General features: G+C 44.4%; 48 protein-coding genes (2 of these 48 cut by a window edge). 12 read left to right on the forward strand and 36 right to left on the reverse strand.

Features of this window, described 5'->3' with window-relative positions; translation table 11 throughout:
• Positions 1 to 1,342: the 5' portion of an ABC transporter substrate-binding protein gene (locus tag ACFWMP_RS17080; RefSeq protein WP_379424340.1), read on the reverse strand. 407 nt of this gene lie to the left of the window's left edge; the window shows 1,342 of its 1,749 coding nt (coding positions 1-1,342); it begins with the start codon at positions 1,340 to 1,342; its stop codon lies beyond the left edge, outside the window.
• A 234-nt stretch (positions 1,343 to 1,576) separates the two neighbouring features.
• The gene (locus ACFWMP_RS17085) at positions 1,577 to 2,479 is read right to left on the reverse strand and encodes an ArsR/SmtB family transcription factor (RefSeq protein ID WP_339242620.1); all 903 of its coding nucleotides are present in this window, start codon (positions 2,477 to 2,479) and stop codon (positions 1,577 to 1,579) included.
• 885 nt (positions 2,480 to 3,364) lie between these two features.
• Here ACFWMP_RS17085 and ACFWMP_RS17090 point away from each other — a divergent pair.
• Together ACFWMP_RS17090 and ACFWMP_RS17095 are read left to right on the forward strand one after the other, a co-directional pair.
• Entirely contained in the window at positions 3,365 to 3,658 is a 294-nt protein-coding gene (locus tag ACFWMP_RS17090) for a GNAT family N-acetyltransferase (protein WP_379424341.1), read from the forward strand.
• 83 nt (positions 3,659 to 3,741) lie between these two features.
• A complete protein-coding gene (locus tag ACFWMP_RS17095) occupies positions 3,742 to 4,587 on the forward strand; it encodes a GNAT family N-acetyltransferase (RefSeq protein WP_076284608.1) in 846 nt (281 codons plus the stop codon).
• Between the two features lie 78 nt (positions 4,588 to 4,665).
• On the opposite strand, the gene ACFWMP_RS17100 is transcribed toward ACFWMP_RS17095, so the two are convergent.
• The 4 genes from ACFWMP_RS17100 to ACFWMP_RS17115 form a co-directional block, all read right to left on the reverse strand.
• Complete coding sequence (locus ACFWMP_RS17100) at positions 4,666 to 5,526, reverse strand: hypothetical protein (protein ID WP_379424342.1); 861 nt, start codon at positions 5,524 to 5,526, stop codon at positions 4,666 to 4,668.
• Positions 5,447 to 5,899: a flavodoxin gene (locus ACFWMP_RS17105; protein WP_042190032.1), complete on the reverse strand. Its 453-nt coding sequence runs from the start codon at positions 5,897 to 5,899 to the stop codon at positions 5,447 to 5,449. Before ACFWMP_RS17105 ends, ACFWMP_RS17100 begins: the two co-directional genes overlap by 80 nt.
• Positions 5,900 to 6,068: 169 nt before the next feature.
• Entirely contained in the window at positions 6,069 to 6,434 is a 366-nt protein-coding gene (locus ACFWMP_RS17110) for a VOC family protein (protein WP_042190035.1), read from the reverse strand.
• A gap of 92 nt (positions 6,435 to 6,526) precedes the next feature.
• Positions 6,527 to 7,387 carry a helix-turn-helix domain-containing protein gene (locus ACFWMP_RS17115; protein ID WP_379424343.1) on the reverse strand — a complete coding sequence of 287 codons (861 nt, stop codon included), beginning with the start codon at positions 7,385 to 7,387 and terminating at the stop codon, positions 6,527 to 6,529.
• 228 nt (positions 7,388 to 7,615) lie between these two features.
• Between ACFWMP_RS17115 and ACFWMP_RS17120 the strand changes: the two genes are divergently transcribed.
• Together ACFWMP_RS17120 and ACFWMP_RS17125 are read left to right on the forward strand one after the other, a co-directional pair.
• Entirely contained in the window at positions 7,616 to 8,479 is an 864-nt protein-coding gene (locus ACFWMP_RS17120; protein ID WP_379424344.1) for a class I SAM-dependent methyltransferase, read from the forward strand.
• 3 nt (positions 8,480 to 8,482) lie between these two features.
• Positions 8,483 to 9,229 (forward strand): RluA family pseudouridine synthase, encoded by a 747-nt coding sequence (locus tag ACFWMP_RS17125; protein ID WP_231573316.1) that lies wholly within the window; start codon positions 8,483 to 8,485, stop codon positions 9,227 to 9,229.
• Between the two features lie 44 nt (positions 9,230 to 9,273).
• On the opposite strand, the gene ACFWMP_RS17130 is transcribed toward ACFWMP_RS17125, so the two are convergent.
• From ACFWMP_RS17130 to ACFWMP_RS17165, 8 genes are all read right to left on the reverse strand, one after another.
• Positions 9,274 to 9,705, reverse strand: a complete 432-nt coding sequence (locus ACFWMP_RS17130) for a MarR family winged helix-turn-helix transcriptional regulator (protein WP_042190041.1) — start codon at positions 9,703 to 9,705, stop codon at positions 9,274 to 9,276.
• A gap of 204 nt (positions 9,706 to 9,909) precedes the next feature.
• The gene (gene gyrA / locus ACFWMP_RS17135) at positions 9,910 to 12,351 is read right to left on the reverse strand and encodes a DNA gyrase subunit A (protein WP_379424345.1); all 2,442 of its coding nucleotides are present in this window, start codon (positions 12,349 to 12,351) and stop codon (positions 9,910 to 9,912) included.
• A gap of 254 nt (positions 12,352 to 12,605) precedes the next feature.
• Positions 12,606 to 14,588: a DNA topoisomerase IV subunit B gene (parE, locus tag ACFWMP_RS17140; protein ID WP_042190046.1), complete on the reverse strand. Its 1,983-nt coding sequence runs from the start codon at positions 14,586 to 14,588 to the stop codon at positions 12,606 to 12,608.
• A 168-nt stretch (positions 14,589 to 14,756) separates the two neighbouring features.
• Positions 14,757 to 15,746, reverse strand: coding sequence for an ABC transporter permease (locus tag ACFWMP_RS17145; protein WP_042190048.1), 990 nt, complete (start codon positions 15,744 to 15,746; stop codon positions 14,757 to 14,759).
• Positions 15,739 to 16,719, reverse strand: a complete 981-nt coding sequence (locus ACFWMP_RS17150; RefSeq protein ID WP_339266113.1) for an ABC transporter ATP-binding protein — start codon at positions 16,717 to 16,719, stop codon at positions 15,739 to 15,741. Before ACFWMP_RS17150 ends, ACFWMP_RS17145 begins: the two co-directional genes overlap by 8 nt.
• Before the next feature lie 108 nt (positions 16,720 to 16,827).
• On the reverse strand, positions 16,828 to 17,664 hold the full coding sequence (locus ACFWMP_RS17155) for a GDSL-type esterase/lipase family protein (protein WP_379424346.1): 837 nt from the start codon (positions 17,662 to 17,664) through the stop codon (positions 16,828 to 16,830).
• Positions 17,665 to 17,910: 246 nt separating this feature from the next.
• A complete protein-coding gene (locus ACFWMP_RS17160; protein WP_379424347.1) occupies positions 17,911 to 18,678 on the reverse strand; it encodes a CAP domain-containing protein in 768 nt (255 codons plus the stop codon).
• A gap of 258 nt (positions 18,679 to 18,936) precedes the next feature.
• Positions 18,937 to 20,901 (reverse strand): WG repeat-containing protein, encoded by a 1,965-nt coding sequence (locus ACFWMP_RS17165; protein WP_379424348.1) that lies wholly within the window; start codon positions 20,899 to 20,901, stop codon positions 18,937 to 18,939.
• A 240-nt stretch (positions 20,902 to 21,141) separates the two neighbouring features.
• Here ACFWMP_RS17165 and ACFWMP_RS17170 point away from each other — a divergent pair, with 240 nt between their 5' ends.
• The 3 genes from ACFWMP_RS17170 to ACFWMP_RS17180 all read left to right on the forward strand — a co-directional run bounded on the left by ACFWMP_RS17170 (position 21,142) and on the right by ACFWMP_RS17180 (position 22,524).
• Complete coding sequence (locus ACFWMP_RS17170; protein WP_379424349.1) at positions 21,142 to 21,411, forward strand: hypothetical protein; 270 nt, start codon at positions 21,142 to 21,144, stop codon at positions 21,409 to 21,411.
• A 96-nt stretch (positions 21,412 to 21,507) separates the two neighbouring features.
• Positions 21,508 to 21,828 (forward strand): hypothetical protein, encoded by a 321-nt coding sequence (locus ACFWMP_RS17175; protein WP_379424350.1) that lies wholly within the window; start codon positions 21,508 to 21,510, stop codon positions 21,826 to 21,828.
• Between the two features lie 450 nt (positions 21,829 to 22,278).
• A complete protein-coding gene (locus tag ACFWMP_RS17180) occupies positions 22,279 to 22,524 on the forward strand; it encodes a hypothetical protein (RefSeq protein ID WP_379424351.1) in 246 nt (81 codons plus the stop codon).
• A 198-nt stretch (positions 22,525 to 22,722) separates the two neighbouring features.
• Here the strand turns inward: ACFWMP_RS17180 and mglC are convergent, their stop codons facing one another.
• The 17 genes from mglC to leuC all read right to left on the reverse strand — a co-directional run bounded on the left by mglC (position 22,723) and on the right by leuC (position 47,531).
• Positions 22,723 to 23,730, reverse strand: coding sequence for a galactose/methyl galactoside ABC transporter permease MglC (gene mglC, locus ACFWMP_RS17185; RefSeq protein WP_076284599.1), 1,008 nt, complete (start codon positions 23,728 to 23,730; stop codon positions 22,723 to 22,725).
• Between the two features lie 52 nt (positions 23,731 to 23,782).
• On the reverse strand, positions 23,783 to 25,294 hold the full coding sequence (locus ACFWMP_RS17190; RefSeq protein WP_042190063.1) for a sugar ABC transporter ATP-binding protein: 1,512 nt from the start codon (positions 25,292 to 25,294) through the stop codon (positions 23,783 to 23,785).
• Positions 25,295 to 25,439: 145 nt separating this feature from the next.
• Entirely contained in the window at positions 25,440 to 26,516 is a 1,077-nt protein-coding gene (locus ACFWMP_RS17195; protein ID WP_283908245.1) for a galactose ABC transporter substrate-binding protein, read from the reverse strand.
• Positions 26,517 to 26,800: 284 nt separating this feature from the next.
• Positions 26,801 to 27,823, reverse strand: a complete 1,023-nt coding sequence (locus tag ACFWMP_RS17200) for a substrate-binding domain-containing protein (RefSeq protein WP_076284597.1) — start codon at positions 27,821 to 27,823, stop codon at positions 26,801 to 26,803.
• Positions 27,820 to 29,649, reverse strand: a complete 1,830-nt coding sequence (locus ACFWMP_RS17205; protein ID WP_339242647.1) for a sensor histidine kinase — start codon at positions 29,647 to 29,649, stop codon at positions 27,820 to 27,822. Before ACFWMP_RS17205 ends, ACFWMP_RS17200 begins: the two co-directional genes overlap by 4 nt.
• Before the next feature lie 2 nt (positions 29,650 to 29,651).
• A complete protein-coding gene (locus ACFWMP_RS17210; RefSeq protein WP_042190068.1) occupies positions 29,652 to 31,304 on the reverse strand; it encodes a response regulator in 1,653 nt (550 codons plus the stop codon).
• Between the two features lie 157 nt (positions 31,305 to 31,461).
• Complete coding sequence (locus ACFWMP_RS17215) at positions 31,462 to 31,926, reverse strand: GNAT family N-acetyltransferase (RefSeq protein ID WP_231573317.1); 465 nt, start codon at positions 31,924 to 31,926, stop codon at positions 31,462 to 31,464.
• Positions 31,916 to 33,106, reverse strand: a complete 1,191-nt coding sequence (gene purT, locus ACFWMP_RS17220; protein WP_042190070.1) for a formate-dependent phosphoribosylglycinamide formyltransferase — start codon at positions 33,104 to 33,106, stop codon at positions 31,916 to 31,918. Before purT ends, ACFWMP_RS17215 begins: the two co-directional genes overlap by 11 nt.
• Before the next feature lie 149 nt (positions 33,107 to 33,255).
• A complete protein-coding gene (locus ACFWMP_RS17225) occupies positions 33,256 to 36,942 on the reverse strand; it encodes a dynamin family protein (RefSeq protein ID WP_379424352.1) in 3,687 nt (1,228 codons plus the stop codon).
• A 404-nt stretch (positions 36,943 to 37,346) separates the two neighbouring features.
• The gene (locus ACFWMP_RS17230) at positions 37,347 to 37,613 is read right to left on the reverse strand and encodes a hypothetical protein (protein ID WP_042129455.1); all 267 of its coding nucleotides are present in this window, start codon (positions 37,611 to 37,613) and stop codon (positions 37,347 to 37,349) included.
• Between the two features lie 25 nt (positions 37,614 to 37,638).
• Positions 37,639 to 38,319, reverse strand: a complete 681-nt coding sequence (gene nth, locus ACFWMP_RS17235) for an endonuclease III (protein WP_042190074.1) — start codon at positions 38,317 to 38,319, stop codon at positions 37,639 to 37,641.
• A 219-nt stretch (positions 38,320 to 38,538) separates the two neighbouring features.
• A complete protein-coding gene (locus tag ACFWMP_RS17240) occupies positions 38,539 to 41,271 on the reverse strand; it encodes an S-layer homology domain-containing protein (RefSeq protein WP_379424353.1) in 2,733 nt (910 codons plus the stop codon).
• Between the two features lie 87 nt (positions 41,272 to 41,358).
• Positions 41,359 to 42,018: a GerMN domain-containing protein gene (locus ACFWMP_RS17245; protein WP_379424354.1), complete on the reverse strand. Its 660-nt coding sequence runs from the start codon at positions 42,016 to 42,018 to the stop codon at positions 41,359 to 41,361.
• Positions 42,019 to 42,132: 114 nt separating this feature from the next.
• Positions 42,133 to 43,572 carry an N-acetylmuramoyl-L-alanine amidase family protein gene (locus ACFWMP_RS17250; protein ID WP_339242656.1) on the reverse strand — a complete coding sequence of 480 codons (1,440 nt, stop codon included), beginning with the start codon at positions 43,570 to 43,572 and terminating at the stop codon, positions 42,133 to 42,135.
• A 147-nt stretch (positions 43,573 to 43,719) separates the two neighbouring features.
• Positions 43,720 to 45,288 (reverse strand): N-acetylmuramoyl-L-alanine amidase family protein, encoded by a 1,569-nt coding sequence (locus tag ACFWMP_RS17255; protein ID WP_379424355.1) that lies wholly within the window; start codon positions 45,286 to 45,288, stop codon positions 43,720 to 43,722.
• Between the two features lie 186 nt (positions 45,289 to 45,474).
• Positions 45,475 to 46,077, reverse strand: a complete 603-nt coding sequence (leuD, locus tag ACFWMP_RS17260; protein WP_042190082.1) for a 3-isopropylmalate dehydratase small subunit — start codon at positions 46,075 to 46,077, stop codon at positions 45,475 to 45,477.
• A 29-nt stretch (positions 46,078 to 46,106) separates the two neighbouring features.
• Positions 46,107 to 47,531 (reverse strand): 3-isopropylmalate dehydratase large subunit, encoded by a 1,425-nt coding sequence (gene leuC, locus ACFWMP_RS17265; protein WP_149646842.1) that lies wholly within the window; start codon positions 47,529 to 47,531, stop codon positions 46,107 to 46,109.
• Positions 47,532 to 47,788: 257 nt separating this feature from the next.
• Between leuC and ACFWMP_RS17270 the strand changes: the two genes are divergently transcribed.
• The 5 genes from ACFWMP_RS17270 to proC all read left to right on the forward strand — a co-directional run bounded on the left by ACFWMP_RS17270 (position 47,789) and on the right by proC (position 54,081).
• Positions 47,789 to 49,138 (forward strand): FAD-binding oxidoreductase, encoded by a 1,350-nt coding sequence (locus tag ACFWMP_RS17270; RefSeq protein WP_042190087.1) that lies wholly within the window; start codon positions 47,789 to 47,791, stop codon positions 49,136 to 49,138.
• A 189-nt stretch (positions 49,139 to 49,327) separates the two neighbouring features.
• Entirely contained in the window at positions 49,328 to 50,239 is a 912-nt protein-coding gene (locus ACFWMP_RS17275; RefSeq protein ID WP_042190089.1) for a LysR family transcriptional regulator, read from the forward strand.
• Between the two features lie 535 nt (positions 50,240 to 50,774).
• On the forward strand, positions 50,775 to 51,878 hold the full coding sequence (gene proB / locus ACFWMP_RS17280; protein ID WP_042190091.1) for a glutamate 5-kinase: 1,104 nt from the start codon (positions 50,775 to 50,777) through the stop codon (positions 51,876 to 51,878).
• Between the two features lie 35 nt (positions 51,879 to 51,913).
• The gene (locus tag ACFWMP_RS17285) at positions 51,914 to 53,161 is read left to right on the forward strand and encodes a glutamate-5-semialdehyde dehydrogenase (RefSeq protein WP_379424356.1); all 1,248 of its coding nucleotides are present in this window, start codon (positions 51,914 to 51,916) and stop codon (positions 53,159 to 53,161) included.
• Positions 53,162 to 53,211: 50 nt separating this feature from the next.
• Positions 53,212 to 54,081, forward strand: a complete 870-nt coding sequence (proC, locus tag ACFWMP_RS17290) for a pyrroline-5-carboxylate reductase (RefSeq protein ID WP_042190097.1) — start codon at positions 53,212 to 53,214, stop codon at positions 54,079 to 54,081.
• A 67-nt stretch (positions 54,082 to 54,148) separates the two neighbouring features.
• Here proC and ACFWMP_RS17295 read toward each other — a convergent pair whose 3' ends face one another.
• The 5 genes from ACFWMP_RS17295 to ACFWMP_RS17315 form a co-directional block, all read right to left on the reverse strand.
• The gene (locus ACFWMP_RS17295; RefSeq protein WP_379424357.1) at positions 54,149 to 54,874 is read right to left on the reverse strand and encodes a hypothetical protein; all 726 of its coding nucleotides are present in this window, start codon (positions 54,872 to 54,874) and stop codon (positions 54,149 to 54,151) included.
• Entirely contained in the window at positions 54,871 to 55,974 is a 1,104-nt protein-coding gene (locus ACFWMP_RS17300; RefSeq protein WP_379424358.1) for a hypothetical protein, read from the reverse strand. The genes ACFWMP_RS17295 and ACFWMP_RS17300 overlap by 4 nt, the downstream gene beginning before the upstream one ends.
• 18 nt (positions 55,975 to 55,992) lie before the next feature.
• Positions 55,993 to 56,478, reverse strand: a complete 486-nt coding sequence (locus ACFWMP_RS17305; protein ID WP_339242668.1) for a hypothetical protein — start codon at positions 56,476 to 56,478, stop codon at positions 55,993 to 55,995.
• A complete protein-coding gene (locus ACFWMP_RS17310) occupies positions 56,475 to 57,023 on the reverse strand; it encodes a sigma-70 family RNA polymerase sigma factor (RefSeq protein ID WP_081382890.1) in 549 nt (182 codons plus the stop codon). The genes ACFWMP_RS17305 and ACFWMP_RS17310 overlap by 4 nt, the downstream gene beginning before the upstream one ends.
• 133 nt (positions 57,024 to 57,156) lie before the next feature.
• Positions 57,157 to 57,671, reverse strand: partial view of a DnaD domain-containing protein gene (locus tag ACFWMP_RS17315; protein WP_060622747.1) — the 3' portion only. The gene runs 238 nt beyond the window's last position; 515 of the gene's 753 nt are visible here — the last part of the coding sequence; its start codon lies beyond the right edge, outside the window; it ends in the stop codon at positions 57,157 to 57,159.

Consider the following 57,671-nt stretch of genomic DNA (forward strand, 5'->3'; position numbering starts at 1 on the left):
CTACAGCAATGAAAATATCTGTATTTTTGCTCTTAGAGCCGAGGTAGTGAATGGTAAGCGGTTTGCCATCTTTTTCACGGATACCACCCGCGCCTACTGTCCAGCCTGCTTCATCCAGCAATTGTTTTGCTTTTTCCGGATCATATTTGTAAGGATTAATGCCTTCCTCCGTATAAGACCAAGAGATAGGGGATGCCGGGATGTTGGCAATTGAGCCTGCACCCTGCGCTGCATCTACATAAATACTCTGACGATCCAGACCGTACACAATGGCTTGACGTACAAGCTTATCCTTGAGCTGTTCATGCTTCAGATTGACTTGCAAATAACCATAGGTACTTGGAGTGTAAGGAATAATATTCACAAAACCGAGCGCCTTCAGCTTCTCGATATTCTCGTCTGTCGCACTAAAAGAAGCGTAGTCTACCTCACCTGTTTCTACGAACTGCCATACATCGCCTTCCGTAGTTTTATAAATGAAATGTTCCGTTTTGGGTTTACCTTTGAAATAATTCTCATTCGCCACAAAACGTACTTCTTGCCCCGGAATAAATTTCTCCAGCTTGTAAGGTCCATCTCCAAGTGGCTTCTCATGCAGCTTCTTGATGTATTCAAGATCTCCAAATTTATAGTCCTTGCCATAGTAAGCTTTCGACAGAACATTCGAGCCGAGCTGTACCAGCGCTGTTGCGTTTGGTTGCTCAAGCGTCACTGAGACCGTCTGTGGATCAATCACTTTTATCCCTTCTATTGCTGTAGCAGAACCATCTTTATAGGCTTTGCCGCCTTTAACATTTAGTGATGGAAGCTGGGAGCTACCGTCATACGATTTGTCGTATTGGATCGTCCAAGTAAAAGCCACGTCATCTGCTGTCAATGGTGAACCGTCGCTGAATTTTAGATCTTTTCTCAAGTGGAACGTGTATGTAAGCTGATCATCCGAAACATCCCAGCTCTCTGCAAGCTCCGGTGTTGGAACGCCTTTATCGTCTACAGTTACGAGAGAAGCGTATAGCAGTGAAGATACATTGCCATCATAACCACTTTGCTGAAAATACGGAGTAAAAGCTCCGCTTGGGTCCGTTAACCCTACGATAATGGTGTCTGTACGTTTCTGTGCAACTGCTGGAAGTTTGGACAAATCGGTTGCGGTAAAAGGCTCGCTTAGCGCACCCGCAGGAACAGTCTCTGCCGGAGTTGTTGCTTCCACATTGGTTGAATTGGACTTTGCAGCCGCGTTGTTACCAGACGAGGATTCGTTATTACTGTTGTTAGCGCAAGCAGAAAGTAACAGTGAACCCGTAAGCAGTAATGAAGTGATTACAATCGCATTTTTTCTCATGTACCTATCTCCCTTTTCTCTCTAATAGAATAATAACTATAATTCCTACCTGTTAAGTATGAATAACTTCTGATGTTCATTATAGAAAGGATTTCGAGTTCTGTAAAGAGAGAACTTTAAAAAAATTCTCTATAAACAGAATCACAAGAAAATTAAGACACATAAAAAAAGCCAAAACCCTCTCTGTATAAGAGAATTCTGACTTTTAGATCGCTATATTTTTTTGTGAAATGATTATTTCAAATAATCGAATAGCTGCTCATTCATCCGATGAATGCCTTCCAGGCGTAGACTATATCCGGTGACATTCTCCCCTTCAATATAGGCATGAAGCAAACCCGCACAACGAAGATTAAAAATATGATCGTGAACAATCCCCTTCGAGATTCCCGCATGCTTAACAATTTCGGTGAATGTTTTGCGACCACCGCTAAGAGCTTGGAGAATTTTCAGACGGCTTTTTTCACCCAGACTACGAATGGCTCTATACATAAAAGGTGAAATCTCCTCGTTCTCCATCGAAATCCAGGCCGCATAATGACAGATTGTTAATTCACCGTAGCAATAGATGATATTAGCAGGCTGAAAATGATACTGTGGAATTAATACAAGCTTCTTAAGCCCATCCGTAGGCATGAAATAGAATCCGTTGGTCGTTTTGTTCACAAAATCAGCAGTTTCCAGTGCATTAAGCTCCATGTTCTTCAAATCCGTATGCTGCTGTAATTTGCTTAGAATCGCAGGATTGCATTGACTAAAGTACTGGCGGTTCCATTCGGAGAGTAAAAATACTACGCGATTACGGTAATCCTCCATATGGCTTGGAAATACCATTACATATTTTGATAAGGTCTCATATAACTCGCCAACTGTTAACCCTTCAATCCAGTTCAGCACACTGTCTACATCATCCTTGAATGGACAACAGTAAATGAGCAGATTCAACATTTTCCATTCATTGTTTAGTTCAGTTTCCTTCAGACGGGATAATAGTTCCTCACTTAGGGTGCTTTCAATTTCAGTAACCCACGCTACCCCTAGGTCAATCTTCTTATAGGATTTTTTGCAGAGATAAGTATGTAAGCTATTCAATAACTCATAAATCGATCCAAATTCAACCTCAACTTTGTATTCCACAATGATTCCTCCTGCTAGCGGTTCTTTTCAGTAGTGAGATATTCTCTTAATCTTATTGTATTATCCTGAGAATACGCAAGCTACTTTATAAACGGGAGTGTATAAAAATTCATTGACTGCTGCTTGACTACTGTTTGAATGCAGAATTTATTTGCATCTCTCTTTGATTTTGAGATTGCGAGAGTCTAAGCAAGGGAATTGCTACTCATATGCAGCAGGACATTAAAGTGCGATTTCAACGGTGAACACGTCCCCGTACGAAGTTGCTATCGGGCATAGTGGACCTTATAAGCAGTATTCCCCCCAATTTGGGGTTCTATCGGACTCCATAGGCGCTATTGGCATAGAAATCGCCTAATTTATGCTTTTTCCTAAGGAATAGCTGCAATGGAGTCCGAAACTTTACTCAAACGGCTAAAAATTTGCTAATAACGTCATCTGAGTCCGAAAGCTCCAGTGGATGATTATGATAACAGGAGTTTTTGGCACGCTGAGGTCTCAAGAATTCCCATGAGTCCGGCTGTCCTGGATATTCCTGCGTTAGAGTGCCAGGAATGTCTGGGCCGGCTTGCGTATCCAGCACACCAGCTTGTCCAGAAATTCCAGTCCTCCCACCTTCTCGGCTCGCCAAAATTCACTCGATCACGTCTGCCTCCTGTCCCCATTCCGCAAAGCCAGACTACTTGCAGAACAAACATTACAAAGCAACTGCCTTGAGTAACATGAGCGCATCATTCACACCAATAATCCTAACTTCCTCGATAAATCCATCTATGGAAAGCCATCAAACGTCCAAGGCGAGCAATCAATCTGCTTCGTTCCTCGCTTTTTGCAAATCGTGGTAGTAAAATATAGGCAATAACAATTTAGGAGTGAAGCCATAAGATGCAAATTCAAACTGGAACAGGACGTTTTTTTGTTGCGAATGACGGTAAGGACCTTGCCGAGATCACATACAGTTTGGATAAAGATGCTGGGGAAATGGTCATTGACCACACTCGTGTCTCTGAGGAACTGCGCGGTCAAGGTACCGGTGAAGAACTTGTACGGGCTGTTGTAGATAAGGCTCGAAATGAAAATTTAAAAATTGTTCCTGTGTGCTCCTATGCAGCTCATCAATTTGAGAAGCATCCGGAGTATAAGGACGTGCTGAGCGGGAACACAGGCGAGCGAGACTGATCTCCGTTCCCGTTTCCGTGAAGCTTTATTAACCTATTCGAACTAATACACTTAGTTCAAATACACTTTAGGAGGAAACGGGTTTGACTACTACTGATACTTTGAGAAATATAGAAGAATTACAAGAACGCTGTGAGCAATATGATGGAATTTCACTGAAATTGAATTGGGATATGCTTCGCCAGCCATCAAGCGTAGGAGATACGGAATGGCTCGTGACATATGAAGATGATTTACTCGTCGGCTTCTTAGGACTTTATGGATTCGGAAGCGATATGGAGGTCTGTGGCATGGTTCGACCAGGCTACCGCCGACGGGGCATCTTCACCTCACTGTGGAACCGAGCGCAAACTATTATCAAACGAGGCAATGTTGATACCCTACTTCTAAACGCTCCTGCTGCCTCATCATCTGGTGTAGCATTCCTTCAAACGCTACCACTAGAGTTTAATCACGCGGAATACCAAATGAAATGGGGCGGAAATTCGGTTGCTTCTTCTGAAGCAAGCTCAGCCACAGGGACTGTGATCTTACGCCCTGCTCGTGAAGACGAAGCCCCAATTCTCGTTGAGCTGGATTGTGGAGGCTTTGACATAAAGACTGAAGATGCTGCCGAACTCTATGACCTGCAGAAACAGGAAGGCCTGCAAGAACATATTATGATCGAAATGGACGGACAACCTGTTGGTAAAATGCGGCTGTGGACCGAAGATAATGAAACCTGGATTTATGGATTTACTGTCAGCAAGAAGCTACGTGGGCTAGGCATTGGACGAAGTGCACTTCTTCAAACGATCGAACGAGAACGTAAAAACTATAATGGAATTAATCTCGAGGTCGCTCTAGATAATCCCAATGCGCTTAAGCTATATGAAAGCTGTGGCTTTATCATTCAGAATAAACAGGATTATTACCGTTATATCGGCTAATCCATAGAATTAAAGCCTCCTGTCTAATGGGCGTTCTCGCCTGTAGAGCAGGAGGCCTTATTTTATTATTAGGAGTAATCACATGAGCCCAAAGCCTCCAACATTAGCTTCGCCTCTATCATTTCTACGGTCGCTACAGTTTAATGAGCCATCAGCGTGCACTTCCTGCTCCAGAAATACAGATAACAATCGAACATAATCCAAAGACTCCTTATACGGGACTGCATTTCCCTTGTAAGAGTATTTACGACCGTCTAGCAAGGAGTAGATTTCCACGGTCTCCGCAGGTTCACCGTAAGCCGCATAACAAAAGACGTTTGTCATATGCAAAAAGCCCGCAATAGTATCCTCATTGCCATTCACCATAAATTTCTGAATGTTCAGGCTTCGACCATTCTGAGTAGAATTCCAAGCTAATTGAGTAATCATCGAAAGCTCCAAGCTCATCTCCGGGACTGGCACATACCACTGCTCGTATAGCATTACCGGAATTTCCAGTAAATGATTGGTCGAAACGATACGCATTAGTTCATCCGCTATACTCGTCTTGATATCCCAATATTGCAGTAATGAAGGAAAAGCATCCCCCCTAGGTGGCCAACGACGCTCTAACAGAAATTGTATCGGTGTCTCCCTTCGAACTTCAGGCAGCAAACTATAAAAGTCGTTAAGTGTATGCCCTACAGCATATTGAACCTGCTGGCGCCAGCGTGGGAGCCCGGTCGCTGGAGCTCCGCTTGATAAATTCTCGGCCCCTCCAAGCATAATGTGCTCCACTCGATAATCATGCAGTCGTTTATATGGAGGCGTATGTAAATTCACTTGTTTCTTCATCCAACTTCCCGCTGGCCCGCCCATCCTATGATGCCACCATACAAGCTTCGATAAATTGACGACCGAATTGACGGCAAGCTTCTTTTTCAGCAGCGTTCGGGCCATATTCAATCTTAAGACTATCCTGTAATATCACAGCTCCACGTTCCTTTAACTTCTCCACGAATAAGTCCACGGCTCCACAATAAATCGCGTAACCTGTGTCTCCACTGCCAAAAACTGCTGATTTCATAGCGGTCAAATCAAGCTCATCCATCTCCTCATAGAAATCAAGAGCTTCATCAGGTAGCTCACCATCTCCCCAAGTGTATGCTCCTAACAGAACGCCTTCATATGAATTTATCTCAACCGCGTTACATTCAGTGACCGATTTCAAAACGGCTTCACCGCCTGCTTGGCGTATTCCCTCTACAATCAATTCAGCCATTTCCTCAGTGTTTCCAGTTAGACTGGCGTATGCCACTAGCACTTTAGTCATCTTTCTGTTCCTCCCATTACTAAACATAAAATTTAAATGATGTGTGCTTCACCCTCATTCTATTTGATAATGATTATCATTGTCAAATGAATAAAATAAAAAAAACGCAAACTCCCGTTTATTCACACGGTTGATGTTTGCGTTCAATCCCTTTTTTGTTCAAAATTATTTAGTATGCTCCTTCGAGCAAGGTAATGTGATTACCATCTGGATCGCGGAAATTCATTTCTTTCCCGCCATACGCCATCGTAACCGGTGGCTGACAATCCAGTCCCTTAGCCTTTAACTGCTCGTACGTCTCATCGAGATTATCACAGCTGAATACTAAATTAACAAAGCCAGTCGTGAGCTTTTCCCATTTCGTCTCATCCCAAATGATGATTCCAGGCTGCTTCTTGTCGAATCCAATCTTTGCGCCATCAAAATTGCCGTAGCCTTCGAACGGAATTGGAATCCCTAGCACCTCCGAATAAAATGCAGCCAACGCAGCAGTATCCTTAGTGTAGATGTTAGTACCTTCAAAAGACGAAATCATAATTTGTCCCCTTTCATTCTCATCATCATAGTGCCCATTTCTTACTTGAGTTTAACAAGGCTAGCACCCTTTGTATTGCAAAATTGCGACATTTATCTGCCCGCATAGACTAAAGCCTCAAGTGGTGTTCTTCCTGCATATTTCTTGAAACTGTTTATAAAATGAGGCTGGTGGCTGAATCCATACGTAAAAATAAGATCCTGCATATTCTTCGTCTGCACAGGCAGTTGATACATTTCCCGCCATACATTCTGAAATCGTACAAGGTCAGCTGTTTTTTTAGGTGATACACCTATGTATTCTTGAAAAAGTCTTTCAAGTTGGCGTCGGCTTAGATTAGAGCTGGTTTCCAAATCCTCAGCTGTTACCACACCCTTTTGTTTAATTAGGGTATAAATTGCATTCATCATCCGATCATTAGTCCGTCCACCATGCTCAAGACGCTGAAAAAGATAAGCCTCAGCTGCCACTATCCTTTCATTCATAGAATTTGCTTGTTCCAGCAGAAATCCTAGCTCTTTTTTAAAAGTACAAAAGTATTGGTCCACATCTACAAATGCATTCAAGACATCCCGGAGATGGTCATCTGCAAAAAAATGAACGGCCCAGAAATGAAATCGGATACCAAAGGTTGAGATCATACCTTCCCCTCTGTCTGAAGGGACTTCAAAAGGAGCATCATTGATACCGGAAAAAACGGTAGTTGTTAAGCCTGTCAACTCATTCAGATTCCAAATAATGTCCATGCATGTATCTGGAATAATTGTTTCCATTCGAGGTTCGTAACCAGATGCCTTGTCCACTACGTGAACGGATGCCTCTGTAGGAATACGCGGTGTAACAGACCCCCAGAAACAGCGAATATATGGCTGCAAAGCTTGACTGGGTAGAAATTCACTAGTTTGTGCTGGATTTGCAGTTATCGGGAAATATAGAGGCGCAAGATTGAACATAAGCTGCTATTCTCCGATCATAAATATTGTAAAGACTCTGATATCTGATCATACACAATCATTGCTTGATCTACCAGAATAATAGCTGTGAGAATGGAAATATTATACACATAATCTTCATTGGATAAAATAAGTAGAGTATTGAGCTTGTGCGTATTTTGTTTGTAGCTATATGGTGAAATGATGTACAATAAAGGCTAAATGAATTTTTGAAGGATGGATTAAAAAATGTATATAGCTAGCGACTGGAAAGACTATGAAGTAATTGACACTGGCGGTGGAGAGAAGCTTGAACGTTGGGGTGACATTATCCTGCGCCGTCCGGATCCACAAATTATTTGGCCACTCTCCAATGAGACAGCGAAATGGCGTGATGTACACGGTCATTATCACCGTTCCTCAGCCGGTGGTGGACAATGGGAAATGAAAAAAACAATTCCGGATGATTGGAAAATTAGTTACGGAAAATTAAAATTCCATTTACGTCCTACAAATTTTAAGCATACAGGGTTATTCCCTGAACAAGCGGCCAACTGGAGCTGGATGATGGACAAGATTGCGGCTGCTAACCGTCCGATCTCAGTACTGAATCTATTTGCTTACACTGGTGGAGCTACTGTAGCCGCCGCAAGTGCCGGCGCTTCTGTTGTTCACGTGGATGCAGCCAAAGGAATGGTGCAATGGGCAAAAGAAAATGTCCAGCTGTCCGGTCTGGGCGAGCGTCCAGTTCGCTACATCACGGATGACGTATTCAAATTCGTACAACGTGAACAACGTCGTGGTAGTAAGTATGATGCGATTATAATGGACCCGCCTTCCTATGGAAGAGGACCTGGCGGAGAAATGTGGAAGCTGGAATCCAGCTTATATCCTTTCCTTGAGAGCTGTATGCAAATAATGAGCGACAAACCTTTGTTTATGCTAATCAATTCATACACCACTGGGATTTCTCCAACTGTCCTACGTAATATGTTGTCGATGACCATGGGTAAACGTTATGGCGGGAAGCTCACCTCCGGTGAAATCGGTCTTCCGATCACTTACTCCGGCATGAACCTGCCATGCGGTATTCTGGGACGCTGGGAGGCGTAAGCCATGACACAGCATTTATCTGGCAGCAACGAGCCGCTGGACGGAATGTCGAAGCGCTTTGAAGTGTTATACGAAGATAATCATCTTCTAGGCATAGTGAAGCCCGTGAATATTCCTGTTCAGGAGGATGCTACTGGAGATCCTGATCTGCTCAACCTGCTCAAAGAAGATGTGAAGGAACGCTTTAACAAGCCTGGCAACGTCTATATGGGGCTAGTCCACCGCCTGGATCGTCCGGTTGGGGGTGCAATGATCTTTGCCAAGACATCAAAAGCAGCCTCAAGACTATCCGAGTGTGTCAGAACTCACAGCTTTCATAAGGTGTACTTAACGGTCGTGCACGGAAAACCACCAGCATCTCATGGCCGTCTTACCGATACGCTGCTTAAAGACGCCAAGAGCAATACCGTCACTGTAGTCCGGAAAGGAACACCCGGCGGTAAGGAAGCCATTCTGGATTACACAGTACTTGGCAGCGCTGAGGGTTACAGCCTGCTCAAGATCGATTTACTTACCGGTCGTTCACATCAAATTCGAGTGCAGCTTAGCTCCATCGGCTGCCCCTTATACGGTGATCAGAAGTATGGAGCTTCGGTGAACAGACCTGGACAGCAAATTGCACTGTGGTCTGCACTTGTAGGTTTTCCCCACCCTGTTACTAAAGAAGAAGTAGAACTTATTTCCCTGCCTCCGCAAACCCATCCTTGGGATTTATGGTCCAAGGAATTACAAAAGAAGGCTATCCGTTAATGGATGGCCTTCTTTTTTTTGAAATAAAGTGTTGTTGTATATATTCATGGTGTAGAACCTTCCGGTGCAGTTGTAACAACCATTTTGCCCATTAAATAGAGTAGTAGCTGTTGGTTATGAGAGGATATCGGATCAAGCGCTTCTGCAAAAAAATCACTGCGGATCTTCAAACCACGTGCAGTCTCCTGCGTTCCAATTTCCGTTATACTCACCCATACAATACGGCGATCCGCAGCATCTCTCTCCCGAATGATAAGCCCATTTTTCTCCATCCGATCAAGTAACATAGTAACCGCTGCAGGACTGGTCGCCAGATGTGGAGCCAGATCAGAAGGCTTCATGGCATCACGTTCTTGAAGCAGTTCAAGTACTGTGAGTTGGGCATCCGTTAGCGATGGGGCAAGATTACTGTCCATATGTAGTTTGTAATCTTTTAAAATTTTATGCCAAATTTTACTGAATTCAGAAGCGTGCACACTGATTCCTTCCTTTCCTTGCGGTTCTATCCGGTATAACTACATTTTCGCGAAACAAATTCCATTTCCTGCAAAAGAAGAAAAATAAATCTTCTAAACTGATAAGCGGGAAAATTAAAAAAAGGCACTTAGTCAGTTCTCAAGAAGAATTGACTAAGCACCTTGATAAGTTATTTTAACAAATCTGTTTATTACTAGTTTATTTTACTTAACTGCCAGGAAAAGATTAACAATCTCATCCTTTTTCTCCACAGGAACAATCTGTTTGCCTGTAGAACGACGCTCTCCAAGTGGTGCAGATTCAGAAGAGAATGTATGATGTGCATTCTCCCGTGTAATTGCATTAAGTTCCAACGGTTCTCTGCAATAGAAAGCCCCTGCCAATTTACTGCCATTTGGTCGTACTCGCTTGCCTTCCTTAAATTCAAAGGTTGGCATCCCTTTGCCACCGCGGCTTTGAGATGGATAATCCACTAGTAATGAACGTTTCGCATATCCGATATCGGAGATAGAAAGGATCTCACCTTCATCTTCACTGACCCAGAAGCAAGAAATCACCTCATCGCCCTCACGAAGCTGAATGCCTCTTACACCGGATGCAACACGGCCCATAGGATTAACTTCATTCTCATGGAATCTAATACTCATTCCTTCACGAGTCACGAGTACAATATCCTTGTCATTCGTACTAGTAGCCACTGTAATGATCTCATCACCGTCTGCTACCTTACAGGCTGCTACGGCTCCAGAGCGGCTTGTAGAGTATTCCTTGAGCTCTGTACGCTTAACCTGACCTCTGCGGGTGATAAACACGAGGCTTTGCTGCGGATCATCAAGATTATTGACCGGAATCACGCTAATGATTCCATCCCCTTTAGACAATCCGATAACGTTAACAATCGCAGTACCTGGTTCTTTCCATTTAAACTCTGGAATCTGGTGAACCGGAAGTAAGAAGTACTGCCCCTTGCGCGTAAATACCAGCAGACTGTCACGGGTATTCACATCGAGCAGCTTAACGATATGATCGCCTTCTTTAACGCCTGATGTATGACGTTCCCCACCAGAGCGAGTAAAGGAAAGCATACTTGTACGCTTAATATAACCGTCTGCGGAAAGTGCTACTAGCACATCCTCTGCGTTGACCAGCGCTTCAAGGCTAACCTTAAGCTCCTCAACTTCGCCTTGGATCAGCGAACGGCGATCGATCCCGTATTTGTCGCGGATCTCCAGCAATTCCTTACGGATTACAGCTACGAGCTTCTTGTCACTTTCCAAAATGCCACGCAGATGTGTAATCTTTGCCATCATTTCATCCAATTCTTTTTGGAGTGAAGTAATCTCCAAATTCGTCAGACGATACAATTGTAAGGTAAGAATAGAATCCGCTTGACGTTCACTGAACCCGAACATCCACACGAGATTGTTCTGAGCATCCTGACGGTTCTTCGATGCTTTGATGGCAGCGATGACCTCATCCAGAATATTCAGCGCCTTAACCAAGCCCTCTAAGACATGAGCACGGTCTTCTGCGCGTTCCAGATCAAATTGGGTGCGATGAGTCACTACTTCACGCTGATGCGCAATATAAGCCTCCAGGATGGCTTTAAGACCAAGCTGTTGCGGAGCCTTGTTGACAATCGCCACCATATTGAAATTATAGGTGATTTGTAGATCGGTTTTTTTGAGCAGATACGCCAAAACGCCTTGGGCATCCGCTTCTTTCTTGAGTTCAACCACAATCCGAAGTCCTTCTCGTCCACTCTCATCACGAACTTCAGCAATGCCATCGATTTTCTTCTCTAATCGAATATTCTCCATGGAGGTAACTAGTCGTGATTTTACAATCTGGAATGGAACTTCCGTAATCACGATTTGTTGCTTGCCGCCACGCATATTTTCAATCTCAGTCTTGGAGCGTAAATAAATACGGCCTTTACCAGTGCGGTAAGCATCCATGATGCCGTCTCCGCCCATAATAGTGCCGCCTGTAGGGAAATCCGGACCTTTCATAAAGGTCATGATATCTTCAAGTTCAATATCCGGCTTCTGCATCACTGCGATACAAGCATCAATAACCTCACGTAGGTTATGTGGCGGAATCTCAGTGGCAAAGCCTGCGGAAATCCCGCTCGTGCCGTTTACGAGTAGATTCGGATACCGGGAAGGAACAACCACAGGCTCTTTGGCTGTATTGTCAAAGTTGTCCTTAAACAGCACCGTCCGCTTCTCGATATCACGCATCATCTCCATTGCAATCGGAGATAAGCGTGCTTCTGTATAACGCATTGCCGCAGCTGGGTCATCGTCCATCGAGCCCCAGTTGCCATGACCGTCAACGAGAACATGCCCCATCTTCCATGGCTGTGCCATACGAACCATACCGTCGTAAATCGAGGAGTCACCATGTGGATGGTAATTACCCATTACATCCCCGACGGTTTTGGCCGACTTGCGGTACGGCTTGTCAGGCGTGTTGCCAGAATCGTACATCGCATAAAGAATACGGCGTTGTACAGGCTTAAGTCCATCGCGGACATCGGGAATCGCCCGGTCCTGAATAATATATTTGGAATACCGACCAAAGCGGTCACCGACGACCTCTTCCAGAAAAGCCGGCAAAAATTGTTCTGATAAACTACTCACTTGGCTCACCTTCTGTTCCTCAATCTGTCCACTTTCTTAAAGATTGGTGATATTCTTTCACTTCGCTTTGCGGATCATTCTTCCGGTCGCTGTTGTTTCCAGATTTTTTGATTATACCGCTGTTAGCAGATAAAATCCGGAAACAAAGGCGAACGCTAACGCTCCTCCAGAACGATTCCGCCACTCCGTTTGCCTATCACCAAAAAATTAAAAACAGTGGAAGTATTCGTCACTTGCAGCACTACTAACTGCAACTACTCTACAATTTCAGTGAAATCGACATTTTCAACAATCCAGCGTTTACGTGGATCGACTTTATCACCCATCAGTGTAGAAACACGACGCTCAGCCTTAGCAGCATCCTCAATCTGCACCTGAAGCAGTGTACGCGATTCTGGATTCATCGTTGTTTCCCACAGCTGATCAGGGTTCATCTCACCCAATCCTTTATAACGCTGAAGCTCGAAGTTTTTGCCGAATTCCTTTAAGTAATTTTGCAGTTCTTCATCACTCCATGCATACCTTACGGTTTCCAGCTTGCCCGTTTTGCGGGTCAGCTTATAAAGCGGAGGCTGAGCAATAAAAACCTTTCCGGCATCTATTAACGGCTTCATATAACGATAGAAAAATGTCAGCAGCAGCACCTGAATATGCGCTCCATCTGTATCCGCATCGGTCATAATGATAATTTTGGAATAATTGCTGTCTTCGACGGTAAAATCCGGACCAATTCCTGCACCAATCGTGGAAATGATCGCTTTATATTCATCGTTCTTCAGGATATCCAGCAGCTTGGCTTTTTCCGGATTCATCGGTTTCCCTTTTAGCGGCAGGATCGCCTGAATCTTTGAATCACGGCCTTGCTTCGCTGAGCCACCAGCTGAATCACCTTCTACGATAAACAGCTCAGTTCGTGTAACGTCCTTAGACTGCGCAGGTGATAATTTTCCGCCAAGATTCGAGCTCTCGCTACGTTTCTTACCTGTACGGATCTCATCGCGGGCTTTGCGAGCCGCTTCCCGAGCCTTCGAGGCCTGAATTGATTTTTTCAGAAGGCTCTGTGCTACCTGTGGGTTTTCTTCCAGGAAACGAGCCATATTCTCAGATACGATATAGTCTACTGCACTACGAGCAGAAGCACTACCAAGCTGATCCTTCGTCTGTCCAACAAATTCAACCTCGGACATTTTGACACTAATGACAGCCATCATACCTTCGCGCAAATCATTTCCTTCTAAATTCTTATCCTTTTCTTTAAGCAACTGTGTACGTCGTGCATAATCATTCAACACACGAGTATACGCGGTCTTAAAGCCTGTCTCATGAGTACCGCCGCTACGAGTAGGAATGGAGTTAACGAAGGAAGCCAAGGTTTCTGTATAGCCTCCATTGTACTGAAGGGCTACTTCCACTTCGATATCGTCCTTTTCAGCGCTGAAGTGAATAACATCATGTAGAACATCCTTGCCCTCATTCAAGAACTGTACGAATTGGCTTGCTCCACCCTCGTAAAAGAACTCGTCCTGACGATTGCTCCGCTCATCATGCAGCGTAATACGCAGACCGGAATTCAGAAAGGCAATCTCCTGTACTCGCTCTGCCAGCGTATCATAATTCAGGGCAATTCCATTTGGAAAGACGCGAATATCCGGTTTAAAAGTAATTTTCGAACCGGTTTTGTTGGTGTTGCCCAGAATTTCAAGGCCCGTTACAGGTTCGCCAACATGCTCTTTCCCCTTCTTGTCCACCCAATATTCAAAACGTTGACGATGGATTTTGCCTTCACGATAAATCTCTACTTCAAGCCATTCAGACAAAGCATTCGTTACTGAAGCCCCTACGCCATGCAAACCGCCTGATTTCTTGTAACCAGATCCACCGAATTTACCGCCTGCATGCAAAATTGTAAATACAACTTGCGGCGTTGGCACTCCTGTCTTATGCATTCCAGTTGGAATCCCACGACCGTTGTCCGTCACCGTTACTGAGCCATCTTTGCGAAGCAGTAAGTCAATCTTCGTACAATACTTGGCTAAATGCTCATCCACAGCATTATCTACAATTTCCCATACTAGATGATGTAGTCCCGAAGAACTTGTACTGCCGATATACATGCCAGGTCGTTTGCGTACTGCAACCAGACCTTCGAGCACTTGAATGTCGTCAGCATCGTATCCAGTACGGCTATTCTCGCCGTTATTAGAAACTTCAGCAAACATATCGATCTGTTCGAGCATTCATGCTCCTCCTTCTTTTCTCTATACTCAAGCATTAACGCCTTCGGCGTCCTTATAAAGACGGTAAGCCTTTAAGCGAGAAATATAAGACATACAGTATAAGTGCAAAACTTATACTTTCTTATATCTCTAGAAATGCAAACAAACGTTTTCGTCACTTTGTACATTCTAATTCAAAATATCCCTTTTCGTAAAGACGGCGAATGAAATGATCACCGAAGCAGCCCCCCATACAGCCAGTACAGCCATGGAAAATGACAAGGACATCCCCTCTATGGGTGCGGGAGTTCCTGACAAATAACCGGTCAGTCCAAGATTTACCATAAATAAATATTTCGCTGTTGTCCAGGCTGAGGCCATATTAGTCAGAATATTTCCAGCGATCAGCGCTGCCATCATGACCACTATACTAGCAGCAGTGCTCCTTACAAGTACAGAGATCATAAAAGCAAGCAGGGCAACTACGACACTTACGAACCAGACCAATCCACCTTGCATAAGCATATATTTCCATTGTGGTACTGCATGCACAGTAGACATATCCACCGAGTCTCCACTGATCTTAAAGCCTGTAAAGACAGGGATATTAAAGCCCTTATATCCAAAAGCAAGACCAGAGATAAGGTAGCTGATCACAAAGGTGGAGAGCACAATAAGCGAGACAAACATAAGCAGAGCCGCTAATTTGCTAAACAAAACTTTCCAACGCTTAACTGGCCTTGTCAGCAGCATTTTGATCGTCCCTGTAGTTCGCTCCGCAGAAACTAAATCCGAGGCTACCGCCATAATGAGCAGCGGAATAAATAAAGTAACGGAATTATCCATAAACTCACGGGTAAAGGTAACGCCACTTGGCTCGTTCGGATTCACATCATGGTGAAGGTAGTACTGAAGCTGCTGTACAAATATTCGCCGATAAGTCTTCCATTCCTCTGGAATTCGGTCGCTACCCAAAGAATTTTGATTATCAATGATCTGCTGCTGGATCTCCAGGCGCCAATCGGAGTTGAATTTATCTCGGCTACGCTCAGCTGAGCGCATTTGAGCGTAGGTGAACATAGGCACCAGTACAATCAGAATCAGCAGTATAACATAAAACCGTTTCTTTTTAATGATTTTTAAACATTCATTACGGATTAGCGGAAGCATATTATTCAACGTTCTCACCCTCCGTTAGTTTCAAGAATAGCTGTTCCAGTGTCGGATTGATTTTATGCACAGCCCTAACTTCGATTTCAGCAGTCACCATAACAGCCACAATCTCGGGGATCAAATCCTGCTCCATAATTGTGATTAAAGAATTCGGGCCCATACCAGCAATTATTGAATCATCCAAGCTAACGTCTTCCAGATTCTGAATCTGAATATCTGGGCGATCAGCCAGTAATCCCTTAGCTAAAGCAAAAGGCTCCAGCTCCCAAAGTACATAAGGAGAATTTCGAGCGATCAGCTCTTCAACCCCACCCACTGCAAGTACTCGCCCTTTACTAATAATCGCAACACGGTCACAGAGAAGCTGGATTTCACTAAGTAAATGACTCGATACAAATACCGCTAAACCCTCATCTGCTAGTTTGCGTATAAATTCTCGCAGCTCCTTAATTCCCTTTGGATCTAAGCCATTTGTAGGCTCGTCCAGAATAAGCAGACGCGGACGTCCCAGAAGAGCCTGCGCTATACCAAGTCGTTGTCTCATCCCAAGCGAATATGTACTTACCTTATCATGGATTCGTTGATCCAACCGAACGATATCTACGACTTCACTAATACGTGCATTATCTATACCTGGCTGCATTCGGGCAAAATGCTGTAAATTCTCCCATCCCGTCAAATAGGTATATACCTCAGGATTCTCAACGATAGAGCCGACAAATTGCAACGCTTTTTCCGGATTTCGGTTCACATTGTAACCACATACCGTAATCTTGCCCTCGCTTGGACGAATCAAATCGACAAGCATTCGAATCGTAGTTGTCTTCCCAGCTCCATTGGGTCCGAGGAAGCCGAAAATTTCTCCTTCTCTCACATCAAACGTAACATCATCTATAATCCACTTTCGCCCTATTTTTTTCCGTACCCCGTCTACAGACAAGACGACCGGGCTGGATTCTCCACTGTTCGCTTTTGTCATATTCTCCTTAGCTCCTTGTTACTGTCATTTCCTCGGCTAGTACTTGCTCAAAGGATATTTTATCTAATACAATTCATCATTCTTAGAAAGCTGGCTCTCACTTCTGTTCTAGTGTATAGCCTGAATGAATCGCTCTCCAATTCGTTGATAGCCATCCCCATTCGGATGAAAATGATCCGTTGATAAATATTTGTCCAAATGCTTGTTAAACAAGTCGAAGGTTGGAACCAATGTCATATTGCTGTGCTTATTAATAATATCCATTGCCGCATTATTCCACTTCGCAACCGCCTGATTACCTGGTACAAGTAGATCTGGTATATCACCAAAGGGATTGTATAACCCCATATAATAAATTTGAGCGTTTGGATTGATTTCCGTGATTTTCTCCAGAATCTTACCTAATCTTTCTACTGCTACCGGAAGGGCTGCTAGCAAAGACTCTGGAGTCAGCTCTTGATCAGTCGTGGATTCACTTTGAAGTGCGCCACTATTCTGCAAAATATTGGAGTCCTTGAATAAATCATTCCCTCCGATCGAGAGCAGAATGACATTCGCCATATGCAGCGCGTAATCTATACCATCTTCATCCAGCTTGCTTTGCAGTCCTGCAGTTGTTAAACCATTAATTCCCATATTACCCAGTAAATCAACTTCGACACCTTTAGCGGATAAACCACTAACCGTACGCTTAACAAATCCTTCTCCGGTGTTATCACCAGTTCCCTTGGCTAGCGAATCTCCGAGAGCAACAACTTTGAGCTTCTTAACCGTCTCCGTCACTGGAGCAGCTGTTTGCTGAGGTAAGTTGGTCCCTGACGCTTCTCCAACCGGATAGATGATGTCTCTGACCGCATAAACTAAACCTACAATTAGAATTATTGTTGTTACTATGGAAATCAGGCTGACCGTGCGCCATGTCCACTTTGAATCATTCAAAGCCATCCCTCCGTGTGCCGTTCTATTATGTATTGTTCCACATTTTACAAAGATCTTAACTATGTACATAAACATAAATCTTCCATACCGGTTTTGCAAATGTCTAAAATAGAAATAAATCCAGCTAATCCGCTTATTTAACCCGAATCTGAATACGAAAATTCTCAAAAAATTTAGCGATTAAAGTTTTGGTACAAAAAAACGTTCCCCGATTTTCATCGGAGAACGTTTGATTCCAGCAATTTTTTTTAATTATTTACCAATAAATTCTTGAACCCAATAGTTATTGTCATACCCTACACCAATATAATTGAAGTTAGCATTCAAAATATTAGCCTTGTGACCAGGACTATTCATCCATGCTTTCATTACTTCTTCTGGTGTTTTTTGACCCATTGCGATGTTCTCGCCTGCAGCGTTATAAGTGATACCAAAGGATTTCATCATATCGAATGGTGAGCCATACGTAGGTGAAGTATGTGAAAAATAGTTATTAGTACGCATATCCGTAGCTTTTGTAGCTGCTACTTTATGAAGGCTGTCCAACCCAGAAACAGGCTTCAAACCAGCTGCTGCACGCTCTTTATTTACCAGCGTTACGATCTGTTGAACATAAGTTCCTTTATTGCTCGCAGCACCTGTAGTAGGTGTAGTTTCTGTAGGTTTAGTTACAGGTTTAGTTACAGGTTTAGTTACAGTAGTCGTATCCGAAGGCTTAGTTACAGGCTTAGTTACAGTAGTTGTATCCGAAGGCTTAGTAACCGGAGTTCCGGTAGATGTATCTTTATTTGGAACCGTTCCTGTTTGAGGCTTGGTTACCACGATTGTGCTATTAAAAATAGGGAGTCCCTGTAGGTTAGCTTGTTTTAAATATTGTAAAACCTGCTCATAGCTAGTACCTGATTTAATTACTGTTACCTCAGTTGAGGCCGCATTCGCTTCGAGTGGAAGAGAAATACTAAGTGCCATAACAGCTGCTACACTACCACCAATAATTGCTCTTAATCTCTTGTTCTTCATTCTGCCATCTCCTCTTTCTTGTGTGTACTATATGTTTCTGCTTAGAGTGACCAGCTACAAATGTTACAAAGTTGTAATTTGTTCCTCAGTCATTGTAGCATAAATCTATCAGCTGTGCTCTTCTAATTTTTAACATTTACTAGTCTTGATTGTAAGTTTCCTGAGCATGAATTGCATTCGATATTGGCGTTAAAAAGCAAAAAAAGTCGCCATTCTCGAGAGAATAGCAACTTCTATGTGCTAAAAGATAAAAAGTAACTAGTGAAACGACTGCCAAAATTCTCCCTCAGTAGAGATAAGTCCCATAATTTCTGCATAAGGAATACGGAAAGTAGGAAAACCCGCAGAATAAGGAGCAATCTCATAAGGTGCGAAATAAAGATATAACGCTTCATTATCTACAAAGAAAGGCTGATCTGAGGTAATTCCTTTATACGTATCCGGAAAAACATAGGAGTACTCAGGATCATTCTCAATCTGCTTACCTACGATTTTACTGAGCTTCTCCACGTATCTACTTCCTGGCTTGAACAAATCACCTAGCTTATAGAACCTTCCGTTACGTACGTTAGTATGTGTATAGATTTTGGTAGGCATGCCGTGGGCTGCTCCAAAAGGATAACGGTATCCCGTTAACTCCAGCACTAGAAGGTTTTTGCGGAAAAAGGACACTGAAAAATCACCATTATAACTGAAATCCTGTGTTGCTCCATTACTACCTGGGTCTTCGACTAGTGAAAGCTTCCGTAATTTATCATTAACCTCTCTAGAAACTTCCGCGCTTGCAATTCCTTCAACAACCGGATAGTAAACCAGATAATCCCTGTTCGGTTTGTACTTCTTCTCGACTACGGAATATGGAGGTCTCAGTGGGATGACTCCATTTTGCCTCCAAATCTGCTTCCCTTGACGATCATAATATGCTGTACGTTGATCTATATCTGCTCTAATTAAGCGTCCACTGAGGGTAAGTGTTCCCGTCCCTTGAATAACTGGAGGCTGAGCTGCTCTTTTTCCAGTTCGATCTATAAAAAAAGTCTCCTTAGCATCATATACAGATGCCAGTCCGTCCTGATAATTATTCACACCAAGCAAGGTATGATTGCTCAGAATTGCTCCTGTCTCTGCATCAGCGATAATGTAACGTGAGCCTCGATAAGGTTGACTAGGGAATATTGGTGTTCCTATAGCTGCTCTGCCTTCACCAAGCTGCAGGACTTCATAATATTTCGCGGGGATGATCATTTTTCCTTGTTTATCAATCAGCCCGTAGGCGTTGCCATAGTTCTCAGCGGTATTCACCACTGCACGACCCTCAGAGAAAGGTAAGGCAGAAGTAAATTGTGGCTGAATAGCTACTGTTCCATCCGTGTTTAAATAGCCGTACTTACCGTTCTCAGTCGCTTGATAGGAGAGCAGCCCATCACCCGGACTCCCTACGAATGGATGATTGTACGTATAGAGAACCTTCCCTTCAGGATCAATGAGTGCGTACTCCCCCTCTTTAATCTTGACTAAAGCCACACCATTCATGAAATCATTGGCGTCCACATATATTGCAGGCAAAACCTCTTTGCCTTGCGCATCTACATACCCATATAGTGATGGACCACCCGTTGTATTTTGTTTCGAAAATAATGCAAGTCCCTCATGCAATGAGTTTAGATAATCATAACGGGCTGGAGTCACCTCTTTACCTTTTTCATCGATAAATGTGTACCCTTTCGCATCTGATACTACTGCGCGTCCTTCCGAAAAAGGGGCAATGAACGAGTAAATGGGCTTTACCCGCTCCCTTCCAGAGCTGTCGATCAGTCCGCTACTGTTTTTTCGTTGTACAATTGCTAGCCCGTTCTTCTGAAAATCCTCAGCATATTCGTATCTAGGTTCAATCTGAGCACGACCTTCGTCGTTAATATATCCCCAGAGCATACCCTCTTTAAGATTAAAAGGCGCCGGATGTAGCCCAGTATTCCTTAATTCGTCGTCCACCCACTCCGGTAATACATACGGCGTCTCATAAGGTTTATTAGAGTAGTCTACACGATATAATCCCGCCTCTGCCGGGATCGTAACGAACAGTTCCTCTTCTGTGCGTATGAAATCTTCTTCTTGCTGCGTAATATATTCGTTCCAGCCAATGCCGTCCCATCTCCATACATCCGCTTGCAATGGACCATTGTCATTCCCTTTCCCCAGCTCATTCAATCTAATCCTTAACATCGAGTCGCTCCCCTTTAACAAAGGCATTTGCCTATAGAATATGGGAGAATGTTGGTTTATGTGATTTTGATCTTTGAGGTGTGGGAGAAGGGTTAGGGTGTGTAATAGGTGTTGCGTGAGGGAGAACGTGACGGCGAGACTGAAAGCTGTGCAAGTGGTGAGGCGGGGCTTGCGTGAGCGGACACTAACGGGCGGAGGGACTGGGATGGAGCACGCCTGGAGCGAGGAGTAACGTAGGATGTGCAGAGTAAGTATGTGGGTGGGTTTGATTTTGTGCGAGATGTGTTGAGTGAGCACGGAAGTGCGATGGATGTGATGATGCGGTATGTGCTGAGCAGTCGCTCCACGAACGGAATGTTACTCCCATCGCTGCTGTCTCCAAATTTCTTGATTTGCACCTCAGTTTCGGATGAAATTCGGAAACAAAGGCGAACGCTACTGCTTGTACGCAATCATTCCGTTCTCTCCGCTGCTATCAGCGTGTTTCGTCAACACTATCTCACTATGTAGCTCGTTTCTATCGATTCAAGGCAGTTACACCTCCTGTTCTTCCAAAGTAGCTCGTTTCGGTATTTCTGGGGCATTTATACCCCTAATTCTTCCACTATGGCTCTTTTCCGCTATTTCGGGGGTATTTATGCCCCTTATTCTTCCACTTTGGCTCTTTTCCGCTATTTCGGGGGTATTTATGCCCTTTTTTCTTCCACTTTGGCGCTTTTCCGTTATTTCTGGGGTATTTATGCCCTTGTTTCTTCCACTTTGGCTCTTTTCCGCTATTTCTGGGGTATTTATACCCCTTATTCTTCCACTATGGCTCTTTTCCGCTATTTCTGGGGTATTTATACCCCTTATTCTTCCACTATGGCTCTTTTCCGCTATTTCTGGGGCATTTATACCCTTGTTTCTTCATGCATCCGCTTCAAATAACTCAACTCCGCCGATTCTACAGGATTATTACCGTTCTTTTACCACCTGCAGCTCAATTCAGCCGATTCTACGGGATTATTACCGTTCTTTTACCACCTGTAGCTCAATTCAGGCGATTCTACGGGATTATTACCGTTCTTTTACCACTTGTAGCTCGTTTTCGTCGATTCTACGGGATTTTTACCATTCTTTTGCCACTTTTAGCTCATTTTCGTCGATTCTAAGGGATTTTTACCGTTCATTTGCCACCTGTAGCTCATTTCAGCTGATTCTACGGGATTTTTACCGTTCATTTGCCACATTTCAAACAAAAACAAGTGAAGTTTCTGCATGTAATATAAGTTGGTCTTAGACGTGGCTAAGTCGCTATAGGATTACTGGCGGCAGTAGGCGAAGGTGTTCGCACGAAGGTGTTGGCACGATGTTGTTGTAGCAGTATTGGGTATAGTGATGTTGGTTGTGACGGTGTTAGTTGCAGCAGTGTTGTTGCAGCAGTGTTGTTGTAGCGGTATTGGATGTAGCAATGTTGGTTGTGACGGTGTTAGTTGTATCAGTGTTTTTGCGGCAGTTTTAGTTATAACAGTTTTGGTTGTGGCAGATTTAGTTGTGACAGTGTTAGTTGTTTGTTTTTACCTGCTACTTTTTCGAAGCGAAGCCATCGAAAAAGGCATGCCAAAAAGCGTTTGCGATAACTAGCAAACGCTTCTTCTGCCCTACCCCAGCGAGGTGATAAGGATAACGGAGGGGAATTTTGGAGCTGTAGAAACGAAGTGGTCGCCTTTGTTCTCAGATTCCAACCGCTAACGCGGTATCAATCAAGGAATCTGAGAACAACAGCGATCGTAAGCCCAATATTCCCCGGAGTTAGCCCTTAATCACCACGCGACCACGCTGCTACTTCTTCGAAGAGTACTTCCGCATATCAAATGCGACAGCGGCTATAATAATCAAACCTTTGATAATCAACTGATAGTACGGGCTAATACCGATAAAGGTCAGACCGTAGTTAATGAGAGTAAAGATGATAACCCCCACTAGAACACCCGGCACAGTACCGATACCCCCGGTTGTAGATACACCACCAACAACACAAGCTGCAATGGCATCAAGCTCATACATGTTACCGTAGTTATTAGTTGCTCCACCTGTTCTAGCAGCTTCCAGAACACCTGCCAGACCATAAAGCGCACCAGCAATGGCATAGATGTAAATCAGGTTCTTGGAAACATCGATACCGGATACTTTAGCTGCCTGCATATTTCCGCCAATCGCATACATGTTCTTACCCAGCTTGGTTTTATTGAATACCACCCACACAATGGCGGCGACCGCCAGGGCTATCAGCACGATATAAGGGATTGAATATTGACCGCTTCCGATAAAGCCGGAACCAATTTTGGTGAAGTCAGGACGCAGACCACCAATCGGCTGGGATTGGTTCGGGTCCATATCAAAGTACAGGGAGTTCAGCCCGTACACGATGAGCATTGTACCCAGGGTAGCGATAAATGGCGGAACGTGAAGCTTGGAAACGACAATACCATTTATAAGTCCACAGAGAAGACCAGCAATGATAGCAATTGCTATAGGAAGGATTACTTCCACTTGCGGAAGATCTGGAAAAAACCGACGGGAATAGTCTGGGATTTGCAGCATCGAAGCGGAGATAACCGCCGTAAAACCAACCACCCGTCCAGCGGACAAGTCAGTACCTGCCGTAATAAGGATAAAGGCAACCCCAAGTGCGATGATAACGCGTGTAGACGACTGAATCAGTACGTCACGCAGGGTGTTGATGGACATAAAGTTTGGATCATATATGATGATCCCCATAATCAGCAGTACCAGCACGATGTAAATTGCGTTTTGAGTCACAAAGGATTGAGCTTTTTTAACGTTCATTAGTAGTGATCCCCCTTAAAATTACGCAAACATATTCTCCTATCCGTACTCCTTAATGCTGTGCAGCGAGACGCATAACTTCGGTTTCCGTAGCTTGCTCGCCTTCTAATATTCCTGTAAGCCGTCCTTCCGACATGACCATTACACGGTCAGACATTCCGAGCAGCTCCGGCATTTCAGAGGAGATCATAATGATACTCTTCCCTTGCTGCGCCAAGTCGGCAATTATGGAGTAAATCTCGAATTTAGCCCCTACGTCGATACCACGGGTCGGCTCGTCCAGAAGCAGGATTTCGGGCTCAGTAAGCAGCCATCTAGCAAGCAAGACCTTTTGCTGATTACCACCAGAAAGATTCATGATTAGCGTTTTGGTTGTAGGTGTTTTAGTTCGTAATTTTTCAATCATTTTATCGACTTCAACTTTTTTCTTCTTGCTATTCAGCAGGAAGTACGGTTTTTGATAACGATGTAGATTAGCAATCGCACCATTCTCATGAACAGACAAGACTGGAAATATGCCTGTTACACGACGCTCTTCGGTAAGCAAAGCCATTCCATGTTTCTTAGCATCTTTCGGAGAATTAATAGTAACATCCTTGCCTTTAATAGAGATCGTTCCGGATTTCAAGGCTCGCAGACCGAACAACGCCTCAATTACCTCAGTTCTCTGGGCACCTACCAGCCCCCCAATACCAAGGACCTCTCCACGTCTTAATTCGAAAGACACATCTTTAAAAGATCTTTCCTCCGGAGAGGTTAAGCCTTCCACTTTCATGTATACTTCACCAGGTACGTTGAAGCGTTCAGGGAAACGGCTGGTCAATTCTCGGCCCACCATTTTGGAAATGATAAGATCTGTAGTTAATTCTGCCGCTGGCCAAGTTCCGATTTTTTTACCGTCACGCATAATAGTAACTTCGTCAGAGATTGCAAGAATCTCTTCCATTTTGTGAGATATATAGATAATAGCTACGCCTCTACTTCTGAGATCCCGTATGATCCGGAATAAATGTTCCACCTCCACACTGGTTAGGGAAGAAGTGGGTTCATCCATTACAATAACTCGGGAGTGAAAAGAGACAGCCTTCGCAATTTCAATGGATTGGATTTTGGATACGGAAAGCTTACCCACTAATGTTTCGGGATTCAGGTCGATATCCAGATCTTTAAACAAATTTTCCGTGTCAGTGAACATTTTCTTATGGTCAATAAACTGAATCGGTCCGATTCCCTTCGTTGGAAAACGTCCTAGCCAGATATTCTCCATAACACTTCGGAACGGCACGGGATGCAGCTCCTGGTGAATCATCGAAATACCACTTTTTAACGCATCATTTGAACTGCTGATGGAAGCCTTCTCGCCATCCAAAAAGATCTCACCGGCATCCGGTGAATAAATACCAAAAAGACATTTCATAAGTGTGGACTTACCTGCACCATTCTCGCCCATAAGGGCATGCACCGAACCCGGTCTGACCTTTAAACTAACATCATCCAGCGCTTTGACGCCGGGGAATTCTTTAGTAATGTTGTTCATTTCCAGCAAAAACTCAGCTTTTTCCATGTTGTTACGCCCCCTACGCTTTTTTTCTTTTTTATGAGAGGCACAGCGGTTCCATCCTGTTCCCTGCCTAAAAGAAATACCGAGGAGCGGTTATCCGCTCCCCGTGCTGTCATATGATCATGAGTAACTCTGTAGCCGATGTTAATTACTTAGCGTCAGCTATGTTGTCTTTCGTAATCTTTTTGTAGGAAATCCATACGTATTGGTTGTCAGTGATATCAAAGCCTACATTGTCTTTCGAAGGCGTTTCGCCTTTAGCAAGCAGAGCAGCAACTGTGATGGCAGCCTTACCTTGGTTGTTCGCATCATTCAGCACCGTACCGAGCATTGTTCCATCTTCCAGCGCTTGAATCGCAGGAGCAGTTGCATCCACACCTACTACCGGCATGAATTTGTCACCCGTAAAGTAGCCAGAAGCTTTCAGAGCTTCGATTGCACCGAGGGCCATATCATCGTTGTTAGCAAGAACAGCTTCAATTTTGTCGCCGTGGGAGCCAAGGAATGCAGCCATTTTTTCTTGTCCTTTTACGCGATCCCACATTGCTGTATCTTCAGCCAGTTTCTCTACCTTGATTCCTGCATCTTCGATAGCTTGAATAGAGTAAGTAGTACGAAGCTCAGCATCTTGGTGGCCTGGTTCACCTTTCAGCATTACATATTGGAGAACTCCGTCGCCGTTCTTGTCCGCTTCAGGATGTGCTTTCCAGTAGTCAACAATCAGTTGGCCGGACATTGTACCGGATTCTTCTGCTTTCGCACCTACATAATAAACTTTATCCCATTTCTTCATATCTTCAGGAAGCGGTTCGCGGTTAAGGAATACCACTGGAATGTTTGCTGTTTTTGCTTTTTCGATAATGACGCCAGCAGCTGTACGGTCAACTGGGTTAATCAGCATCCCGTTATATTTTTTAGTGATGAATAAGTCAACCTTGTCATTTTGTGTGGGTTGTGAATTTTGGCTATCTACGATATCTACTGTAGCGATGCCTTTAGCCGCACTATCGATAGCGTTACGAACACCTGTCATAAAAGTATCGTCAAATTTGTAAATGGCGACCCCAACTTTAGGCGTTTCTGTTGTAGTGCCCGAGTTCTCAGTCTTTGGAGCGTTAGTTGCCTTGTCTGCAGCATTATCTGTAGTTTTGTTGTTGCCACCACAGCCTGTCAGAGCAGCACCCAGCAAAGCACTAGCTAATAGAACGGAAGTGATTTTTTTCATTATTCATTGACCTCCTATTTATACTTCTTTTTTTTGTTTGCCCCTGATCGTCTCGGGTACATCCATATTATGCCTCACCTGAAAACGCTTGCGAATATAAAATCCTACTCATTACTATAAAAATTCTAATGAACCCAAGAAGAAATATAAGGATGATTTTCATTAAAAATTTATACTTTCTTATATTCTAAAATAAAAAACGAATACCGCCCCATTCAAGGATGGTATCCGTTACACGAAACGTATAAGCATAAACGCCTTCGGCGCCTATTCTAAAACAGCTCCTATCTAACAAACGGAAATAACAGCTTTTGATTCTCAGGCCACAGCATATTGTCCAAATCAATTAACTTTGTTCCTGTATCGACGCGTTCTGGTACATCGATTCCTTCGATCACTTCAACGGCATGTTTTACAGCCAAATACCCGTTGCTAAAAGGATTTTGGATCACTGTTGCTTGAACAGTACCGTCCTGCAGCAATTCCATCATGGAAGGAGAGCTATCAAAGGCTACCATTTTTATATTTTGCAGCCCCCGACTTTGGATAGCCATTGCCGCCCCCTGTGAAGCAGTCTCATTCAGGCTCGCGATTCCTCGAAGATTCGGATGCTTCAGCAGCATCAGTTGTGTAAGATCTTCTGCATCCTTAATACTGGAGGTCGTGTATGAAATCTCAACCACTTGTATATTCGGATAACGTGCAGTGTAATTTAAAAATCCCTTCTCCCGCTCCTCCGCGTCTCTTGCACCATACTCAATGCCGTTAGAAGACTCCAGCTTCTCACTCTGCGTTGAATTGGTGAAGTTAATAATACCAACCTCGCCGTATCCTTTTAACAGCTTGATCAATCGTTCTGCAGATTTTTGACCCGCTTCATAGCCGTTCGAGCCAATATATGTCCTTACTCTTGCTGAACCTACTTCCGCATCTACGGATATGACAGGGATTTTGGAATAAGCCGCCTGATCTACAACCTGAGCAAGCCCCATGTAACTACTTGCAGCTAAAATAATCACGTCTGCTTTTTCTTTTATGGAGTCCTGCACCATTTTCACCTGTTCTGTGATGTCACTCTCGGAGTCCGGAGCTTTGAAGGTTAGTTTGACGTTGAATTCCTGCGCTGCAGCTTCTGCTCCCAATTTAACCGTATTCCAGTAATCGCCCCTGTTCATTTTCACAATAAGATGAATATTACGGGTCTTATTTGTGTTAATGTAATTGGGCGCTGAATTAAAACAAGAGGTAACTGTAGTCCATAACACCGCACACATTAACAAGGTTAGCCAAAAACGAAAGGTTTTCATGACGATGTCTCATCCTCCTTAAGCCCTTCATTGCCTTCGCCTTTTGCTAGTGCCGGGAAGATAAGGGTAACCGTAGTGCCTTCTTCAATTTCACTTTCAAAAGAAAGTCCATATTCACGGCCATAGTACAACTCAATACGCTCGTTCACATTTCTTACGCCTACCCCGGAACCACTCATACTCTTACTGCCGCCTGTCAAAATAACCTTCATAGTCTCCTTGGACATTCCTAATCCATTATCACTAATCCTTATAATGACAAGATTGTCCTTCAGTTCTGCTTGGATAGAGATTAAGCCTTCATCAGGCATCATTTCTATTCCGTGATACAAGGCATTCTCTACAATCGGCTGCAAAATCAGCTTAATCGTCTGACACTGCAGTACTTCATCTTGTGCAATGATCTCGTAGCGGAATTTATTTTTAAAACGAAAGCTCTGAATGACGAGATAATGACGAATATGATCAAGCTCTTCCTGCACGGTAATCATATTATTCCCTTTGCTTAGACTAATTCGGAAAAACTTAGATAAAGATTGAATCATTGTAACGACCTCCTCCGTCTTACCACGCTCAGCAAGCCGGATCACAGAGTTCAAAGTATTGTACAAAAAGTGTGGATTAATCTGGGATTGCAGAACTTCAAGCTCACCCTTACGTTTCGTCTCTTGTTCATAAATAATTTGATCCATCAATTGACGGATACGCTGTAGCATGAGGTTAAAGCGTTTAGACAACTGTTCTACCTCATAGGCGCCACTCACATCGATTCGAGTATTAAGATCCCCTTCTCCTACCTGCTGAAGTGTCCGTTCCAGCTTACGGATCGGACGGGCAATTCGCGCAGACAAAAAGACAGATACGATAATTACACATAAAATAACTACCGCTAAGAACCAGGATAAAAAGTTGTTCAGATCACGCTTGGTGGTCACGATCTCGTCATAATAAGCAACACCTACTATTTTCCACCCGGTTTGTTCTAACGTACGTACTGTAATAAATCGTTTTTCACCTGTAGACTCATCCAAATAGCTACGATAAGCATATTCCAATACCGGCTCCACATTCTCATACTTTAAACCAGCATAAATAAGCTGCTGCTGCGGATGATACACGATGTTGCCTAACTGATCGAGGATGTAAGCGTATCCTCTTTTACCAAGCTTAACCTGCTTACTCAGCTCATCTATGGTGCGAAAGTTAAAATCCATCAGGAGGATACCCGTTTTTAGGACTCCATTTTCCTGATATTGAATGAGTTTACTGATCGACACAACCCAAATATATTGACCTTTAAACAAGTTCTGAATATGGGGCGCTGAATAGGAGATCTCAGATGTTCTTTTGGCCGTTGTAAACCAGCTCTGGGTTTCTAACTGTGTGTTGCTGCGCAACTTCTGTCCTGCTGTACCCACGACGTATTTCCCCTGTGGTGTAAAAACCGCAGCAGAAACCAGATCCTCTCTACTTCCCATTAACATGGCCATTCTTTCCATCAGTAAAGCAGAGTCCACGGAGGGACTATTCGTAATTTGATCTTCTGCAGTTTCAAAAATATTTCGCATTCCTTTTACATAAAGCTCCAAATTGTAGTTCACTTGCTCAATAATCTGCTGCATATTCATATTGGCATTCTCTTCTGCTGTCTTCGCAAACTTGTTATACAGCATAAGGCTGACAACGACGGCTACAAGAACGGCAACGGATGTAAAAGTGAGCGTAATCGTTACTTGAATACTACGCAGCTTAGAGGACAACCGGCGTTTTCCCCCTGTTGGATGCTGCGGCCGCAGTCGAAAAGAATATGGCTTTTCTTGCCGCATAACTACCCTCCTCTGGAGCTATTTTTATACTCTTTGGGAGACTGACCATATTTTTTGCGGAAGCAAAAGCTGAAATAGTTAGGATCAGCAAAGCCAATTTTCTCGGCGATTTCAAAAGCCTTCAGTTCCGTGGAGCGTAAAAGTTCCTTCGCTGCCTCTAATCGGATTTGCAAGAGATAACTAACGAAAGTCATCTTCATTTCCTTCTTAAAAATACTGCTAAAATAACCCGTACTGATATGTAAATGCTGACAGACCTTTCCGATAGAAATATCCGATTCCTCATAATGGCTACGGATGTAATCTTTAGCTTCATCAATGAGCAGCTTATAGCTAGATTGGCGTTCTAAGGCAATAGAGTCCATTAGCCGGCTGCAGATCGTAATAATCCATTGCTTGGCTTCACTCATACTATTGAATTTATTCATCTCACTTAATGAGGAAATGCCAGATCCAACGAACTTAGCAGCATCACTACCGGACTCTTTGGCTACACGCAGGATGGATGTAATAATCTCCAGCAAAAAAATTTGATAATCCTGAGTAGATACCTGCTCAGCATTCAATCCGCCAAATAACTCCTCCACGACCTCCTTAAGCTCCTGTACGGTTCCCATCTTAATCGTTCGGATTAAGGACTGCTGGGTCAATTCATCATAGGCCAAGAGTGTATTCGAACGTGACTCCACATCCTCGATCCAAATGACTCTGTTATTGCCAAGAATGAGACGATAATCTAACGCTTGCATGGCATCTCCAAAGGAGTTAAATAGCATAGCAGGCGAGTGACAAACCGTTCCAGAACCAGCGGTTACCGTTAGCTTAAGAAACCGCTGCACATTGTGGCGGATTTCTTCTAGAATTTCAAAAGTTTTCCCCGTAATTTCAGTTTCTTCTCCTGCATCACAAATGGAAAGAAGCACTACCTCATCACGATGGATAAACACCCTGCCAAAATTATGCTTATTACATAATTCTTCTGCAATATTCAGCACAGCGAAGAGCTGTAAATTTCTCTCTCCCGTATCTCGCAAAGAAATTTGCTTACCTGCGGTAAGGCTAACCGTTTCCCGCTCTGGACGAATATAATCCACACTAATTACCGAGGCTTGGAACCATTTTCCATGTAGATCTATTCCGTATTCCGAACTTTTCTCGTCTATTTCATTCATTCGTAACTTGCGTGAAACTAGTGAAGATAAAAACTGCTCACGCAGCACAGGCAGACTTTTCCGATAATGCTCACTGAGTACAAAAACATTCTCCTTCTCTGCGATTTCAGCCTCTATAGTGGCTCTGACCTTTAGCAGAACATCAATCAGCTCCTGTGAAGAAAACGGTTTCAAAATATACTCATCGATTTGCAGTTTAATCGCCTTCTGTGCATATTCAAATTCATCATACCCTGTCAGAATAATGATCTTGGTATTAGGATGCCGCTCGCGAATCCATTCCGCCAGCTGCAGCCCGTTCATAAAAGGCATTTGAATATCAGTCACAACTACATCCGGGAGTAAACGATCTATCGCATCCGCTGCCTCTCGTCCATTCTCCGCCTGTTCTACAATTTCGAAGCCATAGTGCTCCCAATCAATCTGACTGATGACCCCTTCCCTTACATCTTCTTCATCTTCAGCAAGAATTAACTTGTACATTTCTCATCCCTCTTTGGACACGATTTATTTAGCTGTCATAAAATTCATTCTATATGATTCAAACTATTCCATCTATGGTTAAGTTATTTAAATAGATTTTGAGCAAAAAAAACCATCCCGCCGTAGCTGGGATGGGGATGATCGGAACCTATAAGTATTATAGCAACGCTTTGTTAAAGCGATAGCCTGCTGTCTTTTCGAAACCTAGATGACGATAAAAAGCATGTGCCGGTGCGCGTTCTACGCGGTTACCACTTCTCAAGAAGAGCTGACAGCAACCTTGCTCACGTGCCCATTCTTCAGCTGCGGCCACAAGTCTTTTACCGAGTCCGTTTCCTCTGAGTTCTTCTGATACGATAAGTGCAGTAATCTCAGTGATACAATCTGTCTGTTTGTAATACGAGATTACCTGTCTAAGACCGACCATTCCCACAACTTCATTGTTTAGTTCTGCAACAAGCGTGCATTGGAGATGGTTATTCTCCATGCTTTCCAGTCTCTCTTTCATCACGCTAAGCGTTGTTGGATAGCCGAATTCACGCAGAAGCGCTGTCACTCTCTCCAGATCATTCAAGCCGCATTTGCGAATTTCCAGTACAGGTGCCATGGTACTACTGTTCATCCTCATTTACCTCCACTTTTAGCATAGACGCTGCCTGCTTGGCTACCGTCCGCGCGATTTCCACATTTTCCGCCGCACTTAACGCTACAGCCATCCGCCGCCCTGGACGGACTTCTGGTTTACCAAACACCCGAACCTGAGTCCTAGGTAGATCCAAAGCTTCACCAATTCCGGTCACAACAAAAGCTCGTCCTTCTCCTTCAGCCTTCAGCGTAGCTGAGGCACCTGGTGTCAGTAATTGTACTGACTGGACTGGAAAACCAAGAATAGCTCTGACATGCACTGCAAATTGAGATAAATCCTGCGTTGCCATCGTTACCATCCCCGTATCATGAGGTCTAGGGGACACTTCACTAAACAATACGCCTCGATCCGTCAAGAAAAGCTCCACTCCAAAAATACCAAAACCTCCGAGCTGATCGGTAACTGCCTTGGCAATAGACTGAGCTTCATCCAGAAGTTCCGCCTTCATAAAGTGAGGCTGCCATGATTCGACATAATCCCCGTCCTTCTGAATATGCCCAATAGGTGGACAAAATATCGTGCCAGACACGGACCGCACCGTTAAAAGTGTAATCTCGCTTTCAAAGGTAACGAATGCCTCTACGATAACACGAGTGCCTTTAGCTCTCGCTCCATCCAAAGCAGTGTTCCAGCATTCTTCCGCATCCTCCGGTCTTTTGCAAACACTCTGACCTTTGCCGGAAGAACTCATAATCGGCTTGATGACACAAGGAGTGCCTAGTTCTGCAACGGCTTGATGCAGTTCTTCCAGACTATCTGCAAAACGATAATCCGCTGTTGGCAATCCAAGTTCTTCAGCAGCAAGTCGGCGAATGCCTTCTCTGTCCATGGTCAGACGAGCCGCTCGTGCGGTCGGAACAACGAAGAAACCTTCCTCTTCAAGCTCTTGAAGAGCATGAGTAGCGATTGCTTCAATCTCCGGAACAATAACATCCGGTTTTTCTGAGCGAATAAGCGTTTTAAGCGCCTCTGCATCCAGCATATCAATAACATGTGAACGATGAGCTACACCCATCGCTGGTGCATCGCTATAACGGTCTACAGCTACGGTCTCTACGCCAAGACGTTGAGCTTCGATTATGACTTCCTTACCCAGTTCCCCGCTGCCCAGTAGCAGCAGCTTGCGGCTTTGAGCTGAAAAAGGAGCTCCCCACATTGTCGATTTCAACCTCTTTCGGCAAATTGACTATCTCGTTTCCATAAATTTCTGAAAACAAAACAGTTTCATTGTATATTTTCAGGCTTCTTTATTTTCATCCATCATACGCCAGATTGCAAGTGTTCTTCGACAATTTCCTACAAATTTCAAAGATTTTTGTCTAATCTATCAACGAAAGATTGTTCCAAGAGAGATAATTGGTGACCTAATTGACCCCAATGATCTGCGGATTCACCCCCTTTAAGGAGATCTAACATCGCTTTCTCTTGCTCCGCTAACCCTTCTTGTAGGCGTTCTGCAGCAACCTTTAATTCTCTGGCTATGCAATCGACATAATGCGCAAGCAATTTTTTCTTCTGCTCTGCCGCCGCAACATTAACAGCTTCTTTCACAAGAGGCTCAGCCGCACCTTTGACTTGCTCCCGGCCAGCGCCTTCAAAGAAATAGCGAGGGGATTTGAAATGTCCCCATAAGGTTGGCCATTCCACGGACTGAAGCTGGCATTCCAGCTCACTAGGAGAAGGCCATGCTGCTTCTTCATTCTCCATCAGATGAAACTCTTGAGTAGAGAAAAACAGCTCAGTAGCAGCCGCTTCAGCCGCTTCATGAACAAGTCTACGCCCGGTACTTTCTAGTCGCAGCGTTGTCGCCCATAGCTCTTGCTCCAATTCACGCTTTGTGGTACGCATCAGCTCTGCACCACACGCAGCGAAGATAGCTTTTAAATTTCCTGCGTCCTCACGTAATAATGAGGGGTGGAAAGATTCCTGAAAATTTCTGGTGAAGGAGAAGCTAATTCGTTGACAGACATGATAGATCAGTTCCTCACCTTCATGAACAAGATCTCTGCTAGGACGTTCTTCGGTCTCCAATAGGGAAAGTCTCTTCATAGCCAGCTGACGACGTTCTTGCATTTCTTTTAATCCTGCTTCACGCTCGTTTGCCGCCATGGAAGCGAGATTCTGCCACTCTTCCGCCCTGCGGCGAACAGATGCGATGCTCTCTGCAGCTGCGTTAAGTGAAAGCTGAGGAAGTTCGTCTCCCGCAAAGCTTGATAAGGCTTGCTCAAAATGATGGAAACGGGAAGCCTCATAGCGTGCATAATCATGCTGGGTTTTGCCTTCCAGAGCAAGCAAGCTAGATAGTGCATAAATTCTCGGCGAGCGTAAGCCGCCTGCACGTAAATTTTGAGCAACATGTTCTCGTACCTCTTCCAATTCATCTTCGCCTGAAGCAAGATCAGAAGCGTTGATAATAAAGAACATTTTATCAAGTGCAAAGCTATCTTTAATTCGGCCTAGCTGCGCAAGCAGACCTCGATCTGCTTTTGAAAAGGCGTGGTTGTAATAGGTAACAAAACAAATCGCGTCTGCGTTTTTCATGTAATTAAAGGTTACGCCGGTATGACGAGCATGCAATGAGTCGGCTCCTGGTGTATCCACGAGTACAATTCCGCTTTCGGTCAATGGACAGGCATAATACAGATCAATCCCCTGCACAAAACAGGCTCGGGTCTCCTCTGCTACAAGGCCTCGGTATTCTTCTAAATCAACAATTCGCACCGTTCCCAGCAAGGGCTTAGCTTCTGCCCAGCCAGCCGCTGCTGCCCTTAGAAATCCAGCATGTGGCAACGCAGAAGGATGAATTCCCCTTGCAGGCAAGCTTGCTAGAACTGTTGTCCATGAGTTTTGCTGTGGTTCTCCTAGTTGCAGCACACTGAAGGAATGGCAGATGTCATCCCAGAAATCTGCCATGGTCTTCATTGTGACAACCGCGCTGGCATGGCGGAAGTCACCTTCCGGCGCCAAAATGCGGTTGACCGCAGCCGTGGCAGGATGTGGAGACACGGGCAGCACTTCTTCGCCGAGCAAAGCGTTGGCGAAGGAGGACTTACCCGCGCTGAATGCACCAAACAGCGCGAGGGTAAAGCGGCCGCCGGCGAGATCCTCCGCCCGTGCGGCCAGACTCCGCGCCGCCGATGCCATCGCTGGCTCGCGGCGCAGCAGCTCTGCCGCAGCCGCCAGCGCGTCAGCGGCTGCGGATAGCCGGCGGCGTCCGCCCGCCGGCGAAGCCGTTCCCGCCGCCCAATTTGCGGCGGCGGCACTTCCAGCCGCAGCGCTTTGCGGCGGCTGGACCTCCCGCGGTGCGGCGCTCTGCGCAGCCGCTCGCGGGGTTACCCTCACCTCCGGCAGGATGCCGGGGGTGAGGGGCCGGCGCGGCGGCAGCAGCGCCGCGAGCTCGTGCGCGCGGGCAGCTGCCGCGCGGTCCAGCGCGGCTAGCGCGTCAACGGCGCGCGCCTGCCGCGCAAGAGCCTGTTCGCGGCGCTGGAGTACGGCACGCTGCTCCTCCATGAGCGGCGGCAGCTTCGCTAACAGCTCATCGCTCACCGCTAACGCGGCACGGCGGAACTGGCTCTTAATATCAGCCGCAAGTGTGCGGCAGAAATTGAGCAGCGCCTCGCCGCTATACCCCGTTCCCGGCTTAACTGCAGCCGCCAGCCACTCCTGGCTCACCGCCGGGAATCCTTGCTTCAGAGTCGTCTCCGCCTCCTCCTCCCACAGCCCGAGATTCTCCGCCCAATCACGTACCAGCTGAATCAAATGCCATTCCAGCTGAGCGGAAACCTCTCGGGTCAACAGTCCTTGCCAGACTGCCAATCGTTTACTTTGTTCCTTCTCCCGCCGTGCAGCCGTAGAGAATAACCCTAATCGAAACGTAGGGCTAGCACTTTCCATATAACTTCCCGACGCCTCTCTTACATCTGCAGGCATTAGATTAGCATTATTAAGTAAGGTGTCTAGGCCAGTTCGCAAACTCGCTCGTGACTGCTGAGGCAACGCCTCAAGTCGTTCCTTCTCTTCTTCGAGTGACTTCAGTTCATTCGTCACTGTCTCTGCATTCGTACCTTCTAGTTCTTCAAGGAGAGCTGCTCTTTCCTCCTGCTGATCTTCACGGAATGCAGTTAGAGAAGAATCCGCTGTATGATGAATAGAACGAGACAAGCTATATTGAAGGAGCTGTTCCTTTTGTTCCAACAGTTCGGTTATAAGGCTGAGTAGATGATCCCAATGATTAAGAGGATGCTCTTTCTTTTTGAGAGAGGTGAATAGAATTCCCGCACAATGAATCCCCCATTGTTCAAAAGCATTTTCAAGTTGACGTTTATATTCCTCAATGGAAATCTCTTGTTCCCTGTGCTTGTCGATCTGATTAACAATCAGATACAAAGGTTTACCCCAGTCACTAAGATTTTTAGCAAAGGCCAAATTATTCTCTGACTGTACATGGTTATAATCCATTACATAAAATACGACATCAGCTAAATGCAGCGCAGAGCGGGTGGCCGCCTGATGACCATCATCCGTCGAATCTACACCAGGTGTATCCAATAGTACGCCATCCTTGCCTAGCAGTGGTATCTCATTCCACACTTCAATTGCGGAATATTCACCACCATTTCGACAGTATTCTTGTAATTTTTCTGGAGTTGTCTCTATAGGAGCAGGATCATGTTTACTTCCTTCAACTCTAGGATAAATAAGCACTCGTGGAACTCCACTGCGAATAGAGACAATATTCGCACTAGTCGGCACAGGTCCAGAAGGCAGCACTGAACTGCCGCAAAGAAGATTGATCATACTGGATTTCCCTGCCGAAAAATGTCCGCAAAAAGCAAGGGTCAGCTCATTCCCACCCTCTTTATGTTGTAAATCTTCATATATACGTTCAGAGCCTTCATCACCCCAGCGATGCATTAATCCACGCAACTGGAAAAGCAGCGATGCCGTTTCACTTAATGTCTCTTTCTCGATTCTAACCTGTTCCGCTCTCACTGACTCTCCACCTCCACTGTTACCATCTAATCATGCTTTGAATATAACCCATTCAATAATACGAAATCAGACTCATTTTTAAAATATAAGAAAGTAAAAGTTTCACATTATCCTTATATTTCTCGCTTAAACGCTTACCGTCCTTATAAGGACGCCGAAGACGTTTATGCTTATTCAATGTTTATACAGGTGTAATTTCTGTGATGTCACGCAGAACCTTTTTTATAAATAATAATTACAGTTTATCACCAGTTTGACACAAATTAAATACACACTACTTACAAAATAACCTATCATCTCTTACGAAATGAGGTTATTCAAACATCTTTCTGCTTTTTCGCTAGAAAAGTAAGAAGCAAAAAAGGAGCCAACCCTAGGGCCGACTCCTTTTATCACTTCTAAATTTATGCAGTTTCCGAAACAGGCAACAGAATTTCGAATACTTTTCCGTGTTGCAGAATAGTCAAACCACGAGATTTATCTCTCATTACAACAACCTCAGGTTTCACTGACATACGCTCAAAATAGTGTTCAGGAACGTCACCGGAATGACTGATCGTGATACCTTCTACTTCTTGCTCTTCGTTCTCTTCGAGTGGGCTTTCCACTACGCGATCAAAAATATCCGAGAACACTTCAAAATTATCTGTGTATACAGAAATGCATTTCATCTCTATCCCATCCTCTTCTTCAACTCTAACTTTTTGGCGTATGATCTTTAGCTTTCCTGACAACAGCTGTTTTCATACGTTTTTTGCCCTCTCGACATACATCAAGGAGCGGGCAAACTTGACATTTTGGGTTCTGTGCCTTGCAGTGATATCGTCCGAAAAAGATAAGCCGGTGATGAGTGATCGTCCATTCGTCACGTGGCACAGCCTTCATCAGCTTCTTTTCCACTTCCAGCACAGAATCTTTCCAGCCTGCTAATGCAAGTCGTTTAGCAACCCTCTCCACATGCGTGTCCACTGCAATGGCAGGAACTCCAAAAGCATTGGATACTACTACATTTGCAGTTTTACGACCTACACCGGGTAAAGTTACAAGCAAGTCATGAGCCTCAGGCACCTCGCCACCATACTGTTCTATGAGTATAGAGCATAGGCTTTGGATATGCTTAGCTTTGTTACGATATAGGCCGATGCGCCGGATATCCCCCTCCAATTCCTCCAGCGGTACAGAAATATAATCGATGGGGGCTTTGTACTTTTGGAACAGGTCCACGGTCACTTTGTTCACCGTTGCATCCGTACATTGGGCTGATAACAGTACCGCTATCGTTAATTCAAAAGCGTTACTGTGATTTAGCTCGCAATGAGCATCAGGGAACAAGTCTCCAATCGTATCCAAAATGTGGCGGACCTCTGCAACTTTCATAGTGTCCCCTCCACGGAGCGATTACGCTCATTAAAACTCACATGAGCGTGTCATCTCTAATGTAAAGAAATATAAGCAAAGTCTGTATTATAACGTATGGTTTCATACATTTCAAGAAAATACAACTCTTATACTTTCTTATATTTCAAAAAAAACGTCTTGACGCAGGCAAAGCTCCTGTGTCAAGACGGTGATTCACTCAGAAATCCACCATTGCTACTATTGTTTCACAATTTCAACCACGATATCATTATTGAAATACATTATAATATTATCATTTTCTTTCAGAGATTGCACGGACAATGTCGTATCTCCTTGATGAATATATACATTTGAAGCAAGAGTGAACTGATACTTATCGTTCAGATTAGCTCTCTTAGTCACCAATGAGTTCGTCGTACTGTCATAGCGAGAGAATGAACGAGTTAACTGTGGTAACACACGAATGACTGTCGCTCCATCCGTGTCTTTACGAATCTCCACTCTGTCCGCTGTTGTTAAGTTACTAAGAGCAGTTGTTGTGGCGCCATCACGTATGATTCTAACCCCACCGCTTACAGTAAAGTTTTGTGCTGCTCCAGCATACTCCTTCACAATTAAGCTATTCGTTGCAGCTCCTACTGAACTAATCTGACCCGTAGTAAGCTTAACTGCCTGAATAGCGAGCGGTGTGCTTCCATCAAAAGTCACATTCAGATAATCTCCCGATTTCAAAGCGGTTAGCTTAATGCTCTCACCGGCTTCATTTGTTATTGGGAGCGCTGCAGTATTAATCTCACTGGTCCCCCCATTCCATTTAATACTTATACGGTTGGTTCCAGAATTAACGGTTGCTGCTTCAACCTGAAGAACGGTCTTTACTTTCAATACTGCAATTAGATCCTGACTAGTTGTCAGTGAGGCTGTCACATTACTACCAACAGGAACATCACTTAAGGTTGGATTAGTCTTCCCAAAAATATCAACCAATTGTGGATAAGGCATTGTTATAGTTTGCCCACTGTCCTTAAGCTTCAATACAATTGTTTTAAAAGAAGAATTAACAGCAGACAGGGTTCCTTCGTACTTTGTGACAATTTCCAAAGATAGAGCCCGTTGACCTATTGCCGTTAAATTCACTTTACGGTTCTCAACAAGTTTCGTACCGACATTACTTAAGTTAGGAAGTACGCCTTCAATCAACAATTTTGTTTTTTCATCCAACTGAACGACATGTGCCTTTTTTTCAGTATCCATAACTGTCAACAGCTGTGTTTTAGTATTATAGTCAATAACCGTCGCTCCACTATACTGCTCAATTTGACGGCTTAACACTTCAATCTTTATGACTTGATCACTGCTGTTCAGCGTAAGCTGAATTTTGTCCCCACCTACTGTATCAGCTATAAGATCATCAGCCACAGCGCTATTCATATTCGGAATAACAATCACCGGCTTCGTGCCTAACAGTTTAACTTCACGTGTTCCGTCCGTTTTTTTATACACAACTGTTGAATTGCTCAGTTCGGTAAGTACACCTTGAACTGTCCGTTCAACACCTTCTGTCACTTCTACAGTACGTATCACATTTTCCTTAATCGTATATTTAACAGCAGCACCTGTCTTTAAATCTGCTGGCTGCAGCACTGATGATTGCGAGCTGAATAATGAAGTTCCATCTTCCCATTTAAAGGTTTCCACCGTACCAGCAGCATTTTTAAACGTAATGCTTTTCCCAGTAAGATCTATACTTTGAACGGTACCTGTTGTCGTTTTGTTTACAACGCCTGAAGTCACTTGAACCTTGACCACTTTATGTGAACCACTATAAGTTTCACGCTGTAACGTAACTATGCTGTCTGCTACCAGCGAAGCAGGTTCAATTGAAGTCCCATTCGCATCTTCAAAGGTAGTCGCTTCATCGTAGTAATATTCAGTGAACCCAGTAGCTGATTTCAGCCATAGCTTATTACCAGGTGCTACCATTGCGAAGCTTCCGGAAAGGCTCTCCACTTGTTGTGTAGGGTCAGTCACTTCAACATAGGCTGCATTATATGTCGCTCCAATTACAGTAACCTTTGTGTAAGGTTGGACGTCACTTAGATTTATTCTACTTTCAGAAGCGCTTGTGTAATAAGCGGTGCTTGCTCCCAGGGTATATGTAGAAGTCTTTCCGTTGTTATAGACGGAGAGTTTCCCACCTGCTAATTGACTGATTGTTCCTGATACCGTGTTGTCATATTCAACCGTATTGTGAGCTTCTGCGCGGCTGAAAAAAGTCGCCAATTGAGCACGGGTCACAGCCCCTTGTGGATCAAAGCGATTACCGTCAAGACCATTGGCTAGTTTCAGATCAACAGCAACGTTGATGTACCCTCTTTTGTTTGCAGACACTTTAGCATCATCCGCAAAACCTGTCGGCGCACTAGCTGCTACGGCTGCATCTGCACTTTTTCCTAGTGCACGAATTAAGAGTTCAGCAATCCATTCGCGGGAGGCTTTACGTTCTCCCCAAGAAGTCTTCAGATTATCTGGAGCCATTTCAGTCGCCTTATCAAGTAGGCCTTGTTGAAAAGCCAACACTACATAATCCTTGTAATAATTCGTAACCTTAAAATCATTAGGTAAGGCAACCGTAGAAGAAGTATCCACTTTATCCTGCAACTTCATAAAACGTAATGCCATAAGCACAGCTTCCTGTTGAGTTACAGAATCCCCAGGGCGGAACAAACCATTATTACCAACTACAATTCCTTGTGATGCTAATTTATAAATATGCTTTTCAGCCCAAAAGCCTGTCTTCACATCGCTAAAAATGCCAACAGATTGTGTAGTAGTTGTTGCTGCTGTAGCGGCTGTATCTGCAAACACTGCGCTTGCGCCACTAAAAATCATGGTTCCAGCCATAACAGCCGATACTGCTTTCGTAGAATAAGCCTTCAATGGACGTTTTGACCTTTTTTGCGCGGACAATAGATTATTCCCCTCTCTATGACTCAAATAAATAGTATAGTTTAAAATTCGTCAGTTAGATGCTTTTATCCTTTGTTGTAATAACAATTAGCTATTATCTCTAGTCATTGGATGCATTAGATCAACATGACCCATCAAGCTTTCAACCTTTTCACCATCCACCAAAACTTCGATGCTTTTTACTTCTTCAAATTGAAAATAGGTTTTGGCAAGTGATGAAATCGCTAAGGACTCCCCACCAGCACCCAGCTGTGCTTCATCCGGTTTATGAAGATCCATCACAATTTGACCATCAACAAACTTTAACGATTTCAGTTCAATCTTGCCCCATAATGATACAAGGTCATTATTCTCGTTGCTTTGCAATGCTTTGAACGTCTCTGTATATTTCTGGGCATCGTCAGAGAAGCTAATGCTAGTCTTAGCAGGAATCAGATCCATAACTTGTGAATCCGTATAATATGCATCGATACTCTGGCTCTGTTTTTGCTTCTCATCTGCTACTGGCTTTGCAGTTGCCTGAGTTTCTGTGTTGCTATTATCTGCTGTCGGTTGCGGAGTGCTAGTCACTTCGTTTCCTGGTTCATCGCTTGGAGCCGGTGTACTTTCTCCCGCACCACTTACAACATTTGAAGTCTCTTGCTCCACACCATTTGCTGGAGCCGCAGTAGGCTTGTCTCCACAGCCAGCAATCACTAGCAGAAGCAGTGTAGCGATCCCAATTGTACTCCATTTTTGTTTCATCATTAATAAACGCCTCCTCTAGATGAATACGGGCAGACAGGTACCGCAAAATCACTTCTTGCCTTTTAAAATAAAAGCAGAAAGCTGACTTTGCGGCGCTCGTCTGCCACTGGTCTGTTATTTTATACCCAAATATTCCTTAATCCCACTCACTATTGAAGCCGCAACTTTGTTTTGAAGTGCATCTGTAAAGAGCAATGCTTCATCTTTTTTGTTGCTAAGGTATCCCACTTCAAGTAATACTGCAGGCATTTTCGTTTCACGGATAACATGGAAATTCCCATAACGTACACCGCGATCGCTAAGCCCTGTAGCTTGAACAAGATATTTATGCATCACGTTCGCCAATGCTTTACTGGCTTCCCGTTGATAATACGTTTCTGTTCCACTAGCTGATGAGGAACCTGAGCTATTGGCGTGTACAGATATGAAGATATCAGCTTTTAAATTATTCGCCATAGCTGCTCTTTCTTTAAGCTCCAAGAAAGTATCATTACTTCGTGTTAACACGACGTCAATATTACTTTCTTTTTTCAGCAATTCAGCTGTCTTAAGTACGATGGCCAAATTAAAATTCTTCTCGTATTTACCTGTAACACCCACTGCTCCAGAATCTTTAGCACCATGCCCTGCATCTAATACTACTAGCTTTCTGCCATTATTTCCTGGTTGTGTAGTAGTATCATCAGTGCTTTCCGCATTTAGATCGATTACAACCAGCTTAGAATCGTCTCCAGTTACGCTAACGTTGTAATTCTTAGCATAGTTCAAATCGATTACAAAACGTACTGTATAAGGATTCGTGCTATAAAGGGAGTAACGTACTCCTGATACATCGGGATAATCTTTCACTTCCAAGCTACCGTTTAGGTCAGGATCAAGGATCTGTCCTGTGCCAAATAGGTCTGAGAAGGTGGCATTAGGTAAATCAACAACTAACCGATCCGGCCCAGTCATCACTGTCACTTTCGGTACTGAATTACCCTCCATGGCTATGCTCAAACGATTTTCGCTAAAGCTCACACCATTTACCATCGCTAAATTCTTAGAAGGATCTACCGGCGGTACAACCTCAGATCCACCATTTTCAGTATTTCCACCTGAACTGCCGTTATCATTTGAGGATCCTGGGGTAATAAGATACACACTCTTCTTCACGTTGTCCCACGAGACATTTAATCCGAACTGTTCACTAATGAACCGAATCGGTACAAGTGTCGTATTACTACGAAGGATAGGTGCTGTGGTAAGTGTTACTGTCTTGTCATCAACTGAGGCTATCTTTTGATTCACAACCAATTTGATGACCTTTCCTTGCTGTTCAATCGTTACCGTCTTGCTCTTCTGATCCCAACCCACGTTATATCCAAGGCTTTCAGAGATCAACCTTAACGGCACCATGATTGTATCATTCACATTCTCAACCGGGACATTTTGCCCTGCGGTCAGCTCCTTGCCGTCCAGAAAAATCTTGCTATTCCCGGCAGCAGCATGTCCGTTCTCAGGCAAAACAAATACTAAGAGCAACAAAAACAACATCAAACTGAATTTCTTCATTCTTCACCTCTAAATCTAGTATTCGCCTGTGAATGGCGATCGTGATGGCCTGTCTACGTCAACCTCAGACCTCTATTAGACGCTAATAATCTATAAAGGTTGCGAATATATTCCATAAAAATTGAGAAATCTCACCAACATTAAGCATTAAAGTCCTAGATATTCCTTAATACCGGCTACAATTTCTCTCGCTAATTTGTCTTGAAGCTGCTCACTATACATCCCTGATTCATTTCCTGAATTAGTAAGATACCCCACTTCTAGAAGTACTGCCGGCATACTGGTTTCTCTTGTAACATGCAGGCTTTTCGTTCTTACTCCGTTGTCCTTGAATCCAGTACCTGCTATCAGATGTTTGTGCATGACCTGAGCAAGCGGCAGACTCCCACTACGCGAATAGTACGTTTCACTGCCATTTATTTTGTCTCTATTCGGATAACCCAACTCTAGTGAATTCCCATGCACTGAAATAAATAGATTAGCCTTTGCTGCTTCTGCGATATTTACTCGATCCTGAAGACCCAACGTAATGTCTTCAGTCCTAGTAAATACGACGTCAACCAAAGCTTCCTGCATAAGTAGTGTTTGTACTTTACGGATAACTGCCAGATTGAAGTCTTTTTCCAGCTTACCCGTGAGACTGACTGCTCCTGATTGTGTCCCTCCATGACCCGCGTCGAGAACTACAACTGGCTTTCCTGTCATTCCACTACCACCTGAGGTGTTCCCTTCACTGCCTGTAACATTCAAATCCAGTGTCACCAGTCCAGTACTTTCATCCGTACTTAATTGATAAGGCTGGCTCCCGACCGTTTGAATCACGAACCTAACAGTAGAAGGACTTACACTGAACAACGCATACCGGATCTCAGAAACTAGAGGGTAACCAGTAACATCCAGCTTCCCTTGCGGACTTCCGTTTGTGGTAATACTCGGTAGACCTCCTACGAAATCAGGAGCAAAAGCTGCACCGGGAAAATCTACGACGATTCGATCTGGACTGCTCATTTTTGTGATGCTAGGTTTAGGGGCCCCAGAAACAGCGATGATTAATCGATTCTCAGTGAAGGCTGCCCCATTTACCAGCGGACCTGCTGCATTCACACCAGTGCTTCCTGGTACTGAGGATGATTGTGGTGTCGGTGAGGGCAAAACACTTCCAGTGCTTGTGCCATTATCCAGGCCGGGTGTAGTAATCTGGGTTGGAGAAGGCGTACTTGTTGCTGTTGGACTAGTAACGGTTCCCTCAGGTGTAGCCACCGAAGCTTGTCCACCCGTCAAATAGACCGTTTTATCGCTATTATCCCAGCCAACCTTTAGACCGAACTGCTCACTTACGAAGCGAATCGGAACGAGAACTGTACCACCGCTTTGCTTGGGTGCTGCGTTTAAATCAAACGTTACTCCATCCGCATCAGCTGTTTTTTTTCCTACAGCCAGCTCAATGCTTTTTCCATCTTGGTGAACCGTTACTTTGCGGGCCTGCTGCTCCCACAATACCTCAAATCCAAGATTCTCCACTACCACTCTGACGGGAATCATAACGCTACCATTGACATTCTCAAGTTTAATTCCTTTTGGCAAAGCAAGCTCTTGATTGTCCATAATAATTCTGCCTGAGCTGCTACCAGCTGCGGCAGCTTCACGTCCAGTGAATGATAGTAATAATAATGGCAGCAACAATAGTAGCAACGTTCGATACCCAACTCTTCTCATTTTCCCGCTCCTTCTGCAAGTAATAGATCTAGATAAGTATTAAGACGACAGAAATCACCAAATGTTTCCTTTATCACCAATCAATATTTCGATTATAGCAAAAAAACTTCCATTTCCGACACCCGGAAATAGAAGTTTTGCGTAATTTTTGTAAAAGTTAAGAATGAAACCAGTTATATCCTATTATTAAGAGAATAACTTAGCCGCATGACGCTCTTCATACGCAGCAATTTCATCTGCATGCTGAAGGGTTAATCCGATATCATCCAGACCTTGCAGCAAGAACTGACGACGGTGCTCATCCAGATCAAAGCTGATGCTCAGTCCAAATTCATCGTGAAGTGTATTGCTCTCAAGATCCACGGTCAACTGGTAGCCATCATGCTCGGCTGTCCGATTAAATAGCTCATCCACTTGCTCTTCCGAAAGCTTGATCGGCAAAATGCCATTCTTAAAGCAGTTGTTGTAGAAGATATCTGCATAAGAAGGTGCAATAACAACTCTGAACCCATAATCCATAATCGCCCAAGGTGCATGTTCCCGTGAGGAACCACAGCCAAAGTTAGCACGTGAGATCAAGACAGAAGCACCTTTATAGCGTGGCTTATTCATTTCAAAGGCAGCGTTATCGTTACCAGCTTCATCAAAACGCCATTCGTAGAACAAAAATTGTCCAAATCCTGTCCGTTCAATCCGTTTCAGGAACTGCTTTGGGATAATAGCATCCGTATCTACATTCACCCGATCTACTGGTGCAACAATTCCTGTTAATTTTTTAAAAGCATCCATAGTTTTATCCTCCCGTGTTCTCTCTAGTTCTATGAGCTGACAGCTTCCGTCTTATAGTTCCAATCACGTACATCAGTGAAACGGCCTTTTATCGCAGCTGCAGCAGCCATAGCTGGGGATACAAGATGCGTGCGTCCACCGCGACCTTGACGTCCTTCAAAGTTACGGTTCGAGGTAGATGCACAGCGTTGCCCAGGTTGCAGTACATCAGGGTTCATCGCAAGACACATGCTGCATCCCGCTTCGCGCCATTCAAAGCCCGCGTCAGTAAAGACTTTATCAAGCCCTTCCTTCTCAGCCTGCATTTTAACACGACCAGATCCAGGAACAACAATGGCAGTAACCTTGTCAGAGACTTTATGGCCTTTTGCTACCACGGCTGCGGCTCTCAAATCTTCGATCCGTCCGTTAGTACAAGAACCGATAAATACATAATCAATTGGAATTTCAGAAATAGGAGTTCCAGGAGTCAAATCCATATATTCAAGCGCTTTTTCAGCAGCTTTGCGTTCATTTTCAGTGGTAAAGTCAGCCGGATTTGGCACGCTAGAGTTGATATCAGTACCCATGCCCGGGCTAGTACCCCAAGTCACTTGTGGAATCAATGTCTCCACATCGAATTCAACTACCGTATCATACTGAGCACCTTCGTCACTAACAAGACTCTTCCATCCTTCAACAGCAGCGTCGTATGCTTCGCCTTGCGGCACATATTGACGTCCACGCAGATAGTTAAAAGTAGTTTCGTCAGGAGCGATCAAACCTGCTCTTGCTCCGCCTTCGATCGACATGTTGCAGACGGTCATACGTTCTTCCATCGACAGCTCACGAATAGCTTCACCTGTGTATTCAATTACATAACCTGTTGCAAAATCAGTACCATACTTAGCAATAACACCAAGGATCATATCCTTTGCTGTTACACCAGGATTGCGTTTACCTGTGAAACGAACTTCCATAGTCTTAGCTTTGGATTGCTGCAAACATTGGGTAGCCATTACATGTTCAACTTCACTAGTACCGATACCAAAAGCCAGCGCACCAAATGCTCCATGTGTGGAGGTATGGCTGTCACCGCAAACGATAGTTTTACCAGGGTGCGTCAAACCGATCTCAGGTCCCATTACGTGTACAACGCCTTGATCGATATCATTCAGGTCGAACAATCTAACTCCAAAATCAGTACAGTTTTTAGAAAGTGTATCAATTTGCTGCTTGGAAATTGGATCCTTAATGTTAAAACGATCCTTGGTAGGAACGTTGTGATCCATTGTAGCGAAAGTCAGCTCAGGACGGCGAACCTTGCGGTTACTGAGGCGAAGTCCTTCGAAAGCTTGTGGAGAAGTTACTTCATGAACCAAATGCAGATCGATATAAATAATGCTAGGTTTACCTTCCTCTTGATGAATAACATGATTATCCCAAATCTTTTCAAACATTGTCTTGTTGCTCATAATTTCACCTCATTAATAGAATCGTTCATTGGAAGAGAGCGTGGAGTCTCTCTTGAATGATCTAAATATAACATCACCATCTTTATAATTCCAAGATATGATATCTATAGAAGTGATAGGTTTAACCTATAAATTGAAGATGATTTTTTTGCTGAGACCCTAGTCAGCCCACTCCTTAGACGAATGCCCTTCATACTATATCGGGTCCTGGTTGTTGAAATGCAGTGCATTTGTTAGCGCAGAAGGAGTTGGAACAATTGAGGTCAGGAACGAGACTTACCGGGCGAGTTATTTTCAAAGGTGATCAAGGGTATGAAACGGCACGTAAAAATTGGGATCCGCATACTGACAAATTCCCGAAAGTGTTTGTTTTCGCACAAAAAACACAAGATGTAGCGAACGCCATAAAATGGGCTAACGAGAATAAAGTCCCCATCCGTGCAAGAAGCGGTAGACATTCTCTGGAGGTTAATCTTTCACAGGTCACCGGAGGAATCGTCATCGATGTAAGTGAAATGAAGAAAATCAAACTAAATAAAAAATCAGGAACTGTTGTTGTGGGTACCGGAAATACTGTGGGGAGAATTGCACACACGCTTGCTGGGCAAGGATATATGGCTCCATTCGGCGATAGCCCTACGGTTGGAATCGGAGGCATCACCCTAGGCGGGGGTATCGGGCCGCTCCAGCGAACCGTGGGCCTTGTTAGTGATAATCTAATCGAACTCGAAATGGTTGATGCCAAAGGGAAAATTATTCGTGCCAATAAGAATAGTAACTCTGATCTCCTCTGGGCTTCCCGCGGAGGTGGCGGAGGGAATTTCGGAGTTTACACCAGTTACAAATTCAAAGTACGTCCTGCTCCAGCTTCGGCTACCGTTTTTCGTATCACCTGGCCTTGGGATCAGTTCGAGAAGGTATTCAAAGCTTGGCAACTCTGGGCTCCTTGCGTTAATACCAAACTGGGCAGTGAATTATCCATTGGTCCGAAAAAAGGCGGTAATGTCACTATGACGGGGCTGTTCCTCGGATCAAAGGCAGAGGCTTCCCGCCTCTTAAAGCCCGTTACGAGCGTTGGAACGCCTACGAATCAAATCATCCGCTCTTTGCCCTATACAAAAGTAGTGAGTTTTATGTTAGCGCCTGATCCAGTACTAACTCAAAGAGTCAGCAACCAGTTCTCCAGCGGTTTCGTAAGAAAACCCTTCCCGGACAAGGCAATTAAGTCCATGCGTGAATTCTTAGAGAAAGTGGAGGGAGAATTCGCAGGTTTCTTTTTCCTCAACTGGGGTGGAGCTGTGAGCCGTAAGTCACCCAAATCTACAGCCTTTTACTGGCGTAAAGCGAAATTCTATGTTGAGTGGAATAGCTCATGGATCAAGAAATCGGAAGCTGCCAGAAATATATTCGTAGTACGAAATACACGCCGGAAGCTGCAGCCATTTATCGTGGGGAGCTACATCAATGTTCCAGACCAGGGAATTAAAAATTCCGGACCAGTATATTATGGAGCGAACTATCCTAGATTACGGAGAGTCAAAGCTAAATATGACCCGGGAAATATATTTAACAACCCTCAAAGCATCTCTCCAGCCCGCAAAGTATAGTAAGACGTAATAGCGTTGCATCGAAATTAGACCGGCAAACATAAAGGACTCCAGCGAATACTGGTAATCCACCCCTTCCTATTTGCCGGTCAGTGCGTTCGTACACGAACTTACATGTGAACCTATATAAAACTTCAGTTTCATAGTTTATACTTATAAGTAAAAACAATCTCCCAAAGGAGTTTATACATGGAACTGAGACAACTACAATATGTACTGCAAATCGCAGCCGAAAAAAACTTCTCCCGTGCAGCGGACAAGCTGCACATTGCCCAACCATCACTCAGCCAACAGCTTTCCAAGCTGGAAAAAGAGCTCGGTGTGATGCTGTTCCAGCGAAATACCAGCTCTGTTGAACTGACCTATGCTGGATCTAAATTCGTAGAGCAAGCCCAAATCATCATTGATGGCGTAGAACTGCTGCGACAAGAAATGTCTGATATTTCTGAATTGCGTACCGGGCGCGTCGTTGTAGGCAGTATGCCGATCACTGGTGCACATTTACTACCGCATGTACTTCCGGTTTTTAAACAAAATTACCCGGAAGTAGAAATCACTCTGCTCGAAGACTCCTCCATGAACCTAGAGAAGCTCACTGCGAGTGGTCAGACTGATTTGAGCCTGCTCTCATTGCCACTCGAAATTCCAGCTCTTGCTTACGAAGAACTGGGTGAGGAAAGGATCGATCTTGCAGTCCCACCCGAACACCCGCTGGCTAAACGTAGCTTAGATGGAACTAAGACCTCTTTACAAGAACTAAAGGACGAGCCATTTATCGTACTTAAAGAAGGCCAAGGCTTCCGTAAAATGACTATGGATCTGTGCCGAAACGCTGGCTTCGAACCAAAAATTGTTTTTGAGAGCAATAACATGGAAACAGTTCAGTCACTGGTCGCCACTGGAATGGGTGTAACTCTTGTGCCTCATTTTATTGCCCGTGCACCGCGGAGTGAATTCGTCCCTGTCTACTTACCGCTCACTGATCCTGCCCCTAGCCGAACACTTGTCGTAGCCTATCGACGCGGACGTTATTTATCTAAAGCCGCTAAAGCTTTTGTAGAAACATTTAAATCTACGGTATCTGAATTAACCGAAGAATAGACCCTTGGAAGGCTGCTCAGATCATCTGACACCGAGCCGCACTTTCATTAACTGGCCGCTTTTTCGTTTAGATCTTGATTCTGCGCCTGCTCAGGATTGTTGTCTTTAGTCAATTTAATTCACCTCTTGGTAACAGATTATACCCTTACTTAGAGGTTAAACAGAATAATCAAAGCTTTCTAATGCGAGAAATAGTTCCTTCGTTTTTCCTTTGCAAAGCAACCATCTCCATGGTATTCTATTGAAAATAAGTGAAACGTGCAGACGGGACCAGTAAGAATGAGTCTAACCGCGCCTAGAGAGTAAATTCCGACAGGCTGAAAGAATTTACCGCGGTTTTCGTTCCGAATCCTACCCCCGAGCGGCCTGTGCTAAGCAGGACGGATCCTCCCGTTACGAGAATGAAGTCGGATGATCCCTCATCAATGAAGGTGGTACCGCGGAAGTTTACAAGCTTTCGTCCTTTGCTAAGTCTAAGGATGGGGGCTTTTTGTCGTTTTCAGCATCTATAAAAATACTGAGGAAGTGAACAGATATGACGACACGAATCGTAGTCAAAATAGGCAGCAGCTCACTGACTGGAACAGAAGGCGGATTGAATCGCGAAGCCGTGTCCTTCTTCGCTTCAGAGATTGCCGAATTGAAGAGAAACGGCTGCGAGGTGTTATTAGTAACCTCCGGTGCTGTAGCCGCAGGCTTTCGCAGTATCGGTTATCCTACACGTCCGAAGCTGCTGCATGAGAAGCAAGCAGCTGCAGCTGTAGGCCAAGTACTGCTCATGCAGGCATATCAGGAAGCTTTTGCCGAGCATGGAATAACCACAGCACAGATCTTACTAACCCGTACCGACTTTTGTAGTCGCAGAGCTATGAACAACGCGATGATGACGGTAGAAGAGCTGCTTCGCCTAGGAGCGGTACCCGTATTTAACGAGAATGACACCGTCTCCGTTGATGAGTTAAAATTCGGTGATAACGACACTTTGTCCGCGCTGGTAGCTAACCTGCTGAAAGCCACCAGATTGCTCGTCTTAACTGACATGGATGGCTTATATAGTGGAGATCCTCGGAAACATCCCGACGCTGTTCGCTATCAGTTCGTTGATGATATTACGCCGGAGATTTATGCTATTGCTGGTGGAGCTGGCTCTAGTGTGGGGACAGGTGGCATGCGTTCAAAAATCGATGCTGCCAAGATCGCTACACGAGGCGGTGTGCCCGTCTTTGTTGGGAGAGCTACCGAACCAGGGGATTTACAACTCGCAGCGACAGGCTCGGGCCGAGGTACTTATTTTGCAACCAAGTTATCTTCTTTACCTGTTAAAAAGCAATGGCTTGGCTTTATGTCCACCCCACTCGGCTCCCTGTACGTTGACGAAGGCGCCGTTGAAGCGCTGCTTCATGGCGGTCATAGTCTGCTGCCTGTCGGCGTCAAGCAGATCGAAGGTAACTTTCACGCTGGGGATGTTGTAGAAGTCCTTGGACCAGACTCCAAATTGCTGGGACGCGGGATTGTGAATTACGATGACACTCAGCTGCGCAGTATTCAAGGTTTACCCAGCCGTCAGATTGTACCGAAGCTGGGAGAAGTACACCGGCTGGAGGTCATTCACCGTGACGAATGGATTACATTGAGGTAAAAATTTTGCCCATACAAATTTAAGGAGGAATCGTCATGAGTGAAGTTGTCAATAAAGCAAAATTAGCCAAGGAAACCACCGGAGTATTAGCGAGTCTAACTACCGGCCAAAAAAATGAAGCACTCTTAGTTATGGCTGATGCGCTGCGCCGTGAAGCTCCAGCTATCATTGCTGCCAACCGGGAAGATCTGGAACGCGGACGCTTAAGTGGTACTCCCGAGTCCATGCTTGATCGACTAGCGTTAGATGTAGGCCGAATTAACAGTATCGCAGAAGGACTTCAACAAATCGCTGTATTACCTGATCCAATTGGTGACACGCTAGAAACTATTGAACGTCCAAATGGTCTCAACATCCAGAAACTCCGTGTTCCACTCGGTGTCATCGGCATCATCTATGAAGCACGTCCAAACGTAACTGTTGATGCCGCTGGTCTGTGTCTAAAGACTGGTAACGCTGTTGTGTTGCGAGGTGGCTCCTCCGCCCTGTCCTCCAACCGACAAATTGTCGAGGTTCTTCACAACGCTCTAGCAAATACTTCAATGCCGAAAAATGCGCTACAGTTGATCGAAGATCCCAACCGTTCCTCCGTTGATGAAATGCTTAAGCTCAACGGACTACTTGACGTGATTATCCCTCGCGGAGGAAGTTCTCTGATTCAAAATGTTGTGCTTAACGCAACCGTGCCCGTCATTGAAACGGGTGCAGGCATCTGCCATACTTATCTCGACGCAAGCGCTTTGCCAGAAATGGCTCAGAACATTAGTCTGAATGCCAAAGCACAGCGCCCTTCAGTTTGCAATTCCATGGAGACGCTACTCGTTCATAAGGATTACGCAAACGAGTATCTGCTTTCTTTGGCCGAAGCTTTCCGTGATGTTAACGTTGAATTACGTGGCTGCCAGGAAACATTATCCTTTGTCCCATGGGCATTACCTGCAACATTAGAGGACTATGCTACTGAATATAATGATTATATCTTGAATATCAAAATCGTCAGCGATTTAGACGAAGCTATGCAGCATATCGCCCAGTATGGCACGAGGCACTCGGAATGTATCGTAACTGAAGATCCGGATAACGCTTCACGCTTCTTACAGGAGGTTGATGCTGCAGCTGTTTACCACAATGCTTCAACCCGCTTCACAGACGGCTTTGAATTTGGATTTGGTGCAGAGATCGGCATTAGTACACAGAAACTCCATGCCCGTGGACCGATGGGTCTGCCTGCTCTTACTTCAACCAAATATAAGATTTATGGAACAGGTCAAATTCGGGGTTAGTGTCCATGCATCCGTTTTTAATTACACCACTTTTAGGAGGATTTTGAGCCATGTGTCAGCAACCTTCCATTCCACTTATGAATCATAATATTGTATTTTATGGCGCAGGCTCTATGGCAGAAGCCATCGTTCGCGGGATGATTAGCCGTAGTATCGTAAAATCCGATAATGTTATTATGCTTAACCGTAGCAGTAGTGAACGTCTGGCAGAACTAAGAAGTCGTTACGGTGTAATCGGTACAAATGATCCTGAACAAAAAACAGATTACCTACGGAACTCACCAGTAATCGTGTTGGCTATGAAACCAAAAGACGCTGCAGAAGCACTTCGGGGACTCAGCCCACTTCTCTCACCTGATCAGATCATAGTCTCTGTAATTGCTGGGCTGTCCATTCGAACGATGCAAGGTCTGCTTGGCAAAGAGCAACCCATCGTCCGTACTATGCCGAATACTTCTAGTTCCATAGGTCTTGGTGCCACTGGCATAGCCTTTTCCAAAGAAGTAGATGAGAAAGGACGACGCCTAGCACTCAACATCTTTGAAGCTGTCGGACTAACAACAGTCATTGATGAAGAACGCATGGAGACCTTAACGGGTATCTCCGGCAGTGGGCCTGCCTATATTTATTATATGATGGAGGCAATGATCGCTGCCGGTATACGGGGCGGACTGCCGCTTGATCAAAGCACGGAGTTAACCGTTCAAACGGTTCTTGGCGCTGCTAGAATGGTACAACAGACGGGCGAGGATCCAGCTGCACTTCGTAAAAAGGTCACATCCCCGAATGGCTCTACACAAGCAGCGATAGAAGTACTCGAGCAGGGAGAATTTTTCGAAACTGTCATCGCGGCAGTAAATCGCTGTGCCGAACGTTCCCGTGAAATGGGCGCTGCGCTTGAGAAAGAGCTGCATTCGTAAAATAAAAAGATCGCTTCCCATACCACATTGGTCAGGAAGCGATTTTTTTTTCAATTTAAGGCCATGATTAGCCCGTTACAACATTTCCATAAGTATCTCGAACAATCACTTTAACATTAGCCGGAGCCCCAACAGTCACGTCCAGCGTGTTCCTAGAATTATCGAATAGCAGATCTCTAGGAGTTTCCCCTAAAATGATGTATAGCGTATTCCCAACATGCTTAGTTTGAAGCAGCTGTTGTTCTTGTGCTTCTTGTAGCTTTCCTTTATTTGAAGAATAACTCCCGAATACATTCAGCTCGTTTCCACCCGTTTGATCTACTTTAATCCCATAAGGCTCTGCAGCTTGGATAATGATGGTACTAACGCCCTCTGGAACGGCTCCCTTCCAATCTGGCAATGCGTAACTTTCTTGCACAGCTGAAACGGTACGGCGAAATTCCTGTGTTAATCCTAAAGAACTAAATGCTGCAAAAACCAAACAACATACAGCTATAAACCCTACGAACAGAACGCTTAGCACATCATAATACATTTTTCCTTTTCCACGAAACCATAAAGTGTATATCACAATTTCTAAGCCTAATAGTATAAAAATGATCGGCCACCAAGCAAGCGTCGTCTCAAACACTTCGGCGCCCCTCCACTGCGAGACCATGATTAGTGCTCCCAGAAATAAAAGGCTCAATCCCATCGACAACGTTCCAACACGCCAGCGTCTTGATTTATCTTCAGCAACCGGACGCTCACTTGAAACAATAACTCCTTGCTGTAATTCTGTCGGATTATTCAAGAATGACCACCTGTCCCTTTTCTCCCTTTATTGTTCTTGCTTCCCGCCATCAGCTTCAAACCACCGCCAATCAACAGCACAGATACGATAAAGGTCCTGAAATATTCATTGACTATATACTCTAAACGCCATCCAGGAAATCTGATATCAAGCGCAGGAACTGCGACATTAACTACAATGTAATACAGTCCTAGACACATCAGAGCAGCTCCAAGCCATCCTTGATGATTTAAAAATCCTTCTATGACTGGCTTATCCTGTAAAGGTTCACGTCCATGTCGGCTGACAAGCTGTAAGCCATCGAACAAACTGTAAAACCAAATGACTGGAATGAGGAAGAATAGCAGCGTTAAACGCAGTAGGTCCATGACATAAATACTCCCTAGAAATAGCAGCATGAGCTGTAATCCTCTTTTTTGCAGCCCTAGATACATTTGTCCGGCACCCGGAAAAGCAGAAAGCAGTGTTGCCAAAACTTTGCTACGGCGCCCTTCCTCACGACCAGCCTCCATCTCTTCGAATAAAGTACGATCTACCATTTCTCCTCCAGCTTGCTTACGATGGATTAACTGAACCGCATCAAACATACAATATAACCAAATCACTGGTAATACGCCAAACAGGAGAAGGAAAACATCACTTGACGTAATCCCTGCCAGGAATAACATCACGGTCATAAAACCGAAGAAAGAAATGAGGAAAGACAATCCTCGCTGCATCAACCCCATATGAAAATGACCCAATCCTGGAATGAACGATAATAAAATTACATGTACACGCTCATTATCGTCTGTCTTAACGGGCATTGAAGAAAAATCAAAATTCGATCCATCTGGAGTCATTGCCGGAGCAGGCATCTGGAGCATTTTAACCACCAGATGCACCATCGAAACCGTCCCAATAAGTAGGAACCCTATCACACCCATTAATAGAATATCCTCGGCACCTTCAGCCACAGCTATTAAGAATGACATAAATAAGATGCCAAAGCTTAACAGAAGATAAACAATTCCCTGTGGGCGTTTTCCCATATAATAATGACCTGCTCCAGGAATCAAATTAAGAAAAAAAGCTTTTAATTTACTACGCTGCTGTTGCATATTTCATTTCTCCTCTCATCACTTTCTGCTGCCCATTAGCTGATCCAACCATCCGCTAGTTGCCTGTATGACTTGCTCGCTAAATGATGGGGAATTATCTTTTTTAGGGATCATAAGCTCCATTTGACCTGTGTGCAGCTTATCAAACATACCAGATGTCATTATCAACAGCGTAAGTGACGCGGCAACCGCATAATGAAAGATTGTCTTTTCATACCAGCGATATCGCCGTACCCCTTCTTCAACCGTCACTTGTTCCAATGCTGCTGACGATTCCGTCATACTAGCCCAATCTGCCATAACCCTCTCTGTAAAAATAGACGAATTCTCCAATGAAGGCAGATCCTCCTGTAGCTCATCCAACATTTCCATGTATGAAGTAAAACTTTCCGTATCTTCCAGCAGCAACTGTTCCCAATCTTCTCTGGTCGCCTCGTCCATGTGACCTTCAATATAAGCTTTTGCTTGTTCCCGTTGGATTAGATCGTCTCCACGCTTCATCATAGCCATTCGTCCTCCTTCCAATGATTTCGGATCCATTGTCTCGCCCTATACAATCTGGACTCTACCGTCTTCAGGGAAATTCCCTGCTCTGCAGCAATCTGATCATATTTTTTATGTTCCAGATAATAAGCCACCATAATTTCACGATGAGTTTCAGGCAGGCTATTGATTTCACCGAGCAGCCGATCCATCCGATCACGGCGTATAACACCTGACAACACATCCTCTTCGTTGGAAGCGGTCTGGCTCAGTACAAGCTCATAGTCAACAGGAAGTTCCCTAAGTCGATCACGTTTACGTTTCGCATCAATTGCCTTATTTAAGGCGATCCGTGTAATCCATGACTTTAAGCCTTGATAACGGTAGTCAGGGAGAGATTTGTACATTTGTAAAAAAGCTTCCTGAGCAGCATCTTCAGCCATTTTGACATCGCGTAATACAGAATAAGTAATTTTGTAAATTTGCTGACTATATGTATTTACAAATTGACGGAACGCATCCTCGTTACCTTGGCAAATCCGCTGGATTAATACCTCTTCTTCAATGACTCTCCCCTCCTTCCCACAGCAATAGACGCGCCCGATAACAACTACCCCTGCATTTTTTTATAAAAATATTAAAAAGAACCGCACTGACTTTAGCGATGGGCTAAAGCAGTGCGGTTCTCTCCTAAACTATCTATCTTCCGCCATTGCGGAATTTTTGTGTATAGTTCTTAACATCCTGAGCGTTCTTGACCCGGTTGCGGGCCCATTCCAGCAATATTCGATCAATATAGCGGAAATGAACCTTTCCTGCAAAAACAGATTCCTTCAGCGCTAACAGAATCAGCTCCTCGGGATACCGGTCTTGATCCACCCAACTGGATATCGTCTCACACTCCATTGGAGATAGCGGACGTCCGAATTCCTTTTCGAAAATACTGAACAGATTTCGGCTTTCCTCTTCAGCCCCAAGTTGAGAAGGAGATGAGGGGGGCTTTCCGCCGAATCCACCCCCAGAAGCAGCCCGCGGTGCCGACGTTGCATAGCCACCTACGTGCTTATCTTGCTCATGCTCTTGTACAACTGTCGCTAGATAAGCACCAAGCTTTCCGTATAACCCTGAGAAATTGTAGCGTTCATAATGGATGTCTCTTAGCTCATCGTTGTCTCCATCGATGCTAATAAAACCTTCCTTCATAAGCTTCTGCA

Source organism: Paenibacillus sp. NPDC058367, from assembly GCF_042723305.1.
Taxonomy (GTDB): domain Bacteria; phylum Bacillota; class Bacilli; order Paenibacillales; family Paenibacillaceae; genus Paenibacillus_AQ.

Bases quoted from the DNA above. Each gene is read 5' to 3' on its own strand.
- purT (WP_042190070.1), bottom strand. From the start codon at position 33,106: ATGTGGGGAGCTCCTTTTTCAGCTCAAAGCCGCAAGCTGCTGCTACTG.
- proB (WP_042190091.1), top strand. From the start codon at position 50,775: ATGACGACACGAATCGTAGTCAAAATAGGCAGCAGCTCACTGACTGGA.
- ACFWMP_RS17250 (WP_339242656.1), bottom strand. From the start codon at position 43,572: ATGAAGAAATTCAGTTTGATGTTGTTTTTGTTGCTCTTAGTATTTGTT.
- ACFWMP_RS17195 (WP_283908245.1), bottom strand. From the start codon at position 26,516: ATGAAAAAAATCACTTCCGTTCTATTAGCTAGTGCTTTGCTGGGTGCT.
- ACFWMP_RS17155 (WP_379424346.1), bottom strand. From the start codon at position 17,664: ATGGCTTTGAATGATTCAAAGTGGACATGGCGCACGGTCAGCCTGATT.
- ACFWMP_RS17160 (WP_379424347.1), bottom strand. From the start codon at position 18,678: ATGAAGAACAAGAGATTAAGAGCAATTATTGGTGGTAGTGTAGCAGCT.
- leuD (WP_042190082.1), bottom strand. From the start codon at position 46,077: ATGGATGCTTTTAAAAAATTAACAGGAATTGTTGCACCAGTAGATCGG.
- ACFWMP_RS17210 (WP_042190068.1), bottom strand. From the start codon at position 31,304: ATGTACAAGTTAATTCTTGCTGAAGATGAAGAAGATGTAAGGGAAGGG.
- ACFWMP_RS17255 (WP_379424355.1), bottom strand. From the start codon at position 45,288: ATGAGAAGAGTTGGGTATCGAACGTTGCTACTATTGTTGCTGCCATTA.
- ACFWMP_RS17205 (WP_339242647.1), bottom strand. From the start codon at position 29,649: ATGCGGCAAGAAAAGCCATATTCTTTTCGACTGCGGCCGCAGCATCCA.
- ACFWMP_RS17115 (WP_379424343.1), bottom strand. From the start codon at position 7,387: ATGTTCAATCTTGCGCCTCTATATTTCCCGATAACTGCAAATCCAGCA.
- ACFWMP_RS17215 (WP_231573317.1), bottom strand. From the start codon at position 31,926: ATGAACAGTAGTACCATGGCACCTGTACTGGAAATTCGCAAATGCGGC.
- ACFWMP_RS17125 (WP_231573316.1), top strand. From the start codon at position 8,483: ATGACACAGCATTTATCTGGCAGCAACGAGCCGCTGGACGGAATGTCG.
- ACFWMP_RS17175 (WP_379424350.1), top strand. From the start codon at position 21,508: ATGGCTCTTTTCCGCTATTTCGGGGGTATTTATGCCCCTTATTCTTCC.
- ACFWMP_RS17200 (WP_076284597.1), bottom strand. From the start codon at position 27,823: ATGAAAACCTTTCGTTTTTGGCTAACCTTGTTAATGTGTGCGGTGTTA.
- ACFWMP_RS17120 (WP_379424344.1), top strand. From the start codon at position 7,616: ATGTATATAGCTAGCGACTGGAAAGACTATGAAGTAATTGACACTGGC.
- leuC (WP_149646842.1), bottom strand. From the start codon at position 47,531: ATGAGCAACAAGACAATGTTTGAAAAGATTTGGGATAATCATGTTATT.
- ACFWMP_RS17230 (WP_042129455.1), bottom strand. From the start codon at position 37,613: ATGAAATGCATTTCTGTATACACAGATAATTTTGAAGTGTTCTCGGAT.
- proC (WP_042190097.1), top strand. From the start codon at position 53,212: ATGTGTCAGCAACCTTCCATTCCACTTATGAATCATAATATTGTATTT.
- ACFWMP_RS17180 (WP_379424351.1), top strand. From the start codon at position 22,279: ATGTTGGTTGTGACGGTGTTAGTTGCAGCAGTGTTGTTGCAGCAGTGT.
- ACFWMP_RS17300 (WP_379424358.1), bottom strand. From the start codon at position 55,974: ATGCAACAGCAGCGTAGTAAATTAAAAGCTTTTTTTCTTAATTTGATT.
- ACFWMP_RS17165 (WP_379424348.1), bottom strand. From the start codon at position 20,901: ATGTTAAGGATTAGATTGAATGAGCTGGGGAAAGGGAATGACAATGGT.
- ACFWMP_RS17105 (WP_042190032.1), bottom strand. From the start codon at position 5,899: ATGACTAAAGTGCTAGTGGCATACGCCAGTCTAACTGGAAACACTGAG.
- ACFWMP_RS17190 (WP_042190063.1), bottom strand. From the start codon at position 25,294: ATGGAAAAAGCTGAGTTTTTGCTGGAAATGAACAACATTACTAAAGAA.
- nth (WP_042190074.1), bottom strand. From the start codon at position 38,319: ATGAAAGTTGCAGAGGTCCGCCACATTTTGGATACGATTGGAGACTTG.
- ACFWMP_RS17285 (WP_379424356.1), top strand. From the start codon at position 51,914: ATGAGTGAAGTTGTCAATAAAGCAAAATTAGCCAAGGAAACCACCGGA.
- ACFWMP_RS17110 (WP_042190035.1), bottom strand. From the start codon at position 6,434: ATGATTTCGTCTTTTGAAGGTACTAACATCTACACTAAGGATACTGCT.
- ACFWMP_RS17150 (WP_339266113.1), bottom strand. From the start codon at position 16,719: ATGACAAAAGCGAACAGTGGAGAATCCAGCCCGGTCGTCTTGTCTGTA.
- ACFWMP_RS17090 (WP_379424341.1), top strand. From the start codon at position 3,365: ATGCAAATTCAAACTGGAACAGGACGTTTTTTTGTTGCGAATGACGGT.
- parE (WP_042190046.1), bottom strand. From the start codon at position 14,588: ATGCTCGAACAGATCGATATGTTTGCTGAAGTTTCTAATAACGGCGAG.
- ACFWMP_RS17100 (WP_379424342.1), bottom strand. From the start codon at position 5,526: ATGGCCCGAACGCTGCTGAAAAAGAAGCTTGCCGTCAATTCGGTCGTC.
- ACFWMP_RS17305 (WP_339242668.1), bottom strand. From the start codon at position 56,478: ATGATGAAGCGTGGAGACGATCTAATCCAACGGGAACAAGCAAAAGCT.
- ACFWMP_RS17245 (WP_379424354.1), bottom strand. From the start codon at position 42,018: ATGATGAAACAAAAATGGAGTACAATTGGGATCGCTACACTGCTTCTG.
- mglC (WP_076284599.1), bottom strand. From the start codon at position 23,730: ATGAACGTTAAAAAAGCTCAATCCTTTGTGACTCAAAACGCAATTTAC.
- ACFWMP_RS17275 (WP_042190089.1), top strand. From the start codon at position 49,328: ATGGAACTGAGACAACTACAATATGTACTGCAAATCGCAGCCGAAAAA.